Raw genomic sequence first — 57671 nt, 5'->3', positions numbered from 1 at the left:
GCGGTGCGGCGAGGTCGGCGACGTTGATGCCCACCATGGCCTCTCCCAGTCCGCGAGACACCTCGGCGATGGTCTTCGCGTCGTCGTAGTGAGCCGTCGCCTTCACGATCGCTGCGGCGCGCTGCTCCGGGTTGCCCGACTTGAAGATGCCGGAGCCGACGAAGACGCCGTCTGCTCCGAGCTGCATCATCATCGCGGCGTCTGCGGGCGTCGCCACCCCTCCGGCTGTGAAGAGCACAACGGGCAGTGCACCGGTCTCGGCGATCTCGGCGACCAGGTCATAGGGCGCCTGCAGCTCTTTCGCCGCGACGTAGAGCTCGTCTTTCGACATGGCGGTCAGGGCGGCGATCTCTGAGCGGATCTTGCGGATGTGCTTCGTCGCCTCTGAGACGTCGCCGGTGCCGGCCTCGCCCTTCGAGCGGATCATCGCCGCGCCCTCGTTGATGCGGCGGAGCGCCTCACCGAGGTTCGTCGCACCGCAGACGAAGGGCACGGTGAACTTCCACTTGTCGATGTGGTTCTTATAGTCGGCGGGGCTCAGCACCTCGGACTCGTCGATGTAGTCCACGTCGAGCGCCTCGAGCACCTGTGCCTCGACGAAGTGACCGATGCGCGCCTTGGCCATCACCGGAATCGACACCTCCGCCTTGATCGCGTCGATCAGGTCGGGGTCGCTCATACGCGCGACGCCGCCCTGTGCGCGGATGTCGGCGGGCACCCGCTCGAGCGCCATCACGGCCGTTGCGCCGGCATCCTCGGCGATGCGCGCCTGCTCGGGTGTGACGACGTCCATGATGACGCCTCCCTTGAGCATTTCTGCGAGTCCGCGTTTCACGCGGTTTGAGCCGATTTCGCCGGTGGTGGTGCTGTTCGTCATAGTGATCAATCCTACTCGTTGTGCGTGGGTGCCTGGCCGCGACCGGCGTCGTTGCAGCGGGTCTGGCAGGCGATGGACGTCTCTCAGGTCATTCTGCCGCGGGCCAAGCCTCTGCGATCGCCAGCCTGACGTCGCCCAGCAGCTGCGGCAGCGGTTTCGTCTTGGCGATGATCGGCATGAAGTTGGCGTCTTGGGCCCATCGGGGAACGATGTGCTGATGCAAATGAGCGGCGATGCCGGCACCCGCGACCATTCCCTGGTTCATGCCGATGTTGTAGCCGTCGTTGCGTGAGACCGAGCGCAGCACACGCATGGCTGTCTGGGTGAGCGAGCCGATCTCGGCGACCTCGTCGTCATTCGCCAGATCATAGGTCGCGATGTGGCGATACGGGCAGATCAGCAGGTGACCGGAGTTGTAGGGGAAGAGGTTGAGCAGCACGTATGCGTGCACTCCCCTGGCGACGATCAGTGCGTCTTCATCCGGCATCGCGGGCGCGTGGCAGAACGGGCAGTCATCTTCTCCCGGTTGCTGGCCCTTCTGGATGTAGACCATCCGATGCGGAGTCCACAGGCGCTGGAACTCGTCTGGAACACCGGCAAGCCTGGCGGCAGCGATCAGCTCGGGGTTCCCGTGTTCTCCCGACCAGCCGTCTTCATGGTCGTCGAGGGTCAGGCGGGCCATGCGGTCAGAACCTGTTCCTTCGCCTCGATCGACGCCGTGATCCGCTCGATCGCCCGGGCGACGGGCACCCCGTTCAGCTGGGTGCCGTCGCGGAACCGGAAGCTCACGGCGCCGTTGGCGCGGTCCTCTTCGCCGGCGATGAGCTGGAACGGGACCTTGGCCTTTGTATGTGTGCGGATCTTCTTCGGCATCCGATCGTCTGAATGGTCGACCTCGGCGCGGACCCCCCGTAGCGCCAACTGCGACACGATGTCGTCGAGGTAGTCGCCGTACTCCTCGGCGACGGGGATGCCGACGACCTGAACGGGCGACAGCCAGACGGGGAACGCACCGGCGTAGTGCTCGAGCAGGATCGCGAAGAATCGCTCGATCGAGCCGAACAGGGCGCGGTGGATCATGATCGGGCGTTTGCGGGCGCCATCGCTGTCGGTGAACTCGAGGTCGAAGCGCTCCGGCAGGTTGGGGTCGACCTGCACTGTCGAGAGCTGCCAGGTGCGGCCGATCGCGTCGTGGGTCTTGAGGTCGATCTTCGGACCGTAGAAGGCGGCTTCGCCCGGAATCTCGGTGAGGGTGAGGCCGCTCGCCAGGCCGACACGGCGGAGCGCGTCTGTGGACTGGTCCCAGAACTCGTCTGAGCCGATCCATTTCGACTTCTCGTCGTCGCGCATCGAGAGTTCGAGTTCGAAGTCGGTGAGGCCGAAGTCGCGCAGCATCGAGATCACGAACTCGAGCACCTTCGCCACCTCGCCTTCGAGCTGGTCTGGGGTGACGAAGAGGTGCGAGTCGTCTTGGGTGAAACCGCGCACGCGGGTGAGGCCGTGCAGGGCGCCAGAGAGCTCGTTGCGATAGACGGTGCCGTTCTCGGCGAGCCGCATCGGCAGGTCGCGATAGCTGCGCGCACGTTCCTTGTAGATGAGGATGTGCATGGGGCAGTTCATGGGCTTGAGGTAGTAGTCGGCGCCCTGCTTGACCAGGTGACCTGCCGCGTCGAACTCCTCGTCCATGCGGATCGGCGGGAACATCCCCTCTTTATACGTGACGAGGTGATTCGACGTCATAAAGAGGTCTGCCTTGCTGATATGCGGGGTGTAGACGTAGCTGTAGCCCGCCTTCACGTGGCGCGCCCTGGCGTGCTGTTCCATCTCTTGACGGATGATGCCGCCACGGGGGTGCCAGACAGACAGACCTGAGCCGATCTCGTCGGGAAAGCTGAACAGGTCGAGTTCGGCGCCGAGCTTGCGGTGGTCGCGCTTCGCCGCCTCTTCGAGCCGGGTCTGATAGGCGCGCAGCTCGTCTTTGGTGGGCCAGGCCGTGCCATAGATCCGCTGGAGCTGGGGGTTCTTCTCCGAACCGCGCCAGTACGCGCCGGCTATGCGCATCAGCGCGTATCCGTTGCCGATCATGCGGGTGCTCGGCAGGTGAGGGCCGCGGCAGAGGTCTTTCCACACGGTCTCGCCCGATTTCGGGTCCACATTGTCATAGATGGTCAGTTCACCCGCACCCACCTCGACCGCTTCATCGGTCGACCCTCCGGTGGTCGAGCCTGTCGAGACCCCCTCGGTGGTCGAGCCTGTCGAGACCGAGACCAGGTCGATCAGCTCGAGCTTGTACGGCTCGCCGGCGAGTTCTTCGCGAGCCTGTTCTTCTGTCACAACGCGTCGCATGAAGCGCTGACCCTGGCGGATGATGCGGTCCATCTCTTTCTGCAGGGTCTTGAGATCCTCGGGGGTGAACGCCTCTGCGACGTCGAAGTCGTAATAGAAGCCGTCGGTGACGGGCGGGCCGATGCCGAGCTTCGCGTCTGGGTTGACCTTCTGCACCGCCTGCGCCAGAACGTGTGCGGCCGAGTGCCTCAGGATGCTCAGACCGTCTGGCGAGTCGATGGTCACCGCTTCAACGTCGTCGGAGTCCGTGATCGTCGTCGCGAGATCCTTGAGCTCACCGTTGACGCGCATGGCGACAACGTTCCGGTCGGTGAATTTCGCGAATCCGTCAGACACGTCGTGTGCTCCTTCTCATCAAGACTTCAACTTTACGGCAGCATAGAATCGTCGGATGCACGCGAGCGAACTCAACGAGCCGACGATCGACCCGGACGAGCTTGCGGTGACCCTGCGGGTGCTTGGCAGTCTGCACGGCATGAACGAGGAACACCCTGACTTCGTGGCCGTTCGGCACGCGACCGCGCACATGTTCAAGGCGGTGAAGCAGGCCAGGCGACGAGAGAAGCGCGACGCGGTCGCCGAGGCCGATCGCGCGGTTGTGGCCGCCACCGCGACGGGTGCCCCCGACCGCATCGACGACGAGACCCGCGGCGTCTCGCTGGCCGCACGCGTCGACGCACCGTCTGCGGGAACGCTCATCAAATCTCGCGCCTGTTACATCTGCAAGGAGCACTACACACACGTCGACGCCTTCTATCACCAGCTGTGCCCCGCCTGCGCGAGACTGAGCCACGAGAAGCGCGGCGCTCGCACCGATCTCAGCGGCAGAAGAGCCCTGCTCACCGGTGGGCGGGCGAAGATCGGGATGCACATCGCCTTGCGGTTGCTGCGAGACGGCGCCCACACCACGATCACGACCCGGTTCCCCCGGGATGCCGTGAGACGGTTCGCGGCCCTGCCAGACGCCTCTGACTGGCTGCACCGCCTGCGGATCGTCGGCATCGACCTCAGAGATCCCGCCCAGGTCATCAGTCTGGCCGAGTCCGTCGCCGAACGCGGCCACCTCGACATCCTCATCAACAACGCGGCGCAGACCGTACGACGCTCCCCCGGGTCGTATGCACCGCTCGCCGCGGCGGAGTCCGGCCCTCTCCCGGAGGGCGATCTGCCCGAGGTCGTGACGTTCGGGCATACGATCGACGCGCATCCGCTCGCCCTGGCCGCGTCGGTCGCCTCGCACCCCGTGCTGAGCACGGACCTGTCGATGCCGACCGCAGTACGGAGCGGGGACGATCTCGCGAGGCTCGCGATGGCGGCGGGATCGTCGTCGGTCGAGAGGCTCAAGGCCGGGACGGCCATCGACGCCGGTGGTCTCGTCCCCGACCTGCACGAGGTGAACAGCTGGACCCAGAACGTCGACGACGTCGATCCCCTCGAGATGCTCGAGGTGCAGCTCTGCAACACGACTGCGCCTTTTCTGCTGGTGAGCCGGCTTCGGGCTTCACTTGCCGCGTCGCCGGCGCGCCGGACCTACATCGTGAACGTCTCTGCCATGGAGGGGGTCTTCGGGCGCGGGTACAAGGGGCCGGGGCATCCGCACACCAACATGGCGAAGGCGGCGCTGAACATGCTCACCAGAACGAGTGCGAAAGAGATGTTCGACGACGGCATCCTGATGACGAGCGTCGACACCGGATGGATCACAGACGAACGACCGCACCCGACCAAGGTGCGACTGGCCGAAGAGGGGTTCCATGCCCCACTCGACCTCGTCGACGGAGCGGCGAGGGTGTACGACCCGATCGTGCGCGGCGAGAACGGCGAAGACCTCTATGGATGCTTTTTGAAGGACTACGGGCGCAGCAGCTGGTGAGCCAGCGACAGCCGAGCATGCGGGTGCCCGGAATCACGGCATCCTCAGTCGAAGAGGTCGCCCATGTCGCCGAAGTCGTCGAGCATTCCGCCGATCACCAGCCCGCCGAGCACACCACCGAGCATGCCGGCGCCGCCGCGACCTGAGCCCTGCCCCAGCATTCCGCCCCCGTAGCGGGAATAGCCCGGTTGCTCGAGATCCGCTCGGGCGAACGCATCGGCTTCAGCCGCGAGCGCCGCTGCCCTTCTCGCCCGCTGCAGAGCGGTGTCGGGGTCGCGTTCGGTTGTGATGTCTGCCAGCTCTCGCTCCGCCTCGGCCAATCGCGTTCTGGCCTCGGGGCCGACGGGCGCGCGATAGTCTGCGATGAGCCTTCTGGTCATCTCGATCTGCCGCTCGGCGTCGTCGAGTGCAGTGACGAGCTGGCGCTTGGTGTGTTCGCGTCTCGCCTCGCCGTCCCGGTGCTCGCGCACGGCATTCTCGAGGGCCGTGTTCGCTTCGCGCAGAACGTTCAGCGAACCAAGTGGATCGCTCTTCGCCTCTGTGGACGGGAGCGCAGCGAGAGCGTCCTGCAACCGGGCGACAGCTCCGGCGATGCGTTCGTTGCCGGCCTGTGAGAGGCTTCGCGCCTCGGCGATGTCGCTCACAGAGTCCGCGACGACGGCGCTCAGCGTCGATTCAGCGCGAAGCGCGTCCACCTCGAAGGACTCGACGACGGAAGCCAGGTGACCTGCGCGCCGTACAGCCTCGGCGGCCGCCTGGATCGCCTTGTCCGCGTCGGCGCTTCGCGAGCTCTGGCGCCGTTGCTCGGCGACGGTCAGGCTCCGCTCGGCGAATGTCAGCAGGTGCTCCGCCTGATCGGGGTTCATGGCGATCGCCACGAGCGCATCGTCGGTGTATCGCTCCCTCAGCCGTTCGAGGGTCGCTCTCGCCGGCGCGATCGCCGCCTGGGCCTCGACCGCCTCGGCGCGAATACGGGCGATCTCTTCCGGCGCCTTGCGGGCGGCCGAACGCTTCGCGTTGAAGACCGCTGTCTGCTCACCGAGAATCTGTGCGGCCGATTCGCTCGCGGCGATGATGCGTGTGTTCCACTCCCGTCGTTCGTCGACGGTGTCCGGCTTCTCGTCAGACAGAAGCTGATTCAGGTGAAAGGCCTCGCGCAGGCGTTCGCGCGCGTGATGGACTGCTGCGGTCAGCTCGGCGGCCGCGGCCTGGCCGAACTCCGCCACAACGAAGTCGAGCTCGTCTTCTGCCACGCGGATCCGCTCGTCGGTCTGCACAAGAGCCGACCCTGCCCTGAGCTCGAGCTCAGAGAGCTCCGCATGCTGACGCTCTCGCACGGAACGCCGCGACTTCTTGACCGAGACGACGATGAACACCGTCGCCGCCGCGGCCACGACGACAACAGCAGCGACCAGCACGAGCACAACGTCCATTCTGCGAGTCTATTCGCGCTGACGCGTGTGTTCGTCTCCGGCGCGTCTGCGACGGTCAGTCGCCGAAAGAGGTCTCTTTGTACGGTGCGCCGCCCTTGTCGTACGTCGTCCAGATGCCGATCTGCCGCCCACGGTCGAATGTGCCGGAGCGCATAAGGGTTCCGTCGAGGCGGAACCACTCCCAGTAGCCGTGCTCCACGCCGTCGAGCATCTGCCCTCTGGCCCAGGGTGATCCGTCTTTGTGGAGCTTCTCATAGGGAACGGGTGTCTCGTTCGCCATGGTTCATCCTCTCGGTCACCCAGCGTAGATCACTCTGCTGACGTCAGCTCTGAGCCGTCCTGGATGCGGCGAACCGCCGCATCCAGCCATCGACATGCGCACGGAACTCGCCCTCGCGGGAGACATCTCCCCACGCATCGGCGACCATGCTCGCAACGGTCGCAGAGTCGTCGAGCATCTCGAGGAGATAGTTCCGGCCGAGGCTGACAGCTTCGCCGATCCGCGGATCGGCGATCCCTCGTTCGAATATTTCGGCCGCGTTTTCAGGTGCGATAACGAGCAGGAGCCGGTAGAGGTCGGCGAAGTCCTTGGGGCGTAGCCGTTCGGCGTTGCGACGGAGCTCCGTCGGGTCCAGGCGGTCGTGGATCTTGTAGGCCTTGGCGCAAAGCAACGCCGAAGGCCCGGCCACATATGCCTCGGTCGTTGGGCCGCTGTCGAAGGACCGCAGGGTGTGCAGGTGCCGGTCGAGCACGCTCAGCTCGGTGCCCCGGGTCGCAGACACCGCATGCTTGCCGTGAACGCCGACGCGAGCGGCCCGAATCTCACGGCTCGACGTGAGGTTGCCGCGCGCGAGCGCCATGGGGGCGATCAGGTCAACACTGTCCCGAGCGTGGATGTTCCTGTCGCGTTGCGAGATCGGTGACCATACTCCTGGTCGCTCGGGACGGGCGGCCTCGTAGCCGAGTTCTTTCATTCGGTCGCTCAGCTTCGGATTGTCGTTGAGGAGTTCTGGAGTCACTCCCAGGTCCCCGTCGCGCGTGGTATCGTCCGGGGGCAGCGCTGGCACGCCTTGAGTCACCTCAATGACGGCGTGGCCGCCCAACACGGTGAGTGCCTCGCGGTGATCGGCGAGACCGATGATGACATTGATGAGGGCACGGCGTGAGGTGACAACCTCGATCTCGAGGTCACCGTAGCCACCGCTCATGCGCTGACCGCCAACCGATGGCGCAGGGCGTCCTCGGCTTTGTCCGGTTCTCGCCCCGAACCGGCGAAGGCATCTAGCGCGCCCTGAACCCACGACACAAAGCGGATGCCGCCGTCGACCTCGGCACGCGCGAGCTCGTCGCTTACTGGAGCGATCAGCAGCACCCCTCCACCGGGAGTCGTCTCTTGAAGACGGAGTTCCTCTACAGCCCGCGACGGGTCCTCCACGTAGATCACCGGATTCCCGGCCACGGCGGTTGCTCGGTCCTCACGTGTTGCAACCAGGCCAGAGACCGCGTAGTCGATGCCAGCGGCACCCAGTCGCGAGGCCAGCACACGCCACCCATCAGGAGCGACCACCGAGCGTCGAGCAATGTTTCGACGAGAGAGCTTCGCTGCGTTGCCCGCAGAGATCGCCAACGTCACCATGTCGTCGACATCTGCCTTCTCTGACAGCCAGCCCGCGCGCGCCCATCGCGCATGCCACTGCTCCCTCCTTTCGGCTATGGCGTCGACGGTCACGAGCGACGGTGCCAACGCAACCTGAGCCGCTGCAGCCACTCCCTCGGCAGCCGACTGCCCGACATCGCGAATGATCGCATTCGCCGCCGCAGCTGCAGGAACGAGCGCTTCAGAAACCGCTGAGAACGCATCGCGGTAGGAGCCCAGGAACGATTCCAGAACAGGTCGGGCTGCGGTAATCGCCGTCGAGTCACCCGAAGAGACCACCGTGTCACCACTGATCCGGTAGCCCGTCGCTTCGAGAATTCGCGAAAGCGTCCCCCACGTTGGGTCCAGCGTCCCCCGTTCAATCCGACCAATTGTCGAAGGAGAGAGGGCGGCCAGTTCCGCGAGCTCCTTGCGCGTGATCCCACTCAGCGCCCGGACCCGCTTCACGATCGTTGCGGCGTTCACGATCCCACTTCCACTATTTGCGTATACGCAATCCTATCCGAGACGGCTTGGTAAAGCTACTGCAGCTCCACCGCGGCGCTCTCATGACGGGGTCGGCCACAGTAATCCTCGACGTGCTCAGCGGTGGGACGCAAGACCGAGTTCGTAGCCGAGGATGACGGCGTGAACGCGATCACGCAGGCCGAGTTTGGCGAAGATCGAATTGATGTGGGACTTGATCGTCGATGGTGCCAGGGTCAGTTCGGCGCTGATCTCCGCGTTCGTGAGCCCGGCCGCGATGGCGATGAAGATGTCCCGTTCCCGTGGACTGAGTACGTCGAGCACGTCGGTTCTGCCCTCTGTCACGCCGCCGTCGCCACTGTTCCTCGATGAAAGCGGCTCAAGGTGCGCGCTGAGGTAGTGCTCGATGAGCTTTGCGGTCAGCCGTGGGGCGGCGACCGCCGATCCCGAGGCCACGGTCTTCACCGCGTCGACGAGCGCGTCGGGTTTGCTGCTCTTGAGAAGGAATGCACTCGCACCGGCTTTCAGGCTGCCGAAGGCGTAGTCGTCGAGGTCGAAGGTTGTGAGCACGATGACGCGGGTCGTCGGATGCGAGCCGGTGATGATGCGGGTCGCTTCGATGCCGTCCATGCCGGGCATGCGGACATCCATGAGCACGATATCGGGTGGGTTCCTGTTGGTGACGGCTATGGCTTCGACGCCGTTGCCGGCTTCGCCGATCACCTCGATCGCGTCGTCGGAGTCGAGAATCAGGGCGTTTCCTGCTCGTTCGAGCGGTTGATCATCGACGACGACGACACGGATCACCTTTTGGGGCTGCTCGGTCATGTTCTGCTCTCCGTCATGGGAAGTGAAACGCGGGTACGCCATCCCGTTCCCGGGGCATCCTCGCTCGTCGGTATCGGGCCCGCTTCGAGCTCTCCGTGAAATGCCGCCGCACGTTCTCTCATCGCACGCAATCCCACCCCTGCCCCTGCGCTGGGTTGCGGCCCTGTTCCACGCCCATTGTCGGTGACCGTCACGACGAGTCGACCGTCGTGACGTGCGACATCGACTTCGACGTAGGTGACAGCGCGCGCGTGGCGGAGCGCGTTGGTGAGGGACTCCTGGACGACTCGATAGACGGTCGTCTGCAGCGCGGGGTCCGGGATGGAGAACGGGCGGGTCGCTGAGAGATTCACCGGGAGCCCGGCCGTACGGAAGACCTCGACCAGCTCTTCGAGGGATTGCACATTGTAGCCAGAGGATTCGAGGTTCCTGTCGAGGTCGCCATCGTTCTCGCGAAGCACCCGGAGGATCCGCTGCATCTCTTCGAGCGCGTGGGCGCCGACCGAGCCGAGCTGGGCCAGTGCGTCTCGTGCACGCTCCGGATGCTTCTCCCAGCCTGCCGTTGCGCCGCCCGCGAGGGCGATCATAACGGTGACCGAATGTGCGACGACATCATGCATCTCCGCCGTGATGCGAGCCCGCTCCGCCGCCGCGGCCCGGTCTTCGCGCAGGGTGACGAGTTCTTCTATCGCAGTGCGCCGGGATCGGCTCGCGCGCACCGCCACCCCGAGCGCCAGCGCCACCAGCGACGCCGGTTGGAGCAGCACCATCGACCACGTCTCGCGAAATCCGAGCAGGATCGCCAACCCAGAGACCGCGAAGATGACGCCCTCGCTGAGGAGATATCCCAGAATCGCGGTGGGCAGGCGCCTGTATGCCGCAAGCGCATAGAGGGCGAACATGCTCTCGAGGAATGCCGTCGACGTGCTGTTCGCGACGACGGGGTTGAGCGTCGCAATCGCCACGACGACGATGAGCACGGTGAGCGGATGGGATCGGCGCCACCAGAAGGCGACCGCCACGCCCGCCGCACACAGATAACCGAACCAGGTGTGGGCGGGAAGGGTGAGGACCAGCGCCGCGAGAGTCGGCGTGGTGCAGGCGAGGATCACGAGGATGTCGGCAATACGCGGCCGCTCAGCGAACCAACGTACGAGCCGCGGCCGCTGCAACGCAGGCTCATCGTGAACAGCCGTGGAGTTGGCCATCGCTCCCCCTTCTTCGTCCATGGTGCCGTAGTTTTCCGGGTGACAGCGCGTGGCTGGAGTACACATCGCTCGTTCGCCGTCGAAACGCACTCGAGGGCGCGGACAGGCTCGCTGTTGAGGGTAGGCGCCTGCTCAGGTGCCGACCACCAACCACGGGTGGAGATACGGGGTTCTTCAGGGCTCCGAGTTCGACCCCTGGTTGGTGTCGGCGGACCCACGGCGGTCTCTAGCGTGGGGGCATGCACGAGATCACGTCGATCACCAGGAAGAGGCCCGGCAGATGAGCGCACCAGCAGACAACCGCTCGAGGGGCGATGATGGCGTCTCTGCCTCGTGGTTGCTGCGGGCGGAGAACGCCGGAAAATCGTACGGGCAGACGCACGCACTTGTGAATGCGAATCTCACGATCGCTCCGGGTGAGTCTGTGGCGATCATGGGTCCGAGCGGTTCGGGCAAGTCCACGCTCCTGCATGTGCTCGCCGGCATCATTCCCGCCGACAGCGGAACGGTGGTCCTGCGCCGTTCGGACGGAAGCGGCCTTGACGACATCGCATCGCTCAGGGATGACGCCCGCTCCTCTTTGCGGCTGCGCCGCTTCGGGTTCGTCTTTCAGCAGGGCATGCTCCTGCCCGAGCTCACGGCCGCCGAGAACGTCTCCCTGCCGCTGCTGCTCGCAGGGTGCTCCCGCGCCGAGGCCAGCCGACGCGCACAGGCTGAACTCCAGCGACTGGGGCTCTCAGATCTCGGCGGCCGGCGAATCGGGCAGCTTTCGGGCGGACAAGCGCAGCGCGTTGCCATCGCCCGTGCGCTCGCCAACGCGCCGAGCCTGATCTTCGCCGACGAGCCAACCGGGGCATTGGATTCCCGGACCGCTGACGAGGTGCTCGATGCGCTGTTGTCGACCCGTCACGGCGCCTGTCGAGCGGTCATGATCGTCACACACGACGAGCACGTCGCCTCTCGCTGCGACCGGATCGTGCGGTTGCGCGACGGCCGGATCGAGGTGTGCAGATGAACGCCCACGCCGCACTGACGCTCATCCGGCCACGACCGGCATCCGCGACGATCACGTGGCTGCAGATCACCGCGTGCGGAGTGACGACGTTGCTGGCATTCGCCGTGACCATGCTCGCGGTGGTCTTCTGGCGCGTTCCCTCCGACGAGGTCGGATATCGGGTGCTCGCGATCGCGTTGATCGGACTGCTTCTGGTGCCGTTGATCACACTGGGGACGGCGACCGCACGACTCGCGGCCCGCAGCCGCGACGACTGGCTCGCGACCCTTCGTCTGCTCGGGGCGAGTGCGGTGAGAGTGCGGCGGCTCGCGGTCACCGAAGTCACGCTCATCGCCGCTCTCGGCGTGCTCATCGGCACCGCGCTCTCGGCGGCGCTTCCGTTCGCGCTCAGTCTGCTGCCGGTGCATGGAGCACCGTTGTCGCCGGCCGAGCTATGGCTGCCCTGGTGGACCGCGGCGGCAATTCCTCCGGCTCTGGTTGTCATCGCGGCTGTCAGCGCCCTGCTCGGACTGCGTCAGGTCGTCCTTTCCCCCCTCGGGGTGCGCACCCGGCAGAACGCACTCCGAATGAGCTGGATGCGTCCGGTGCTGGCACTTCTTGTGGTCGGGGCGGCCGTGCTCATGGTGCAGCTGGTATCACCGGGGTGGGGTGTCGTCGTGATCGTCGCCGCCCTCACCGCCGTTGTCTTCGCGGTTATGGCTGTGCTCGGCATCATCGGCCCGTTCGTGGTCTCGCTGATCGCGCGAGGCGTCGCCTCACGCACGTCGGACCCCTCCAGGCTCATCGCCGCCCGGGGCATCCAAGACGACCCCCGTGCAGCGTGGCGCAGCGTCTCGACTCTGGCACTGGCGAGCTTCATCGTGATCCCCGCGGGGTCGCTGCTCGGGTACCTCGATGCGATCAGCCACAGCGCCAGCAGAGAGGTGATGACCGAAGAACAACTGTTGCTGTTCGCGGATGCCCGCACCATGCTGCTCGCGCTCGTCGCGGTCTCGTTCGTCGTGGTGGCATGCCAGGTCGCGATCACCCAGACCGCGGCCATTATGGAACGCCGGGAGCTGTATCTGGCACTCGACCGTATCGGCATGCCCCGCGCTGGCCTGAACCGGACACGTCGCCTGCGCGTCGCGATGCCTGCGTACACCGCCGTGATCGGTGCCACCGTGACAGCGCTGGCGATCGCGTTCTTCCTCGTTGTGGCGGCGGTGGTGACCGCACCGCTGTTCACGGTCGCCATCGTCGTCGTCCTTGTGCTGGGCCTGCTCCTGATCCAGGCCGGCGTCGCCGTGACGGCTCCGGTGCTGCATCGAGTGCTCGACACTCCGGCGCGGGGCGAGTGAGGAAGACGCTCGCTCTGAGCAACCTTCCAACTCCGATACGACGAGGTGGCCTTACCGGGTACGTTTCAGTCGCGTCCGTCGAGGATCCCCTTGCCGCGACGGAGGGCTGTGATGGTGAGCACGAGTCCGAGGGCAGTGTGGACGCCGCCGATGGCGAGCCAGGATGTGACGGTGTCGACCTGAGGCAGGGCCTGTGTGGCGAGGTAGTTGCCGACGTGGAAGCCACCATGTACCCCGGCTGCGGCCCACAGCGACCCGGTCCACAGCAGCAGGCCCACCGCGAGCAAGGCGAAGCCGAGCGGCAGCGCGAGATAGAGCACGTGCTCCCAGGCCGACTGCTGTCCGCCGTTGGAGACGAGGTGGATCACGGTGAAGGCGAGTGTTGTGACGACGACGGCGAGCACGGGTCTGTGCCGCATCCGCCACAGCAACCAGCCGCGGAAGAGCAGTTCTTCAGGAATGGCCTGCTGCAAGAAGGCCAAGCCGATGTAGTACACGATCAGCAGGGCGACCGTGACCGGGGTAGCAGTCTGCTCTCCGAGTAGTGCGCCATCGAGCACGGGGCCGGTGGACGGCAGCAGACCCACCACCGCGACGAGTGTGCCCGCAGCGACGACGACTCCGAGCAGCAGCCAGAGAATCGAGCGTGGTCCCCACCGCCAGCCCGCTGCGCGGATCGGACGTCGTTCGACCCACCGCATCCACGCCCACACCCCGACCGTAACGATACCCAGCACGAGCGCTTGTAACACGAGGGCAAGCGCGAAGCCCCACGGAGACGAGCCGGCGAACAGATCAGCTGCACCGGGGATCAAGACGAGCAAAGCGGGTGCGAAGCCGACCGCGAGGTTCGCGACCATCAGAAGACCGACCGCGACGGCGATCCGCACGGCGATGCCGAGAGGGCCGAGGCCGAGTCGTGGGGCGGGGTCAGCGGATCTCGGAACGGAGATGGCAGAAGATGCAGCGGAGTCCATGCCGAGAATGTTATGGACAGCGCCCACGGGTGGGCACTGCGCCGCAGTCACGTCTCTCCCTGACCTCGGACACGACCGAGGCGGGGCAACTCGTGACCCTGGTCATGTGTCGGCATTCGGCACGCTTGCCTACGCTGAGAGATATGCCTCGCATCCCGACCCACCGCGCCAGACTGCTCGACCTCGCCGCGGGGATCGGTATGGGAGGGCCAGCGGTCATGGTGCTGTACTCCTTCGACAGCAGGCCTGCCTGGATGACGGTTGCGGTCACGCTGCTCCTCGCCACCGCCGTCGGGGCCTGGATGCTGTGGCGCCGCTCCGGACAACGCTCACGAGCCGTGGCCGTGTTCTTCGCGCTGGTCGCGACCGCGACGATGGCGCTCGGCAACGGCTCCCTCTACTACGGCATCATCTGGACCGCCTGCCTGGTGCTCGGCGTCACCTTCTCCGCCGGAATCGTGCTCTGGCTGTATGCGGCGGCGCTCGTTGTGATCGTTGTCGCCCTGCATCTGACCTCGGGCAGCGCAGTCGAGCTCACGGCATCCGAGGCGATCGCCGCAGCCTTTCTCGCGGGGATCGCCGCCGCTGTGGCGGGAATACTGCGCGACAGCCTTCGTGTCGGCGACGCCCTGCACGACGCGCTCGTGCAGCTGGACACGACCAATGCAGAGCTGCGCAAACGGATCGACTCGGACCGCGACCTCGTGCTCGCTCGCGAACGGGAGCGCACCGCACGGGAACTGCACGACAGTCTCGGTCATCGGCTCACTGCCATCGGCCTCTCTCTCGACTACGCCACCCGTGTGCACGACCGGGATGCGGCGCGGGCGGAGTTGAGCCGCGCCAGGAGCGTCGTGGGAGAGTCTCTCGACGCCATGCGGCGTCTCGTGCGCGCGATGCATCCGGTGGAACTCGGCACATTGCGCAACGCTGAGGCGTTTCACGCGGTCGCCGAGGCCTTCAGCGGCACCGGCATCGACGTTCGGGTGTCGGTCGAGGGTGATGACGCGGCCTTGACGCATGAGCACGCGCTTCTGCTGCTGCGCTTCGTGCAAGAGGGGCTGACCAACGTGGTGCGGCACTCCCCTGCCACCGCGGCGGACCTGAGCGTGATCGTCGGGCCCGACGGCGTGGATGCGGTGATCGAGGACAACGGACGGCAAGGGCGCTTGCCCATCCCGATCGCGGAGGGCTTCGGCCTGCGTTCCCTACGATCCCGTGCCGAAGCGCTCGGCGGGCGGCTCGACGCCGGGTCGGCGCCCGGCGGCTTCCGGCTCGCGATCACACTGCCCGACGCAGCGGAAACCACGACCGTTGCGACTCCCCCGACCTTCCGGAGCGTCGTGTGAACCGCACCAGGGTGCTCATCGTGGACGATCAAGAACTGCTGCGTCGCGGCCTGCGGATGATCCTGGAAACGGATCAGGGAATCGAGGTGGTCGGTGAGGCCGAGCACGGGATGCGTGCGCTCGCCTTGATCCCCGACGTCACCCCGGATGTTGTTCTCGCGGATGCGCGGATGCCGACCCTCGACGGGCTCGGGCTGGTGCGCCGCTGTGCCGTGCTCCACCCCGGTCTGCCCGTTCTCGTGCTGACCACCTTCGACGACGCGCGACTCGTGCGCGAACTTCTCGACGCAGGTGCGGCGGGCTTTCTGCTCAAAGACGTCTCGACCGACGCTCTCGCAGACGCGATCCGCCAGGTGGTCGCCGGGGGGCTCGTGATCGACCCGCGCGTCGCTCGTGCGGCGCTCTCACCCGCCGCGTCGACGCTGCGGCGACCCGCGCTCACCGACGCGGAGCATGCCGTCGCGAATCTCGTTGCGCAAGGCCTGCCCAACGCCGAGATCGCCGCACGTTTGCACCTCGCCCACGGCACCGTGAAGAACACCGTCTCCGTTCTGCTGCGCAAGCTCGATCAGCCCGACCGCACCGCCCTCGCACTCCACCTCGCCCGGGACCTGCCTGGCTGAGAGCCTGGTGCACAGGCCGCGCATCACCGGTGCACATCTTCATCCGAGTCTCGAACACCGTTGCGCCCGCGGCTCGTGCTCAGAGGGACCGAAGCCAGGTTCTGATGCGGCCGCGGGCGTTGGTGTATGGCGATGACGTGTTGAGCGAGATCATGCGTCCCATGGTCCATGTGCCGTACCAGGGTTCGCCGTAGAGGTCGTCGTCGGAGTAGCCCTGAATCAGGGTGATGATCTGGTTCTTCGCGTCGACGAGCTGAGCGCGCAGGCTATCCCAGCTGTCGTTATGGTGTTCGGCGTAGTAGCGCTGAGCGAGCAGCCCGAGTTCATTCCATCTGATGCCGGGCGCGGGCAACTCGTCAGGCAGACCCGCGGCACGACGATGATGCCAGGTGAGCACTTGCCGGTTCCAGCCGATCAGGTAGGCCACCAGGTCTGCGGGGCTCATCGTCGTGCCCTTGACGTGACCTTCGAGCGCCGGCTTTCGCGCGGCCTCGGCGGGGACCCTGTCGAGATCGCGGTCCAGCTGTTCGAAGGTCTTCTCGATCGCGGCGAGAAGGTCGTCTTTGGACGCTGGAACAGCCATGCGGGCCTCGGCTCTGCGCGGCTGAGCTGATGTGCCCGCGCCTCGTGTCTCACCTCGATTCTATGAGCCCGGCTCTGTCACGCTCGCTGACTTGTGCCGGTGCGAGGCGGCCCATCGACAGAAGAGGGCGCTCCCGCTGTCGACTCGCCGATCTGAGGCTCTCGTGCCCAGACTCGCAGCGCCGTTCAGGGGACTTAGCCCAATAGGGTGAGAGCATGAACCGTTCTCGCCGCTACGGTCTTGCCGCCGGTCTCATCGTGCTTCTGGGCGGAAGCACGATTCTGGCGACGATCGTATGGAGATGGGGTCACCTGGCCTACGGGCTCGGTGTCGCCGTTGTGGTCGCCGGTGTCGTCTGGGCTGTCACACTGGCCGTGCGCGGCACCGCGCGGAGGATAGGACTGAGCGCAGCGGCGGCCGTCGTCGTTGTCGCCGGCGCTGTCGTCGCCGTCACCGGCTTCCCGCAGTCGTCGCCACGGTGGGACGTCCCCGATGATGCGGTCGGCCCTGATGGCTGGTCGGCCCGGACAGGCGATCTGATCATCGTCGAGGGAACCGCGCGAGACGTCGAAACCGGGAAAGTTGTCTGGGCGCATGAAGGACCCGACGCGAGACCACTGCTCGTCGACGACAGCCTGGTCGTCATCGGCACGAGCGATGGCTCGATCGGTGTCGATCCGGCGACCGGTCGTGAGGTCTGGCGATCAGCGGTCACCGGTAGGGGCATCGCACACAACGGCGACGTCTTGGTCGTCGCGGACACTGCCTCCGGTAGCGGAGCCGCTGTGGCCCTCGATCTCGCAACGGGAGCGGCGCTCTGGCAGCAGGACGGTCGTCCGGTGATGGAGTGCGACCTTGGACCTGCCGATCGCTTCTCACCGGCACGTGAGCAGTCGTACGTTCTTCTCGTCAGGGATGAGGAACGCGAAGGGAGCGCTGAGCTCCTGGACCTGGCCGACGGGCGCACGACGATCGCCGATGTGGACTGCTCCCTCACTGCTCGGATAGTGGGTGACGTGCTGCTCGAGGCGAACGGAGACAGTCTCATCGGACGCGTGGCGACCGACGGCAAGCGCCTGTGGTCGACGCCGGTGGAACAGCCCTGGCAGGTCGACGGTGGCGGTTCGATGGTGTTCACGCCTACCGATCGTGCAGAGGTCCCTCCTGTCGACGTCACAGCGATCGACGTCACAACGGGGCAGAGTACCCGAGTCGCCCCTCCGCCGGGGACGAAGGGGCTGCGGCTGCCCACGGGGGTGCAGCGGGCACCCGAGGTGTGGGCCCTGCTCGATCGTGACACCGGAGCCGCATTGTGGAATCCCAGAACCGGTGAGATCGTCGAGATCCCGGATGCCGTCAGGATCGGTATCGACGGCGTCGATGTGTCTTCCGGCTGGCTGGCGCTCTCGGGCACGACTCGCGACCTCACCGGGGTGGAGTCCGACCAGTGCTGGGCGCTGTCCCAGGATGGGCGGCTCGCCGGACCGATCGCAGGGAGAAGTTGTGACGTCGCCGAGGGACTGCTCACGGTCCAACAAGACGTGTACCCAGTTTCTTAGGCGCAGCGGGGACTCTCGCAGGCAGAGGCCGTTCGCGTCTGCTCAGGAGTGGCCCGATCGTTCCTGAGCACGTGCGTGCGAGGATCGGAGGATGACGAGCGCGCGCCCCGGCACACCTTCGCGACGATCGGGCCACCGAGGCTCACGGCGATGAGCAAGAAGCGGAAGGACCCCGGCCCCGATCCCCGGGTGTTCGTACAGGTCGCCTCGGATCCGAGTATCGGTGTGGAGACGACCACGGGCGACGCCTGGATCGGCATCGACCAGCAAGTGGGGCACGGCTCCGCGGACGCGCTCTACCGTCTGACTCCGGAGCAGTACGCGCACGCACTCGTCTCTGGTTGGGACCTGCGACCGTTCATCGGTGAGTGCTGGAGCGGCAAGCATCCAGAGCTCCGACTGCACGAGCCGGGCGGAGGCCGGTGGCGGCCGGAGCAGTGGCATCCGGCCAGGAAACGTCCGCTGACACCCCGGTTCGCCGGGGAGATCTGGTGGCACGTAGACGCGCTCGGAGAACCCGCGGAGAGCCGTGCGGTTGCGCTCTCCCACGCGCTCTCCGGTGGACGAGCGGCGACCGAGACCGACGACGACGACGCACCCGCGGAGATCACCTTCCCGTTGACCGGGAACGAGCCGTATCCCCGACCGTCCGGTCTCGTCGCGGGCCTGTCGGCCGGTAGTTCCCATGCAGACGCAGTGGCCGTGCTCGGCGCACCAACGTCGGCAGACCCCGACACCTTCACGGTGGAGAGCGCGTTGCTACGGCTTGAATTCGCCGATAACGGCCTGGTCGCGATGGTGCTGCGGCGGGCACCCGCCGCCTCCATACCCGGCGGCGTCCTCGGGGCATTCCTCGCCGCGGTCGGCGGGCCCGAGCACGGCCCCGCGTACCGCGTGGCCGCCGCTCATGCTGGCAGACGCAGACACCGGTGGGCGGCGTCCTCGGGCGTCCGCCGCCGTCTGCTGACGTTCGACGGCGGCGTCGACATGCAGGTGGAGGACGGATACGTGATCGGCGTGCTGATCGGAGCGCCAGACACCGGCATCTCCGCGCGGCTCCTCACGGCACTGCTCCCCGACGTCACGGCGCCCGCGAGCCGTGCCGACATGCACAGCGCACTCGGCTCTCCCACCACCTCGGCAAGCAGGACCGACCTCTACCGGTACGACCGTCGGGAGCTCACCGTGCTGTACTCGTCCGCGACCGCCGACGCCACCCTGACCGCTCTGACCGCGACGCCCTCAGGCGTCAGCGTCTCGTCCGGTTTTCATCGTTGGCGCTCCGGCGAGTTCACAACGTTCCTCGACACACTCGGGCTCGCCGCGTCCGCACCGCTCGTCGCCTACGCGCAGGGTCTCCGGGGTGTGCGTGTGCGCCTGTCCCACGGCACTGTGCGTTCCGTGGAGATCGACGCACCGTTCGAGGGCTTGTTCGATGGCATGCCCGCATGGCCCGCCGTCGTGGACACCCCGACCGCCACGGAGGTGCCCATCAGCCGGCCGTATGAGATCGACGACGGGCACGCCGCATGGTCCTTCGCACAGGGCGAGCTGCGCGCGACGATTTCTCGCGGCACGATCACGAGGATGACCTTCGAGGCGTGAGCCGGTGATGCCGGTGCGGCCTCGCCCTGTCCTCGAGCAGATCAGGCGGCGCGGGCGTCAGAAAACGTTCCAGAACCAGGTTGTTCCGGCCTACTGGGTGTAGGCGGCGTCGTGGAACAAAGGTACTGCCTGGGATGTATCCACCCCGTTCAGGGTCGCTTTGTGGGCTGCAAGATCGGTCTGGTATCCCCAGATGACTTCTGGCCCGCTCTGCCAGAACATGTGCTGAGCCTCGTCGAGAACAGCCCTACGTTGGTCAGCGTCAACCAGAATCTGCCCCTGCCCCAGCAGTTCGTTGTATTCCGGGTCTTTCCAGCCGCTGAAGTTGTACGGGGATTCTGCATTCGTGTAGGTCGGCAGGATGGTCGCCACGGGTCGGTTGGTGAAGTATGTCGCGAACATCTGAGACTGTGTGATGGCTTCGAAATCTGTGTACAGCGTCGCTGGGTCTGTTTCAGTGATGTTGACGGTGATTCCGACGTCGGCGAGTTGCTGTTTGAGGAGCTCGGTGGCGTCGGTGAGGCCGGGCGCGACTTCTGCGACCAGGATCCCGAGTTCATCGATGCCCTTGCCAGTGAAGACTTTTCGCGCGGCGACGGGGTCATACCTCTGCTGGTCAAGGTTCTCGTTGAAACCCGGGAGTGCTTTGCCGAGTGCGTCGTTGCCGACGTCACCTTTGCCTCGGAAGACGATATCGACGAGTTGTTCGCGGTCGACGGCGAGTTTCATCGCTGCGCGGACCTCGGGGTCGTCAAAAGGCGCCATCGTTGTGTTCAGGGTGAAGGTGAACGCGCGGGAGCTCTGCGCTCCGTCGTCAGCCACGGCGAGGTCGGTGCGATCAGAGAGGGTCTCTGCGCCGGTCGCGGTAATGCCCATGGCGTAGTCGACCTGCCCGTCCGTCAGCGCAGCTAGCCGGGCGGAGTTCTCGGCGACGGGAACGATGTCGATCTCTTGGAGCGCCGGCGCGCCGTCCCAGTAGTCGTCGTTTCGGATGAGGACCGCCCCCGTGTCGGCGGAAAAGCTCTGCAGCGAGAAGGGCCCGCTGCCGATTCCGTCATCCATGGTCTTTCCTGCCGGGAAGATGGGGCTCATGTGCGCAAGCACGGCCTCCATGAAGTCCGCGCGCGGTCGGGTGAGCTGGAGGGTGACGGCCCGGTCACCATCGCTTGTGGAGCGTGCGAAGTCGACGTCACCATAGCTGGGGGTGTAGTTCACCGTGCCGGCGACATACTCCAGGCTCGCCAGCACGTCATCGGCTGTCAGAGCGGAGCCGTCGTGAAACGTGACCTTGTCTCTGATCGTTATCGTCCAGACGGTGGCGTCGCTGTTGGGTTCCACTGATTCGGCCAGTTGCAGAGCGAACTCGCCGTTGCGCAGCATAACAAGCGAGTCGAACACGTTGTAGCCGATCGCGAACGGCACCATGGTGACTGCACCGGTGATGTCCAATGTGTCGGCAGGAGAGCCGAGCACCGCTACTCGCACCGTTTGGTCAGTGCTGTGAGCGCCCGGTGCGGCGGCCTCGTCGGATGTGCCAGCGGCGCAGCCGCTCAGGGCCACTGCTGCGGCAAGCCCTGTGGTGACCAGGAGACGGGTCCGTACCCGCCGTGGTTCTGTTCTCATTTGCTGATCTGCCTTCTCGTTGTTCTCTGGTGGTGGAGGGTCTTCGGTGGTCGTTGGGGGCTGTACTCGCTGTCAGGTCGGGCGCGCAGACGAGGATGCAGGAGGACGAAGAGGAACACGGCGAACATGATCCCGCCCCCGATCGCGATGGGTAGCAACGGATCGATGGAGTACAGGACAGTGCTCAGGGTGGGGGCGATGACGAAGGTCAGCCCGTTGGTCGCGCCGATGAGGCCGGCGAGTCCGCCCTGTTCGTCGCTGCGCATCAGGAGGGATGCCCCTGCGGTGTAGCCAGGCATCGCGGTCCCCAGCCCCAGCCCGATGAGGAGGATCGCCAGCACGAACACGGCCATATTCGCGCCGATGAGGAGAACCGCGAATCCTGCCGCAGCGATCAGCGTCCCGACGCGCAAGAGAGTGCGCGGTGCCCATCCGGATTTCGGCACGATCACCGACTGCGCGAGGACCATCCCGAGGCCTGCGGCCAGCAGCGCACCCCCGGTCACGAGCCCTGTCGTCTGAGCGTCGAGCGCGAACCGGTCTTGAGCGATGAACCCGGTGATCACCTGGATGAACCCCAACGCGGTGAACATCCCGAATCCGGCGACCAGAAAGGGCCACACGCGTGTGTCTGTCGGACTGATCCGTGGCGGGTCGGGAATCAATTCGATTCGAGCTTCACGTCGCAGCCCCAGAGCGACGATCAGCACACCCCCGAAGAGCAGAATAGGGACGGCGATGAGGGAGGCTTCGATACTGATGGTTGCGAGCAGTCCTCCGAGGACGGCTCCAACGACCATCGCGACACCCTGGACGGCTCCCACCCCGGCCATTCCCTTCACCCGCGCTTCTTCGGTCTCGGTGACGTTCGCGATGTAGGCCTGGGCGGTGGGAGCAACAGCGGCGAGGGCGCCGCCGAAGACAATGCCGCGGGTGAGGACGAACAGCAGGAACAGCGCGGTTCCGGTCAGCAGCTGCTGCATGCCCAGGATGGCAAGCACTGTGAACGTGAGCATCGCGGCTGTTGCCGATGCCAATGCCGCGATCAGCACAGGCCTGCGTCCCCAGGATTGAGATCGGCGTCCCCACATCTGGCTGGTGAGCACGATCATGATCGCTGCTGTGCTGATCATCACACCGATCTGCCATTCCCTGAGTCCCACTTCTCGCGCAAGCGGAGCGATGATGGGGTTGAGAGTCATCTGCGCGAGGTATGCGAGAAAGACCGCGACGAGCAGGAGCCGCACCTGCGGCGGTTGCGTCTGTGTGGGAGGGACGGTGTCAGGCACGGGCGTGCTCCGTTTCATGGGGTGTTCCTCGGTTGTGTGCTGTGGTGGCGGGCCGGATCGTGTAGTGACCCGCGGGTGAGAGTTCCAGGACTCGATCGCACGTGTAGGCGGCTACGTTCGGGGAGTGGGTGATGACGATCAGCGCGAGTCCGGTGCGGGCTCGAAGTTCGTTGAGCGTGTCGAGGATTCCCCTCTGCGCTGTCGGGTCGAGTGCCGCCGTGGATTCATCGCAGATCAGCAATCGGGGCCTATGTGCGAGCGCGCGAGCGATCGCGACGCGCTGAGCTTGCCCTCCAGACAGGCTCGGGGAGCGCCGCTGCAGAAGATCGGAGGGCAGATGGACCTGCTGCAGGATGCTCTCGATGCGGCGGTCGACAGCGTGTCTGGTCAGCGTGGGTTCGGCGCGGCGTACTGCGCGTTGAAGCTGAGTGCGCACCGTCAGAGCGGGGTTGAGGCTTGCTGCCGGGTCCTGCGGGATGAGCTGGATGGCGCGCCGCAGCCCCCGGGGTCGCAGTTCGAAGCGAGACGCCAACGGTTCTTCGCAAAAGAGGACGTTGCCCGCGGCCTGCGAGTGTGATCCGATGATGGTGCCGGCGAGTGTGCTCTTCCCGATCCCGGATGGCCCGAGTATGGCGACGCCTTCACCGGGCCCGATGGTCACGTTCAAGGGTTCGGTCAGTGGTGCGCCCGCGGGGGTGACGATTTCGAGATCGCGTAGCTCCAGGATCGGAGCGTCAGCCTGGCGAGTCGGCGCAGGACCGTGTGCATTTGTTCGCAGTTCGGCCGCCAAGAGGGTGCGTGTGACCCCGCTGCGAGGTGCGGTGCGGAGGTCAGCGGCGGCTTTCGTTTCTACAAGGCGGCCCTGGTGGAGAACGGAGATGGTGTCGGCGACTCGTTCGGCGATAGCGAGGTCGTGGGTGATGAACAGCGTCGTCACGTTGCTGTGGGTTCGCAGCATCGAGAATGCATCGAGGACGTCGTTGATCGCCTGCTGGTCGAGTCCGGCGGTGGGTTCATCGAGGATCAGCACTTCAGGTTGCCGGGCGATCGCCCGGGCGAAGGCGATACGGCGTCGCTGCCCTCCAGAAAGGTCCGCCGGCCGACGATCCAGAAGGGTGTGGGGCTTTTCCAGGCGCAAGGGGGCAAGCAGATCAGCGAGGCGCTCGTCAGGCATACGTCGGGCGTCACCTGCTTCGCTGAGAAGCTGTCGTACTGTCAGCCACGGGGTCAGTGACAGACCCGGATCCTGACCGAGCCACGCCACCGTCTTCCTCCGATATGCGCGCAAGGCCATGGTGTGCGCACGGAGCGGGTCGAAGCCTGCGACCGCTACCGAGCCTGAATGGTGGTGCAGGCCCGGGCGGATCTGGCCGAGGATGGTGAGAGCAAGGGTGGTCTTGCCGGATCCCGACTCACCAACGAATGCGCGAACCTCGCCTGTGCCGACGTGGGTGCCCAGGCGATCGAGCACGGGCAGACCAGCCTCGTTTCGAACGTCGATCTGGTCGAAGACGATCATCGATTTGTCCTTCGTACGATGCGGTCGGCGAGAAGGTTGGCTGGGACGGTCACCAGTGCGATTGCGATAGTGGGGGCGAGGCTCGCCCATGGGTTGAGTGCAAGCCCGTCAAGGCCGGATTGGATCATGCCGGCCCAGTCGCTGTCGGAGCCGAGCGGATTGAACCCGAGGAACCCGGCCGCCGCGACCAGGTAGAGTGCCGCGACGAAACGGGCGCCGGCATCGGCTGCGATCGGGCCGGTGATGTTCGGGAGGATCTCGAGTGCCGCGATCCTGGGCCAGGAATCTCCAGCTGTGCGGGCGGCGAGCACGAACGGGGATCCCAGCAGCGGGGTGACCAGGGATCTGGTGTAGCGGGCGATGAACGGGGCGCTGACCGTGGTGGTGATAACGATCATGGTGCCCACCCCGCCGCCGAGACCGAAGATGAGAATCAGCATGGTGAGGAGCGATGGGGTCACCAACAGCACATCGAGGGCGCGGCCGAGTATCCGCCCGATCCCTCGGAAGATGCTCAACACCATCCCGGTGACCACCCCGACAAGAACGGCGGTCACGGTCGAGATTGCGGCGACAGCGAGAAGACCGGCCCCGCCATGCAGAAGTCGTGCAACCACATCCCGGCCCAGCCCGTCACTGCCGAGCACCAATCCCTCGCCGCGCGGTGCATACCCGGCGGCGACCGTGCGGGCAGCATCGATCGGCACGAACGGACCGATGATCGTGACGGCGATCACCAGCAGGAGGAGAACCGTCAGGATCGTCTCTGCCCGCCTGCGAGTGGATTGCCGTGTGAAGAGTGAGGGGTTCTGCGTTGTCGCCTGCAGTGCGCCGGTCATGACTGGCCACTCCGTCCGCGGATGTCGGCGAGGAAATACGCCAGCAGGGTGAGGGCGACGATGACGAGGACACAAGCCATCAAGACGTCTGGTTCGCGTTTCGACACTCCCGCGACGAGTGCGCCTCCCAGTCCTGGGAAAGAGAACACCCGCTCGATGACAACAGTCCCTCCGATCAGATACGGCACGACCGCCGCGGCGGACTGCAGGATCGCCGGTGCTGCGCCGGGAAGCAGATGGCGAGTGAGGACTCGTGTCTCGGGCAGCCCTGACAGGCGGGCGGCCTCAACGTGGGGACGCGCTGCTTGCTGTGCGGTGATCGCCCGCACCTGGCGCACCAAGACGGCCGACCCGATCAGCACAATCGAAAGGCAGGGCAGCACAAGAATCTCTGGCCGCTCCCACACACCGCCGGCAACAGGGAGCAGAGATACCGCGGGGAGCACGCCGAGACCAGTGGAGAACACGAGGACCAGAAGAGTGCCGATCACGAACTCGGGGGCGCAGATGACGGCGAGTGCAAGTGCACTCACCATGCGGTCGGCTCCTGTGCCCGCGTGCACACCGACGAGGATTCCCCCGCCGATCCCGACCACGATGATGCCGATCCCGGCGATCAACAACAACATCGCGCTCCGAGATAGCGGACCTGCCAGGAGCTCTGCGACGGGCTGTCCGGTGCTGAGCACGCTGCCGAAGTCACCGCGGAACAGCCCGCCGAGCCATTCGGCGAAGCGGAGGACGACAGGCCTGTTCAGACCATATTGTTCCCGCAGCGTGGCCAAGGCTTCCGGTGTGGCTCTCGGCCCGAGTTGTCCGCTTGCTGCGTCGCCGGGGAGAAGATCGACGACGACGACGATGAGGAAGCAGACGGCGAGCACGGTGGCGCCCCATGTGACGATGTGACTCGTCAGGTGCCGGAGTGCTTGCCGTTTATCCCGCAATGCACGTGTCGTCACTGTCTGAGTGCCGGGGAACAGTAGTGCTGGATCAACAAGGTTTGCTTTCACTGTTCAGGCTACGAGCCATACTGATAATCGTTCTCAGTAGAATACACCGAACAGCGTTCTAGTCAATTCTCTCGGCACACGGTGTCGAGTGATCGTCCGGTCACACGACGTGGCGCTCCCCCAGTCGTCCCGCCGGGCTTGTTGACAAACCGAGATACTGTGGAACACGTGGCGAAGGCGGTTGGAGAGACGAAGGGCACGGATCGACGCGCCGGCCTCACACCCGCGCGGATCATCGATGCCGCCCAAGAACTCTCTCGTGGGACCGGCCTGAACTCGTGGACTCAGCGCGATCTTGCGGCGACGTTGAACGTCGCGCCTTCTGTCCTCTATCACCACATCGGCAGTCGTGGTGAGATCGTGCGCGGGGTCGTCGAGCGCATTCTCACAGAGATTCCGTCACCCGATCCGTCCCTTGAATGGCAGGAGTGGTTCCGGAGACTGCTGTACCCGCTACGGCCGATCGTGCGGGAGTATCCGGGGACCGCCAAGTGGCTCTTGATGCATGGCCCGTCATTTCCGCGCGTCGCAGCCACTTTCGACGCAGGCATCGCGTCGCTCTCTCGTGCCGGATTCGGCCAGCCTGCCCTGGCCTACGCGCTGCTGATCAACTCGGCGATGCTCACGGTCACCATCAGCGATGATCGTCTAGAGCTTGCGGACGATGGCCCGCGCGATCATGGCTCGATGCTCGAGGAATTCACGGTCCTCGCGGAGGAGAGCACGGGTGTCTCCCAGGTCATCTCCGAGATGATCGCCCCGCTCGCTGACACCGACGAAACGTCGGGAGAATCGGTCAACGACGCGTACTACGGACTACTGGTCGAGTCGCTGCTGGTCGGACTCGGCGCTCAGCTCAGGCCGTCCTAAGCCCGATGACGACATGTGGCTCTTCGCCTCGGTGAGCTGAGCGCGCTGCTTATCCGGCTCACGTGACGGATATGCCGCTTGGGTCAGCCATCGTCGGCTTCTCATCCCCTGACCGGTACAACACCTGGTGGACGAAGGCGCGCCTGCTCGGTCTGATGGCATCACCCACGAGCAGCAGGCATCAGAAACCCAAACCGCGGCACATGCCCCGGTGCCGGCTGACGCATACCGCCTCAGTCCCGACGTGTTCTCAGCCGACTTCGACGAACGGTACGCATTCGGTATCTCAGCGCTTCTCGCCCATCTCCGCGGGTGTTCTTCCCATTGGAGAGGAGTAGGCAACGGCACAGGCCGTGAGCTCGACATCAAGCGAGCGGCACGCGTGCGGTCAGGACACACATCGACCTCACGTTCACCCTCCGCCGCCGACGGACACACTGATTCTCTCAACGTGTACGGCGAGTTCTCGCGCGTCTCGAATCCCCCGTGTGCCGCCCCGCCGCTTTCAGCCCTCGGGGTTGATCCGCCCGGCGGCGAGCCCGCGTCGCGCGTTGCTCCGCCGTCGGGCCACGACCACCATGGCTGTGCCCAGCAGCAGCACCAGAGCTGCGACGGCGAGCGGCGCACCAGGTTCAGCGCCGGTGTTCGACAGCCTCGCCCCCGCCACACCAGTTGCGATGGTGTTCTCAGGCTCACCCGGATTCCCCGAGTCGGTGCCGGCGCCGGCGCGTGTGACAGCGAGGGTCACCGGGTCGGTCGTGGCCTGGCCCGCAGCGTTGGCGAACACGGCGCGGTACTCGGTGCCTGTTGCCGATTCGGGCACAGCGGTGGCGGTGTAGCTGGTTTCCGTTGCACCGGGGATGTCGTTCCAGTCCCCGCCATCGGGGAGCAGCGACTGCCACTGGATGCTCGGGGTCGGTGTGCCATCGGCGGCTGCGGAGAATGTCGCGTCGGCACCTGCGGTGACCCTGACCGACTGCGGCTGAGCCGTGACGGTGGGAGCGACAGTCACCGGTTCTTGCGGAGTGGTTGCATCGGTGAAGCCGACGGTGAATGGCGCCGGCGCCTTGTGCGGGTCTGCCGCTCCGCCGGAGGAGTACCAGTAGGAGGACAGTCCGGTCAAGAAGTGCACGTCGACCCAGGACTGCGGCCAGGATCCCCAGCCGGCGCCGGTGCGGTCTTGTGCCGTCTGGTCGTCGGGCACGGACAGCTCGACACCCTGATAGTCGGGCGTCACGGTGAAGCCGTGTTCGATGTCGACGGTCACGCCCGAGAACGTGGCGATGACCACGTCGGCGACGGGGGCGAGCGGGGTCTTCTGCCCGGGGTTGTCTTGGCTGGACGCGTATCCGCCGAGGTCCGCGGTCAGGGTGCCTCCCCCGCGCTCGTCCAGGGTGAGAACCGGGTCGGTGAGAGTGAAGGGCACCATTCCGCCATAGAAGTTCACGCTGAACGACCCGGACCAGGCGATGCTGCCGGATCCGTCTGCTGCGAGCGTCGCGGTGCCGGCGCCGAGCCGGACGAGTTGCACGGCATCCGCATCCTCTTTCGTCTGCACGGCACGGGTCTCCCAGCTGGCCGGGGTCTCCGTTCCGTCGGCTGTGCGATGGATGACGGAGACGTCACCGTCGGTCGCGCGGTAGCCGCTCTCGGTGCCGTCCGACGTGCCGGCAGAGAAGAAGTTGCTTCCGCCCGCAGGGGGAACACCCTGGATCTCTTCGCTGCCGAACCATTCCAGTGTCACCCCGTCGAGGGTGACACCGTCCTCTGGGATCGTCGGCGGTGCCGTGACGGTGAGAACGGCGTCGTCGCTGTAGACGGTTCCGACGGAGTTGACCAGTTTGACCCGGAACCGGGTGCCGTCCTGCTCCCTGCTGACGCCGGTCACGGTGAGGTATCCGCCGTCCACTGTGAACTGGTCCCCGGCGACGGATGTCCAGCCGTCGCCGGCGTTCGTCTCCCAGGTGATGGTGGGTTCAGGGTTTCCCGACGGCATGATCTGGAACTCCGCGGTTCCGTTCTCCGTAACGGTGATCGATCCGGGCGCGACGACGATGCCGGGGGCGGAGAGCACCGTGAGAGTCGCCGGGTCGCTCGCGAGCGCGCCCGCCGAGTTGGTGAACACGGCTCGGTACTGCACACCGTTGACGTCGTCGGTGACGGGAACGGACAGGGTCTGCTCGGTGGCAGAGGAAATGTCGTGGAACTTCTGCGAGCCGGGCTCCTTCTGCTGCCATTGCACGGTCGGATCCGGGCTGCCGGTCGCGGCGGCGGTGAACATCGCTGTGTCGCCTTCTGCCGCGTTCCTGACGATTGAGCTGGGGTGAGTCTCGATCGCCGGCGAGTGTCCCGTGATGGCGTAGCGTCCGAACCCGAACCAGAGCGGTTGTCCGGTGCTGTAGGGGGTGCCGTCTCCGCTGAGAGCGTACACAGCGCGATCCGGCCCGATCAGCACGCCGGCCGCACGCGGGTGGACGGTGGCGAAGTAGTCGTCGGAGATGACCCCGGTCTCGCGAATCGCGGCGAGGTGCTGGCTCGAGGATGCAACGGCCCACGCCGTGGCCTCCTGGTCGTCGAGCGCGAACTCCGTCAGCAGCGTGTCAGGCACCTCGACCGGATCGGCGACCCTCGCTGTGCCGTCGGTGCCGAGGCGCACGAATTGCACCATCGCGGTTCGGGATGCCGTCGCGGTGCGGGCGAGAACCGCGAGGCCGTTCGCGCCGGTGAGTACTTTGGTGAACCCGGTAGAGGTGCGGCTCCCGACATCGGTTCCAGGGATCTCGGTGACGGTAGCTGTGCCGTCGGCGATGCTGATGCGTTGCACGTCGAACTGGTCGACGGGTGCCGGGTCGGTGCCGAACGGGGAGATTCCCGCTCGCCGGGTCAGGATGATCGAACCGTCGGAGGCGACGGAGGCGCTGTTGGCGCCGTCGACCGGGTACCAGCGCAGATTCCAACCCTTCGGTCCGCTCGGCAGCGGGTATCGCTGCTCGGTGTACGAGCCGTCGCCCTGCTGAGCGTACTGGTTCAGGTGCCAGACCATGTTGTCGGGATCGTCGGCCGCGACCCCGTCGGGGATGTCGAGGCTCAACGTGTATGCGGTGTGACGCTCCTGGTCCCAGATCAGGGTTCCCGCGTCTCCCCGCGGGGCGAATTGGGCATCCGTTCCGCGGGAGTAGCTCTGCGTGGCAGGGTCCCATTGGACCCAGAGGTCGAGTGGCGTGCCCTTCGCGCCGGATCGGAAATAGGCCCGGTGCGTGTCGGCGTCGACGAAGAACGCCGTCTTCGCGAGGGATGAGCCCTCTTCTCGCGGGAGCACGAGCGGTTCGCCGACGTCCTTCAGCTCTGTGAGCGAGTATGCCTGGAAGACGTAGGACTGCCCGCTGGCGTCGAGCACGGACTTGCGGCGGTGCACGATCCCCGCCTCTGCATCGGTCCACCAGGTCGTCCACGAAGTGTCGAGCGTGGCCATCCCGGAATCGTCGAGCGCTACCGTGGGGGTGTTCGGGGCGGTCCACCGTTCGTCGTAGACCGGGCTGCCCCCTTGCCCGTGGTAGTCGATGCTGACCGGGTCGACGGACTGGCCCGTCTTGTATGAGCCGCCGAACACGCCGGTGGCCGCAGGCCGGGAGATGAACGCCGGAATCGCCGACCAGTTCACCGAGCCGTTCTGCACCACCGGATCGATGTCGTCGATGTTCAGGGTAGCCATCACGATCCGGCCGTAGTCGCGCAGCTGCCAGGTGGAGACATCTCGCGAGACGACGTCGGCGCTGAGGGTCGCCTCGTCGGCGTTGATCGTGATCGAGGGGCGCGTCATCGTCACATCGAGAATGTAGATCTCGGTTGGTCCTTGGTAGCCGTCGGGGATGCTCACTCCGCCTTCGTCTGGGAACCAGTGCCCCTGCCATTGCACCGTGCCGTCGAATTCGAGCGCCGTCGCGCCGGTTTCTGGGTCGTAGCCTCCGCTCACCAACGGGAACACGTACTCGCCTGCATCGGTCTGGGTGACCTCGGGCGACAGGATCGTCTTGCCGACGTAGGTGCGCCACGAGGCTTTCATGCCCCAGGTCAGTGCGCCGGTGGTGACAGGGGTCTCTTCCGCGTGCGCCGCCTGAGGCTTGAGCGTGCTCAGACCGGTCAGGGCGAGAAGCAGGGCGATCAGCACGGCGACGGTGCGGTGGGCGAAGCGGCGAACGGATGTCATCAGCAGGGCTTTCGGGTCATCTACGGGAACGGGAGGTTGGGGGCGACAGAGGGCGGAGCCGGGATGCCGCGACGCTGCGCGGCATCCCGCCTCCGGTCGTTCAGAAGGAGATGTTGATCAGCTTGTCGTCGAGGTGGGTTCCCGTGGAGCTGTACGTGGACACGTACACCGCGCACTGGGACCCGCCGAGCGCGGGAAGGCAGTCGGTTGTTCCGCCGGGACCGCTCTCTCCCGGGATGAAGCTGCTGTTGTCGAAGCTCGACGCCACATCCAGGTCGAAGACGAACGTTCCCGTACCGGGAACCGGAACCAGTCCGATCGCCGTGTCGGCGTTGCACGCCGTTCCCGGGTCGTAGTCGACGTTGCACTCTGCGAGAGCGAAGAACGCCTCCCCTGTCACGAAGGTCACCGAGGCATTCACCGTGTCGGTGCTCGAGAGCCCGCTGTCGGGAGTGACGCTGTTCAGCGAGACCGCGCTCGCGGGCTGCGCCCCGAGAACGGCCAGTGAGACCGCCGCGAGAAGCGCGAACAGCATGGCCGGCATCCGGCCACGTGAGCGTGCTGCGCGGGTGTGCTCCCCTGTCATCTGATTTGTCATGTGAATCGTTTCCTCCGTAGAGTGTCGGGCAGCCTCACGGCCTCGCCCATTTCTCGTCCGCACAGCGCTCGCTGTACGACTTGAGGCCGCGCGGCGGCCGGGACGAGTCCTTTCGACAGCATTCGTCCCGGCTCTCCTTCTGCGTAGTCGCGCGTTCGGGTCGCCCGGCTCCAAGACTCTGGTGACGCATGATTGCGTCGATCGTCGACACCCTCTGGTTGCCGAAGCGGCCAGGCATCGACGGCCACCGAGTGACTTAGGGTTGCCTAACTTGCTCAGACGCTATCGCAAGCGAGTTAGGTTAGGCAACCCTTTTCTCTCTCTTTTCCGGACAGCAGCGAAGGGCAGCTCTCCAGACACCGGGCCGATCACCGCCGAGACGATCGATTCCACACTGTGCCGGCCATGCGTCTCACGCATGACCTGGCTGCCGAGGAGCCAGCCCACTCAGCTGTGAGCCGGCCCGCGCCCTCAGCGGAGGGTCGGGATGGCGTACGCGTTCGTCCCTGGGTCCACGATCGCACCGAGACGGTCGCCGACGGTCACAGACGAGTCGTAGGCGCACGTGAACCTCGTGTGGAACGGTGAGACGCCTGGCCCGCTGATCTGCACCGTGAGCCGCATGCCCGACTCTTCTCCGTAGGAGGCCGGTGTGAGGTCCAGCACCTCCGCGGATGCCGGGACTCCGACTTTGCGGAGCCGGAGTGACTGCTTGTGCTCGTGCGACATCCACACCCACAACCAGATCCCGAAGGGAAGGAGCACGACCGACACAACGAGATCGATTCCGAGCGAGATCCAGCGTTCAGCGCCCTCGACGAAGACGAGCGTGGTGACGATCATCGCCGGGCCGGCCAGGATCACCAGGGCAGCGAGAAAGCGGAGCGCCACGCGCCAGGGCCAGGCTGCGGGTTTCGCCGGAACAGGTCCTGACTCGTCGACGAAGGTCATACCGCGATGATATCGATCGAATCGGGCGGGCTGACGTTCGACGGCGTCACCCGGCTCGGCACCGGCACCGACCTGTCCCGGATCACACCCATCACGGTTCGGTGGATACCAGAGGGTTTCCTCGAGATCGCCGGCCTCCGCGACGACTTCGGTCAGGACACCGTCGCGGTCTCGGTCTCTGCCGATGTCTTTATGGACAGTTGCGATGCCGAGCGTCTGCTCATCTTCGCTGTTGTTCTTCCACTCCTCTGCGATCCATTGTGCTATTGGTTACTGAAGGCGGCGTCGAACGAGACCTCCGGCAGCTTCCACAGGAGTGAGCGGATGTAGCCGACCGCCTCGGCAGCGCCGCGCAGCCGGTCCATCCCGGCATCCTCCCACTCGACCGAGATGGGCCCGTCGTAGCCGATGGCGGCGAGCGCACGGAAGGCATCCTCCCACGGGATGTCACCGTGGCCGGTGGAGACGAAGTCCCAGCCGCGTCGCGGGTCGCCCCACGGCAGGTGCGACCCGAGGATGCCCTGACGACCCGATGCGGTGCGGATCCGGGTGTCTTTGCAATCGACGTGGTAGATCCGGTCGGCGAAGTCGGTGATGAACCCAACGGTGTCGATGCCTTGCCAGGCCATGTGGGAGGGGTCCCAGTTGAAGCCGAAGGCCTCGCGCCGGTCGATTGCCTCGAGTGTGCGGACGCTGGTCCAGTGGTCGTAAGCGATCTCTGACGGGTGGACCTCGTGGGCGAAGCGGACACCCTCGGAGTCGAACACATCGAGGATGGGGTTCCACCGGTTCGCGAAGTCCTCATACCCGGCGTCGATCACCTCGGCCGAGACGGGCGGGAACATCGCGACGTATGGCCAGATCTTCGATCCCGTGAATCCGACGACCGTGTCGACGCCGAGCTTGCGGGCCACGCGCGCAGACCGCTTCATGTCCTCCGCCGCGCGTTGCCGCACTCCCTCGCCGTCGCCGTCGCCCCAGACGTAGTCGCGCAGGATGGCCTGGTGGCGGAAGTCGATGGGGTCGTCGCACACAGCCTGGCCGGCGAGGTGGTTGGAGATCGCCCACACTTTGAGGCCGTACTTGTCGAGGATGTCGAGCCGGGACTGCACGTAGGCGTCGTCCTCGTCGGCGCGTTGCAGGTCGAGGTGGTCACCGGAGGCGGCGATCTCGAGTCCGTCATAGCCCCACTCGGCCGCTCGGCGGGCAAGCTCATCGAAGGACATGTCGGCCCACTGGCCGGTGAACAGTGTCACCGGGTGACGTGTTGTGCTCATTGTCGTTTCTCCTTTTCACCGGTGTGTGGTGCTGTGTGTCAGGCCGGGATGTCGGTCCAGGTGCCCTTGGCAGCTGATTCCAGGACGGCCGACACGATCTGCACGGAGCGGAGTCCGTCGGCCACGGTTGGGAGGCCGTCGGGTTCCTGTCCGCGGACGGCGGCGTAGGTGTCGGCGACGAACGCGTCGAAGGCATCTGTCCACCCCTGCGGATGCCCGGGTGGCGTCCGGTTCAGTCGTTCCTGGTCCGGGGCGACCGTTCCCTCCCCACGGTGGAGGGTGAGCGCGCCGTTCTCGGTGCCAAGCCAGATCGATTCGGGCTGCTCCTGGTCGAACACCGCGGAACCCCTGGTGCCGTCCACTTCCAGCCAGAGCCGGTTCTTCCGGCCAGCCGCGACCTGCGAGATCACCGTGTTCGCGGTGATGCCACGGTCGGTGCGGAACGTGGCCACGGCGATGTCCTCGGTCGTGACCGGCACCCGTTCCGAGGAAGCCCCCACCGTCGAGAACGAGGCTGTGCTGCCCGCGGGGCGGGTGGGATGTGTGATGGTGGTGGCGGCTGTCACTGTGGCGAAGGTCTCGCCGGAGACGAATTCGGCGAGGTCGCACCAGTGCGATCCGATGTCGGCGAACGCGCGGGACGGACCGCCTTCGGCCGGGTCGACTCGCCACGTCGATGCATCCGGCGACAGCAGCCAGTCCTGCAGGTAGGAGCCGTGCACGAGAGCGATCTCTCCGAGATCGCCCGCGATCCGGCGGGCGCGGATCTCGCGGACCAGCGGGTGGTATCGGTACACATACGGAACCGTCGCGATGACGCCCGCCGCGGATGCTGCGTCGACGATCCGTCGCGCATCGTCCACGGTGGTGGCGATGGGTTTCTCGATGACCACGTTGACGCCCGCTGCGATGATCGCCTCTGCATAGGGGACGTGGGTGCTGTTCGGCGTGCAGACGTGCACCACGTCCGGCCGGTCGGCCAGAAGCGCGCCCAGGTCGGGATATCCCGCCGCCACGCCCCATGCGTCAGCAGTGGCGGTCGATTTCTCGGGCCGTGACGCGAGCACGCCGATCACGTGGCCACCGGCGTTGCGAGCGGCGCGCAGGTGGGCGGCCGCGATCATTCCGGTTCCGATGATCCCTACCCGTGGAGCGCGGGCTGGTGATGTGTGGCGCATGGGGCAGGTTCTCCGTTCGTCGAGGGGGCAGCGGCGTCAGCGGGTGCCGCGGATGGGAAGGATGAGCACGGCGCCGATCACGGCGAATATGGCGGCCGCGGTGAACACGGCCACGTAGTTGTCTGCCGTGCCACCTGAACCGATCATAAGGAAGATCGGTGCGATCGCCGGCGCGATGGACTGCGGCAGCGAGTTGGCGATCTGGAACACCCCCATATCCTTCGCGGTATCGGCCTTGTTCGGCAACACCGCAGCGACCAGCGCCAGGTCGACGGCGAGGTACAGCCCGGCTCCGGCGGACTCGATCGCCGCACCGATGAAGAACTGCGGAAGGTCGGACGCCGTGCCCAGAACGAGCAGGCCCACACCGGCGACGATCGCGGCGGCGAGAACGAACGGTTTGCGGCGCCCGGTGCGGTCGGACAGCCAGCCGCCCGCGATCGAGACCAGCACGGTCATCGCGGCCATGATGAGGCCGGAGATCGTCATCAACCCGGCGACATCGTCTGTCGCCACACCGAGGTGGTCGGTGAGGAAGTACACCTGATACGTCGTCAGGAAGGAGATTCCGATGAAGAGCAGGAACCGGGAGGCGAACGCCCACGCGAAGTCGGGATGCTTGCGGGGACTGATCCAGAACGTGCGCCCGAACTCCTTCCACGAGTAGGGCCGCAGGGCCGCAGGATCGGCGGGACTGTCCGTGAACGATGCGAACAGCAGCCCGATGGAAGCCGCGCTCACTGCCCACGGTACGAGGAACATCAGCAGGTCGCTGCCCGTGGTGTATACCGTGACGAAGGTTCCCGCGAGGGTGGCGACCCGCGAGGACAGCCCGAGGAGGCCTGAGACGCGTCCGCGCTGATGATCGGGTACCTGATCGGGCAGCAGCGCGTTGAGCGCGGCCTGGTTCGCGTTGAACGCGATCTGGCAGATGAACCAGCCCACGCCCAGCACAAACAGGTTGGGTGAGAGCGCCACGACCGTCAAGCCGATGCCGCCACCGATCACACCGATGAGCATCCAGGTCTTGCGGCGCCCCAGCCGGGCCGTGGTGCGATCTGAGAGCGCGCCCCAGATCGGGGTGGCGATCACCGAAGACAGAGCGCCGATGGCGAGGACGATGCCCAGTTGCGCGGCTTTCTCCTCGGGGGTGGCGATGGTTGCGACCTTCAACGCGATGGTCACGACCACCGGCGTGAGTAGTGCCATCCAGTTCGCGAACTGCGCGAACCAATACGTGAAGATGAACCAGTTGCTCACCCGTTCGACCGGCTCGTCTTCTGCTGCGCGTGCGTCGATGGGTGGGGTTGTTGAGGTTGACATAATTGTCCGCTTCGTTGAGGAATCGATACAGGATGGGCGCAGAGTCGGCTTACGTCGCCTGATCGCACCCGGGTGAGGAGCTGGTTCAGCTCAGTACGCCGCGGACGCGTGTGACGTCTGCGGCGAACTCACGGAGCACCGTCGTTGTTCCGGGGGTGCTGTTGGTGAGGGCCTGGTGGGCGTAACGCCAGGCGGCGCGGTGGGCGTGTTCGTAGATCGTCGGCAGCTGGTGCGCACCGGTGGTGTCGGTATAGACGACCGATGCAGGCTGCGCTGTGTCAGCGGCGGGGAGCGTGAGTTCCACCGCTCGCTCGGCCGCTGCACCCCTTACCGACACCTGCGGTGAGGTGGCATCGCTGAGCGCGGTGATGCCGTTGAGCAGCACACCTCCGTCGGCTGGTCTCCCGTGTGCCTCGCCGGCCCAGATCACACCGCGCTCGTGCGCCGTCGTGGCTGTACGGATGACGACTTCTGGGAGGCCGAGAGCACGTAGCACCCGCAGATGGGTCAGCAGCTGGTCCGCGGCGCTCCCCCCGGCGACCACGCTGTCGATGAACACCGCACCCAGTCCGTTCATGGCATCCGGGCGTGCATCGAGGAGCGGCCGGATGGCGGGATTGCCGGCGAAGGTCTCGCTCAGCACTGTGACCGCTTTCTGCTTCTCCGCCTGTGCGGCGAGTGCTTCGATTGCGGCGGGGTCGTCCGCGGTGGGGTCGATCACGATGATGCCGTGTGCGCCGCCGGTGAGAGCGTCGCTGGCCAATTGGGGCCATCCGGGTGCGCCGGTGACGGCGATCAGGTCCGCCGGCTGATCAGACGCGTGAGCGAACGACACGGGGAGTGTCGCGACGACGTTCGCGGTGAGGGCCTCGGCGCCGGGCCGCGCGGAAACGGTCACCTGGGCGGCCTGGGTTTCGAGAGTGGTCATGCTGCGGTCTCCTCGGCGAGTAGTGCGGTCGCGGCTTTCTCGGCGATGTCGACCGCGAAGGTGAGGTCATCGATCAGCGTCGCTAGGGGCGGGACGGCGGTGAGATCGCCGGTCGCCACGCGGTGCATCGCCTGCCACTCGCCCTCGTAGCCGTTGAACCCGAACGGCCCGAACCGGCGTGCGCTCCCATCCGCAGCCCTCAGGGTCGATATTGCTGAGCCGGCGTGCACATATGACGGCGTGAAATCGATGTGGAGCGACTGGTCGTCGGCGATCACCTCGAGCTCCCAGCGCGGTTTCCACTGCTGGTGCATCGACGCGGCCAACAGCACGTTGCGGTCGCCTGCGGTGAAGGTGATGCCGTAGCCGAACGGGGCGAGCCGTTCGGCCGAGTGCACCTCGACGTCGGCGAACGCGGGCAAGAACACCCGGATCAGCGGAAGGTCATGAATCGCCAATCCGAGCACCCCGCCACGGACAGCGCCCGCGCGCACCTCAGGGGTGATCGGGCCGTGCGGTGGCCGCATCGGCACCCGTCCCTGCACCTCGGTGGCGAGGTCCTCATAGCGCGGGTTCGGCGGCAGCACGATGCTGGAGCGGATCGTATGCGCCTTCTCCGGCAGATCGCCCCACGCGGCCGCGGCCTGCGTCCAGCCCGGGTCGAAAGTATGCATGGCACCGACGATGACCGGCACACCGGTCTGCTCACTGACCGCCGCGATCTCCTCCGCCTCGGCCCGGGTGGTCGCGAACGGCTTCTCGCACAGCACAGCGCGTTTGCCTGCCCGCATCGCCGCGATCACCTGCACGGCGTGGAACTGCGACGGGCTGCAGATCGCAACCACCTCCACCGCCTCATCGGCCAGCAGCTCTTCCACCGTGGTGGAGTGCGCAGCCCCGACCCGCGACGCTGCAGCGGCCGCGACATCCGGGTCGACGTCCATGATGTGCCGGACGGTGAATCGGTCGGTCAGCCGAGCCAGGGTCGGCAGGTGGATCGCTTGGACCACGGGGCCTGCGCCGAGCAGGCCGACACCGATCGTCTGCGCGCTCATGCGTTTACCCCTTCGGAGGCGAAGAACGGCATCGCGAGCAGGTTCTCCCGCGACGTGCGTGCGCTCTGCACAGGTGTGGGCAGGTTGGGCACGTCGACCTCGACCACGCTCCACCCGTCGAACCCTGCCGGCAGCGCCGCGAGGACGGCTGCGAAGTCGATCCGGCCCCGGCCGGGCTCTGTCCACACGTGATGCATGTTGGTTGCCTCCCAGTAGTCGGCTTCCGCGGCCCGCGCGGCGCCGACGGCCGCGCCGTCCACGTCTTTCAGATGCAGCGCGACGACACGGTCGGCATAGTCGGCGATGAGGGTCTCCGGTGCTGCGCCGGCCCACGACAGATGCCCCGTGTCCGGTCCGAACGCCAACGCTGCGCCGGCGGTCGCGTCGAGCACCTGGCGCGTCTCGTCCTCGGTCTCGACCCAGGAGCCGACGTGCGGGTGCAGGGCATATCGGACCCCTTCGCCCAGCGCAGCCTCTGAGACCTTCGCGAGACCGTCCGAGACGATCCGGAGCCGGTCAGCGGAGGCATCGGTGCCCTGCGCCGGCCTGGCGATTCGGGCGGGCGTGAGATCAGAGGCGACGAACGCCACGGTCAGTCCCAGCTCGGCCTGAGCCGCGGCATGCCGACGTGCAGCCTCGACGAGCGCCGGGTGCTCTGTGGGATCGTCGAACGCGGCCCCGAAATACCCGGGGGCGGGACGGAACCCGTACTCGTCGAGCAGGTCACGGTACTGAGCGACCGTCCAGGCGCTCGGGATGTCAGCTTGAAGAGCGTCAAACCCCGCCTCCCCCAGCTCGGCCAGCGCTGGCCGCAACGTCCGCTCGCTCAGATCGAACCCGTCCGAGCCGATCACCCACGGCAGTGGGTTCACGGCCAGCTTTTCCCTCTTCGCCATCACGGCATCTCCTTTTCCGATACGCACCATCACCGCCCCAAACGTGATGGCACTGCCTCTCCACCACGCCGGGGAATGATCGAAGTCATGAAACTTTACCATCGATAAGGATTCGCGCAAGAGGCGCGTGCTCCTTGCCGGTACGCTGGGGGGCATGGCGGGACGAGGACAGTACGCGAAGGGCAGGGCTCGGCGAGACGAGATCCTCGAGACCGCCCTGCGTGTCCTCGCCGAAAAGGGCTATCGCAACACGTCACTGCGCAAGATCGGACGCGAACTCGGCATCCAGCCCGCGCATATCCTGCATTACTTCGCCTCCCGGGAAGAGCTGCTCGAAGAAGTCCTCCGGCTGTGGAGTCCCGACATAGACGATCACGAGCAAGTCCCCGCGCACATGCTCGACAACTGGGTCGAGGTCGTGCGGCACAACGCGACGATCCCGGGAATCATCCACCTCTACACCGCATTCGCCGCCGAAGCCGCGGACCCCACCCACCCCTCCCACGATTTCTTCCAACAACGCTTCAGCCGACTACGCACCCGAGTCACCGACGCGATCCGGCACGGCCAGCAGACCGGGCGCTTCGATCCCTCCCTGAACCCCGACACCACGGCCACGAAACTGATCGCCGTCTCTGACGGCCTGCAACTGCAATGGCTCATCGACCCGAGCATCGACATGGCCCAAGAACTAGCCGAGACCATCACGCTGCTGGAGCAATGACCCCTGGAGCAAGATGCGCGGAACCGACATGTGCGGAACGCAGTCGTAGGTCGCGCGGCAGAAGTCCTACCATCGAGGTCTAGGCGGTCGCGGCGGCGTTCCTCGCGGATTCAATCTTGCCTCGGTCCTGACTATGAGCGGACGCATGATCGTCGCGAATGACGCGTCGGCTCATCCGAATCGGTCCACCGTGATCGTCAAATCATTGATCAAGGAATGACGATGGGCAGATCTGTGACAGACAGAGTTCGCGATATCGTCGATGCCGCAGGCTTTGCGGTAGGACCAGCCGAGATTGTCAAGGCGCCGTCCCCGCGGACGTTAATCCGTCAAAACCGCGACGCGAGCGTGGAACTCATCAAGCGAGTGCGGCGTGATGCTGCCCAGCTGCCAGGCCTCTTGAGCGACCGCGAAGATGTTCGAACGCCATTGTCGATCACGATCCGAGGTCGGCGCGTCATAAACCACGTCGATCAAGGCGTCCGCGGGCAGGGTCATCGTTCGAGACTTTCCGAGTTGCAGTGCCGCCCCATCGGACCGGAACCTGCTCACGAGGTAGCTCCACGACTGGATCTCGCGCTCAAGCACGTCCAGCGTGGCGGCATTGAAAGCCCAAACATTGGTGAGGGCATTCGCAGGGCCATCGGAACGCATCAGGTCGAAGCTGCCACGCTGCTTTCCGATCTGCACCCGAGGCTGGACGAACAGGTCATGCCCCGAGGCTGAGGCCGGTCTCATAGAGAAGCGTGTCGCGCACGTCCACACGCAGAGACTGTCGAGTGAGGTTCCGCTGCCGCCGTGTTGATATGCCTCTTGACCGGTCACTTCCTTTCCGATGCGACCGCACGATCGTTCTGCCAGCTGCGCCATCGCGGCGACCGAAGCTCGGCGCGTCGAGCAAGCCGCCGCCCGCCGAGACGCCGCCGGAAACGATCAGTTTCGAGTGACGGCGGGAATCTACAAGCTTCGACCAAGCCACAGCGCGGTGAGATTGAACATCGAAACCCTCATCCTTCTGCCAACGTCACCTGACGGCCGGCCTGCACGAAGATGCCACGCCCGTTCGCGAAATCGGCGCGCTAGATCGTTTGGGAGAGCGCCTTCCTTTCACGCTCGGCAAGACCATCAGCGTAGTGCCGAACATCCTCAACGGCGATGAGCGTCCGTCCCGGAACCGCCCCATCGGCAGTGATCTCCGTATTCTCATTCGCGTCTTCCCGCGGAATCGCATTGTCAGTAACGGTTGCGAGATCCACACCGGCGCGGATTGCCCTGGGCACTCCGGCCAGCGTATCTGCGCGTTCATGCCGGAATCCTCAGCGTCCAAGTTCGCGAGGCCGCTGATCTCGTTGAGGCCGTCGACGAGTGCCATCCAACGGCCGTCCGCGTGTGCAGCGCTCAGGGCGTCCACCAGCTCCGGGTCATCCTCGATCAATGCACAGAGCGTGCTCCAGGCGTCACCCACGGACATCGCCGTCACATCCATCCCGTCAGGGCGTGTCGTCGCCGTAGGGGGCTTCCGGCACCTCGGTCACAACAGGCTGTGGCAGGATCGGCGTGCCGTCCTCGTCATAGAAGAGCGGGCCGTCGGCGGGAAAATAGAACTGGGGGACGGAGTCCACCCCCTCGGTGGCCGGCACTCGGAGCGCGGCGCCCCTGTCCACGTCTCCACCGAAGATCATCTCGGAGAGGTCTGCAGCCACTCCCCGCTCGCACTCAGGGCGGGCGGTCACTCGCACCCACCCGGTCACAGGGCGAATCGTCACCACAGCTCGACCCACATTCCCGCCTGTGGCAACGATGTTCTGCTCTTGCGCTTCGCCCTCGCCGAACGTCGCGACCTCAGGCTCGAGACCCAGCTCCTTGAAGGCCGCGACGGCCGCTGCGGTGAGTGCATCCGCGTCGACCTGCTCGATCGTCACCGTCCGTGCATAGTCAAAGAAATACCCGAACTCGTCGGCACCGATCTGGCACGATGACGGATCGGCTCCGTATGCGCCCTGATCGACAGCCCAGTCCCCCTCGTGTACCGCCATCAGCACCATGTGCATATCGGCCGCGTACCCGTAGTAGCGTCCTGCCGCCGCCTGGTAAAGAGCGTCTCCAGTGAGTGCACTCGGGCTGCATCCGGTCATCATGAACACCAGTCCAACGGTCATCGCCGCCATCAATCGAGCACGTCGCTTGCGCATCGTCACGTCACAATCTGTATGGGATCACCGGCAGCCAGTCTGACACGGTCTTCGATTTTGCCCCCGCTCATTTACGCAACGCATTCTGAATGCCCGAGGGCCGCCGCCGAGCCTCCGGGCAGTACGGCGATGAGCCGGGTGGTTTCCGCGCTGACACCGGTGGCGCGGGCGGCATCGTCGCCGAGTTCCGTAGTAACGGCCTCGTGTGCAACACCATGCCCCGTGAACGCCCGCATCCGCGGCGGGCGTTCACGGGGTGCCATGGCCGGTCACGCGCTGTCGAGCGTGAGTGTTGTTCGCAGGGTCGTCAGTCCGGGGGCGAGATCAATCGATCCTCGATCCGTTGGAGCCGGTGCTCCGACGGATAGCCGAGCACCGCGAACATGATCAGCCGCTCCCGCAAGGCCCCCGAGGCGGAGTCCTCACCACCGGGACGCTCTCGCGAGCGACCGACTGGACGAACTTGGTGCAACGACTCGGCCACCCAGGTCTGCGACGACACGATCTCAGACACGCCGGAGCCACATGGTTCGCGAACGCGGGCGTGCCATTGCACATCGTCAGCGACATCCTCGGTCACGCATCGATCGAGAACATGCACCCCGACGTGACGGAGCTTACGCGAGCTGCCGAGCAGGTGAATCGACGGCTCCTGCAGACCTGAGGTTCCCGCTAACCCCTTTGACCGGGGTTTGAGACTGGGAACGAATCGGGAACAGACGCGCTCACACAGCGAACGCAAACCGGGACCATAGATTGTTCAGATCTTCGCCGGCTACCTGCGAGAATCGGACATCCATAAATTCTGTTCTACCACGAGTTTTCTGTCGGGCTGACAGGATTTGAACCTGCGACCCCTTGGAGGATCCGGCCGATTTCCGGTCTCCGCCGATCGTCTCGGGAACTCACGGATTCCCTTGTGTTTACAGGGAACCGGACGGTTCGCTTAGTCCGAGTGTAGCCGGTTGGCGGTGGGTCGTGGCGGGTGATTTAGGTGGGCTTTCGATGGCCCGAGCGCGATACTCGAACAACAACTGATGGGCTCGGAGCAGGCGACGTGACAGCGCCGGTAGGGTGAGAATCCGCATGATTCCGCGGTTCTCATGACCACAACACGACCGGCAAGCACCGGCTCATGCCGCCCTGCCTTTGGGGGGTCTTAGTCACCGTCCGGTCACCCGTTGTAAGTCTGGAGGGACGAACTCAGCGAGTGGTTCGGGCCGGTGATGAGGCGACCGCGAGCCGATCCGTTCGGAATCAGGGGTTAGCCGGTAGGTTGACCAGAGATACTCCCGGAAGGAAACGAATGGTCGCGTACGGATACCTGGCATACCTGATCCGGGTTTCGCCTCCTTATCGGCCCCGGGAGCTGCAACGACTCAGTGCGATCGGCGAGCACAAGGTCGATCTCCTGGCGTCGTTGGAGGCAGAACTCGACAAGGTAGGGCCAAGATTCCACCAGAATCCGGGTCTGGCTGAAGGCTTCCGCAAGCACTCCCACGATGTCCGAGGTCGGTCGATCTTCATCCGGCTTCGGAGGGGGCCGGTCGGAAACCCCGGCGAGACATTCGACACCGAATCCGAGGAGTCCGTCGAGACCGGGCAGACCACAGCGCTGCTGAGTGAACTCCGAGCGGTCATCTACGTCCCGCGCGACAGCTACTTCGGGTTCCTCTTCGTCGAGCGGGTCGGCGGGAGGCATCTGAAGGACCTCATCCACAGCCGAGTCATCCGCCCGATCTCACTCAGCACTCAGATGGGCATTCGCGTCGAAGCGTTCGCGCTCACGGACGACTGGCGGAAGGAACTCGCAGGCAAGCAAGTGCTCCGAGTGACGGAGGTGCTCGAACAGGTCGACAGCGGCCACGACCCCTCCACCGTCGACGACGTCACTGTTCGGGTGTCTGCCGAGGGCGCGGGGCTATCCAGCCGCGGAGACGACCTCAAAGCTCGTGTCTTCGACATCCTCGACCGACGCCATCTCGAGTACCGGAAGCTCGCTGAGATCGCTCCGCTCGAGCAACGCCGCATGATCTGGGCGGAGAGGAAGAAGCGCGATGGCTCCATCGTGCCCCAACGCAAGAAGGCGCCGCGCAGCGCGTTCAGCGTGTCGGATGAAACTGAATGGGAGGCGCTCGTCGCTGCGATCGAAGCCGCGCGGTCGGGATCGTTGAACGACGACCTGCTGGGTGAGCTCCAGGAGTTGCTGCCGGTCAACCGCGACGAGTACGAAAGTCGGAGGGTGGAGGTATCGTTCGGCACAGAACGACCTGAGAAGACGTTCGTCGTCGCAGGCGATCGCGTCCCTCAGCTCGTGTACGAGTTCGGAGGCTGGCTGACCGACACTGAGTTGCGACAAGCTTGGGATGCGACGGCCGAGCAGTTTCTCCGAGGCCTCGGTGTCGACCTCCCCAGCGGTTGGCCACTCGAGAAGACGTAGAGGAAGCGATAGCGAGATGGTGGTGAACACGATGAGTCCGGGCCAGTTCAGGACAATCTTCCGGGACTATCGTGACTCCTGGACTTCCCTAGTAGGGCAGCCCGCCAAGCGGGCGCGACGCAGGGCCGTAATATACTACTACGGCCTCCCCTCCACTGTGGCCGCCGCGCTTCTGTTCTGGCACATCGAGTTGACGTCCGTCACCCCGTACCTAACCGCCATGTCCGTCTTCACCGCACTGCTGTTCGGGTTGTTGTTCCTCGTTTTCAACCTGGCTGTGACCCTGCGCAAGGACGGCGGCGCGATCGGGAACGCCCATGGCCTGGGGACCGTGATCTCAGACCTGCGCGCGACGATCAGCTATACGATCGTCGTGGCGGTCGCGCTCGTCGTCCTGCTTGCGGTCGCCACAGGGTTCATGGCTCCGGACGTGTCCGTCACGCCGACGATATCGACTCCTACACCTACGACGGCACCAGCTCCGGCTGCGACCGCCGGCGACTCCGTGCTTCATTGGGGTTGGACGCCAGCGCTGGCATGGCTGGCATTGCATCTTGTCCTGAACGTCCTGAAGATCCTCGAGCGATTCCGGACGGCCTTCAACCTCATCTCCCGGTGACGATCCAGATCCACGAGCAATCGAGCAGCCCGGAGGAGCCATGATCGAGGCTTCCGGCGTCAGAAGCGGGCATCTCGTTGCCCGGAGGCACCTCGGTGTATAGACCGCCGAGTTCGGGGCAGTGACACGAGGCACCGCGCCTGTAGCCTCGAAGCGAGGGCAATGTGCCCGTGTGGTCTCGGCGACCGGGCAATTCTGGCGCGGGGGCGGAGCACCAAACCCATGCCTGCGCGGGCGAGAGAGCCGATCGCTACGACTCACCGCAGGGTGCCGCAGGAGTCAGGCCGCGGATGGTGAGCCAGTCGCGGACGATAACGCCGGCGCCGAGGAACCTGATCCCGGAGACAACTTGCGCCGCAACCCGGGTTGGGTGGGCGGAGCAACGCGCTCTTCGGACTAGGGTTCGCTTGGCCACGGCTCGCCGGGTGGCCAAGGATCGGGCAGACCGAACAGAGCTGTAGGCGACGTCGGCGTGGGCGTGATCACCACCCTGTCGTCAACTAGTTCTTCTGCTTCTCCCGGGAACTCCGGGAATGGTGAGATGCTCATTCGGGTACGGATGCTTCCAGATGGTCACCTCGGCCTTATGAACGTGGTAAGGCTTAAGCTGGTTGACGAGGAGCACTGCCGAGACGTTGCGGGCCGTCCAACTGCGGGGGTGCCGAAGTAGCCGTCGGCCATGCGAACGATACGAGTCTCATCACTGTTCTCAGACCACTGGACTGATTCGTGGCCATAAAACGCGTTTCATACTGTGCCAGTGATCGCGGTCGTGCATATACAGGCCGATTGCGATCATGAACGGCTTGCCCAGGTCGCCGTACTCGCTGTCCTTCGATGCCAGGGCTTTGCGTATGGTACTGGCGTCGTCGACGCCTTTGGCGGGTTCGTGTGCGTAGATCCCGATGGCTCGCCGATCGCTGCCGCCCTTGCCCCGGGCTTCTTTCTTCTTCGGCACGGCAGAGAACACTGCCGCCCAGTCGCCGTGCTTCCACTCGTAGCGCGGCGCTAGGGAGAGATCGTGAATCGAATCTGGGCCAAGCCCCGCCAACCACTTCCGTAGGTCCTTCCGCAAGGCTGATGCTGCAGGATCGGTGAGCCCTTCATGGAGGGAACGGAGCATGAGAACGAAGTTTGGGCTCTCCAATCGGTTCACGACGTCGAAGAAGCGGTTGAGTCGGGAGCGCGCTGCGTCCTTCTCACGACTCCTACCTGGGGCGACAGCTTCGACGAAGAAGCCGATTCCGTCTTTCTCGGCATAGAAGTCTGGGAGCCGGGTGGTGTGCGGGAGATATGGATGGACCGTGACCGTGTGGCCTGTTCGCAGCAGAATCTCATGGAGGTAGAGCTCCAGGAAGGCGCTGTTGAATTGTCGGTTGTCGCCCGAGCGGAGGCGTGCCCGAATGTCCATGTAGTCGTCCTCGTTCTCAAGGCGACTAGACCATTCTTCGATGAGACGACGCGGGTGCTCCCAGTATGTTCCAGCTACCCGGTTCAGGAACGCGAATGACGACTCCTCATGGATCGCGGGCGCGCCGTTGGTTCGGACGCTCAGGTCGAAGACCGGCGGTCGGTGAGAAGTCATATGCCAGCTTCTCACCCTGACCACGTTGCGCGTTCAATTAGCACACGATCGATCTAGCCGTCGAGCTCGGCCGCCAGTTGTTCCAGCATCTCGCAGGCAGACAGCATCGCCACGAGAGCCTCTTCGCTGCTTCGGACGCCTAGCATCTCTCTGATTTGGCGGGCTCTCTCCGTCTCCTCTGCTGTCTGGAGGACCGGCTGAGGCGAATGAGTGGTGCTGGTTGCGGCTTCGGCGAAGGCTCCGCGCGGTCGCCCAAGCTGTTCCCACAACGCCAGTACAGCAGTGCGCGCCTGCGCTTCTCCAGCGCCCATCTCGAAGTTCGTGATCGCGATCGCGGAGATCCCCTCGACAGCGATGCGATACTGCTCGGGATCGAGAGGCTCGTCGTTGTCATGAATCGAGAGTATCCGCGGCAAGACAGACGTGGTCGCGAGCCCAGGCCCCGCCTGCGCCGTCTTCTCGAGCCGCTCCATGGTGTCGTTCTCGCCTGACGCGCGGCGCTATGCACGTACTCCTCCGATTAGTCTGTAGACATGGCACGCGTCCGGAGTTTCACACAGGCGAGTTCGAGCGGCTCGCCTCACCCGACGGAGACCGATGCTCAGTGGAGCGTCGTCCGGGCCGGGGAGGCTTCGCTGCTCCAGGTGTCCACCTTTGGGTCGGATGTTCGGGTATCGCAACCTAAGGTGAGCCAGACTCTCCAGTTTGACAGATCGTCAGCTGCACTGTTGAAGCAGGCCATCGAAGCCGCATTCCCGGGGCTCTAGCCTCCTCACGGTAGCGGCGCTAGAAGATCGGAAGTTGCGGACGGGTTATTGGCCTGCCGTGCGGTCAAGCAATCTCGGAACGCAGCGGCGCACCTATCCGATGGGGCGTTTCCATGACGCAAGCCGAGCGATTCCGAGATGTTGTTCACGGTTGGGACAATTGCGTCTGCGACGCGGCCCGGGTAGAAGTTCGAGGTAGGGAGCGCGCGTCGCACAAGAGCGGCCGCGGAAGGTGGGAGCGTACAGGGCTCGACGGGAAGGAGTGTCAGAGTCCGAGTATCACCTGGGCCACTTGGTTAGCACCTTCGACTGGGTTCCCGGCGCTGATCGGCCCATTCGTGGAGAGGTTCACCCGAAATCTCACCGAGTCGTCAGCGACGTGTCGAAACGCGGCAACGTCGTGACGACGCAAGACACCGATAGTTGTGTCATCCATGTCGTAGGCGCGGAAGAAAGTCGTAAGAAATGGAATTGAGTAGGTCGGATCGGCTGCCTGTGTGGTGTGGTTATAACCGATCCACGAGCTCGCGCCATACTCGGCAACGTGTGCGACGAAACGCTCGATGACCAGAGGCGATGCTCCGGTATCGGCCATGCGCATGGTGATGCGCTCGACGAGACTGGGGACTGTGAAGCGGTTGCTGGCGTCGCTCTCGGCTCGTTGGAGACCGATGCTTAGCAGGAACAGCCGGTGCTCGTCGCCCTCCTCGTCGCGTTCAAGCTGATGCACGCCCTCGACGAGGTGGGATGAAGCGTTGCCCGTCGTGGTCTTGACCTCAATCCCCGTGCCGTCAAGGACGAGGTCACGTGAGGATCTCTGCCAACCGCGCCAGCCGGCGATGATCTCTGCGACGCGAGCGTCATCGGCTCGGCGGCATAGCGCCTCCAAGAGGAGCAACTCGCCCGCGAGGCCGAGGAGCGCCTGGTTTGAAAGCGTGAGGTTCTTGATAGCGAGTTCGATGATCGGTTCGGTGAGGGCGAATGCGCGCGGGAGATCGCTGTCTGCTCCATTCCGCAGGAGCTCAACGCAAATGAACGCCGCTACCTGGTCGAAGTGCGCGAGTGCGGGGAAGACGAGGCGCGTGGCTTCGAATGTCGTCCCGTCGTCCTTATAGATCGGTCGATGTTCGGACGCGTCCTTGACGGTCCGGGAGACCGGTACGAGCTCGACGCCGCGGAGAAGGAGTTCCACCTTGCCCTCGGCGTCACGAGCCACGCCAATGATCTCAGCCGAGGTGATCCATTCGACGTTCCGCGACCCGGCTTCCGGCGAGACCGGGATGCGTTCGATCCGCTGCCGAGCGTCTTCGTAGTTCGTCATCTGGCTTTTCTCACGCTGCGATCAGCGAGCCGGCTCGCGTCGCGGCGAACTGCTCCGGGCCGCCAGAGGGGATGCACACTCCGACAGCGACTGCAGGATGCGGTTGCCCGGGCCGTTTGTTGACGTAGAAGAGGATCTGCCCGTGCGACCCTTGCGGGCGCCAGGACGTCGTCCCAGCCGTTGTGGGCAGGGCTTCGCCGCGATGGTAGTAGTCGAAGAACTCGTCGCCGCGGTAATCGAGAGGGCCCGCATTCGGGTCATTCGTGCCCCAGGTCGTGTCAAGGTTCCCCTGAGCGTTCAGGCCTTTCTGGGTGGCACGGATGCTGAAACCGAGGCCGGAGAGCGGTCCATCAGTGATCCTGTCGCCATCGCCGTATCGGATACCGACGGAAAACCGGGGCTGATGCAGCGCTTTGGCGCGCAGGTCGGCCATTGCCCATCGGCCGGACGGAACTCCTGTGACGAAAAGGCCTCTGACGGCACGGGTGAGGCACGCTTCCCACAAGCGAAGGTATGCGGCGATGGCGTACGGGCATTCAAAGCGGGCGTCCGAGGGCGTCCCGTCGATGGGGCTTGGGGCGTCGTAGAACTGTGTCCCAGCGGGCAGCGGCAGGGTTGCGTCCACGCGGGCCTGGACTTGCTGCCACAACTCCGCCAGGCGGCTTCCGCCGCCAGGGGCATAGGAGTCAAACGAGAGGCTGTCGAGCAGGTCAGCAGCCTCTGACAGCGACAGTGTGCGGTCGAGCGCACGTCCGCGCATGGTGCGCCCTACCAACAAGTCGGAGGAGGGGCCGGAGAACACCTCAGCGACAAGCTGCGCGTTCGGGTCGGGCTGCTGTCCGTCGTTAATGAGCGTGATGAACGGTTTTGCGCTCGGACACAGCGGCACGCGGCCGATACTGGCGATCTTTCCGGTGGCCAGAAAACCCATGCCGTGCAGGACGACCGGAGAAGGCGCGGCGCCAGCCATCTTCGCCGCGATGCCTTCACGGAGCGCCTCGTCGACATCGTGGTAGGCGCCGAAGAGGTCGATCTGCTGCCGGGTGGCGAACATGCGGCAGAGCTCGATGTATTCTCCGCGGTAGCCGAACCAGCGCTGCATCTGCATCTGGGTGTCGGCCACTGGGCTAGCCGAGTTGCGCCGGAAAAGTGCCGTCGTCATTCCCTCCAGTGTCAGCCCGCGCGCCATTACGTTGCCGGAGACGAAGATCGTCGAGAGGTCAGGGGCCGCGCGCCAACGCTGAGCGGTCTCGTCGACGACTGGCTTGTACTCGGGCCGGTCGTCCGCGCTGGGGTCGCTGTTCACGACGGACACGCGCGTGCCTGGGATCACCTCGGTCTCCAGGATGTGGAGCACGGTCGGCCAGTCGGGGATGAGTCGCGGGTTCATCACGTTGAACTCGGTAGCGATCGCATTTGACGATGACCGGTAGCGATCGATCCATGCCTCCCAGAGGGGTTCCTCACCACGCATCTTCGCGATGAGACTGTCCGGGAGGAGTGCATTGCCAGACTCGATCAGATTGCGCGCCGTGATGCGGTCTGGCACGCCGGCCCAGACGAGCACGTCCTCCGCGGCTGCAAAGTGAGAGCCGATGTCTGCGGAAGGGTGGAGCAGCATCGAGTGGGTGGGCGGCGAAGCCGCTTTCGCATCGTCTCTCCGGGGGAAGTCGGCGCCCCTGATCGAGTGTGGCCCCATCACGGTGGGGTCAGTTACCGAGGCCCAATGCAACCTAATCGCACCGGCAACAAGGAAGGCGCGGATGGAATCTGCGAGATCGTCGTCGGCTTGTCCCGATAGCTCGCGGCAGAGGCCGGCCCCGGCGCCGCGGTCGTAGTAGATCTCGCCGCCGGTGTAGTAGTTGTCGATGCCGTTCGGTTCTGGGTATGTCGACGAGCGCGGGGCATCCAGGTCACCAAGGTCTGCGGGCTGGCCGACATCGAGCGGCGTCCGAAGCGAGATCACGAAGTCTCGGGGGGCGAGCGGATTGTGGTCTTCTTGCAGCAGGCTCGCCTGTGGGGTTGCCGTGTACCCGACGTAGGTGGCGAAGAGGTTGTCCGGCGCTCCGCTCGATCTCGGCTCCCATAGATCGGCGATCGCGCGGGGAATCTGTTTGAGAGCTGGTGAAAGGGGGCCTTGGGATTGCTCTATGACGGCGTCGAGCACAGAGCCGTCATCCGCTTCATCGTCGAGGACGAGCATGTGCACGGCGCGGTCGAGTCGCGCGACCTCGCCGAACACGCTCTGACGCAACTCGCGTCCGAGCGCGTAGAGATGATCGGTCTGCTTCATCGCGACGACGATCAGCGGCTGTCTCTGCGACAGCTTGCGTCTCACCTGCGCGGAAGGGAGTCGATAGGTGCTGTCCAGTGTCGCGGGCGCCCCAGAGAGCACGACTCCCGGAGTTGGACAGAGCAGCCGCCGCCGCGCTTTCGCGACCCCGTCCTCCCCCGCATCGAGCTGTTCGACCATGCGTTCGTAGGTCTGACGCCAGAGCGACAGGCGTGTCCCCGCAAGGATCACCACGATGTCGATACCTTGGTCGAACGCCAGCGCGGTCACGCCGAACATCGAGGCTGTCTTGCCTGACTGCACTGAGCCCATGACCAGCCCAGTACGGGTCCGGCTCTCGGGCCACGTTGCGGCATTTGGCGGCCCCGCACCGAGCATCCCTCGCTCGACGATGTAGGCGCAATCGGTCTGGAGCACTCCTCGCGCGGTCGAGGTCATCTGCCCAAGCTCGGCAGCGTACCGGCTCCACCATGTCTCTTCCGCGCCAGACGGCGCATCGAAGTGCACCCGTTCCACGTTGATCGGTCACGCACCCTTCGGTGGGATACGCGATGCGAGCAATGACTCAACGCCTGATGAACCGAACCGTGCACGGATGGCTTCGGAGGCTGACTCGATGTCTATCCCGAGCTTCTCGACAACGCCTGCGCTGATGCGAGCGATGAAGTCCCACTGCGTGCGGGTCTGAGTCTTCTCGGGACGCGTCCACTCGTTCAGCGTCGCTTGGCGGATCGTCGCGGCGTTGGCCTCGAGACGCTCCTCGATATCTTCCGGCGCTCCGGCGGTGGCGATCGCGACGCCGACGAGCGACCCGACCAGCTGCAAGTCCTGCCATCGGCTGCTTTTCCCATCACCGCGAAACTTGTCCGGCCAGAGCTCGTCGTAAGCCGCGTGCAGGCTGGCGGCTGTCGTCACAAGTCCGAAAAGGTCGGAGAGACGAGAGGAGGCGCGCAACGCATGTGAGCCGTCGTCCTGCACGCGCTTGAGGAGGTCGTCAGTGTGGCGCGAGGTAGAGGGAAGAAGCTTGCCTCCCGAGTCGTTGACGAGCGTCGCGATGATCCATCCGAGCACCTTCGTTCGACGGTAGCGAGCCTCACCGAACCCGTAGTCTGCCAGCGTCTTGCCGAGCTCACTGATGCCCGGAACTTCGAGCAGCGACGGGGCGATGTCTGCGATGCTGGCACTACCGCTGGCGTCACCAGCCGCAACGAGGATCGCGCGCGTGAGCTCGACATCGTGGAACACTGCGTTACGGATTTCCTCGGCGTTCAGGTGCATGCCTTGTTTGTTGTAGAGGTTGAAGACCTCGTGAATCTGCCGCTGACTCGCCTTCGTGTATTCGATGACGGGCACCTTGTAGTCGGGGGCGCCTTCGAAGAGTTCCTCGACCGTCACCTCCTGGTCGGCGACGTGGATCGTGTGTCCCTTGACCTGGGTGTAGTACTTGCCACGTAGAGGCTCCAAGTCTTTGCCGACGAGGACCCCGTTCTTGTCGTTGCGCAGCCGGAACGGGAAGTAGTAGTCGTCTTCGAGCTTTGCCGTGAGCGGTTCACCCATATACCTCTTCCATGCCAAACGGAATTTGGGGTAGTCGTTCTCGAACTTGTCGCGAAGACCGGCCTCAGGCTTCGCTTTGTCAGCCTCAGCGACCCTCGCGAGCGCTTCAGGATGCTTGCCCACAAAGCGCAGAATCGCAGTCAGGCGCTGCTTGCCGTCCACTACATCATCGGGGGCAGCGCCGCCCTTCCGAAGCAGGATGATCGAGGGCAGGGGAATCCCGCGCAGGATCGACTCGATCAGCTTCTGCCGATCCCCCGTGCGCCACACGTCTCCTCGCTGGTACGAAGGCGTGAGGTTCAGCTTCTTCTTCGTCAGTTGGAAGATGTGCCACACGTCAGCCTTGGCCGTGACGGGCTCCGGGGAGATGGCTTCGTCGTCACCCCATTCGGCTTCCCAGCGGTCCGCCCAGGAAACGGTAGCGGACGATGGGGTACCACCGTCGAAATTGAGTTCTGCGATGAACTCGTCCTTGAGTCGGGTCGCTGCCTCGGCTCGCTCAGCGAGGCGCTCCAGCGCCTCGCTGGTCAGCCGCGTGGCCCCGCCGGTCTCCTCGAGCCCTTGAGATGCCGGGACAAAGCTGAGGTTCGCTGCGAGGCTGAGGACGAACGCGGCGAGGTCTGCGTCGGACAGATCGTCATCGAAGTGCAACCACCCTTGCACGTCGGCCAGCCGGGATATCCAGGCGTCGGACTCGAAGTCCACGTCGGCAGGTGAGAAGCCGGCGCAAGCCGACACTCCCTCGGGGGTGTCGGGCGCGTCAGACAGTTCCGCAATTGCTTCCGCGATGCGATCCTGCGCCTGAGTGCGCGGGCTCTCCTCGGGAGTGTCCTCACTGGGCTCTGCGACGTTCAGACTCATTCGTGGCGCTTCCTTCTCGATGCTGCCTGGACCTGCCATTAGGCAGCCTCAGGAGCGACCGTGGTTCTGGGCCTTGCGATGTCAGATGGCGTTTCGCGCGGGGCCAGAGCCTTGAGGAGCGGCTCTGCGATCTTGCGGACGACCTTCGCGTTGACGGCGTTGCCGAGTGCTTTGTACGCAGCGACGTCGCTTGCAGGAAGGGTGATGCCGCCAAGGCTCTGCAATCTCGCGCATTCTGCCGGGGTCATGTAGCGCCGAGCGCCGGTGCCGGAGATCTTCGATCCCAGGATCGGCACTTGCGTCTGTGTCATCGCGATCAGAGCCGGCGCGGTCGTGGGCCGCTTCACACGGACGCCTGAGGCTCGTACTTGTATGACGTACTCGTCGATGTCCCGCACGCCGCCCTGCGCGTTCCATTCGAACTTCTGGAAGCTGGACAGGAACTCCCACGGCCGCCACTCATCAAGCCACGGGTCGATCCATCTGCGGTTTTCCGAGTAGAAAGCACGGTTCTGCCGAATGAAGGCCCGCTTCCAGCCAGGGAACTCGACGTCCCCGTCACGCCGGGAGTGGCTTGGGATTAGCAGCTTCTGCCCGGCGATGCTCAGTCCGTCGAGCGGGAATCCGAACGATCCCGTGAACTCATCGAGCTTTCCTGGTCGCCGCTGGGACCACGCCCGCGGCGGTGTCATGCCCTCGTACGGGTAACTCGCGCGGAACTCCATCGACCAGATCGGGAAGGATGGGAGCTTGATGTCCTTCGGAGCACGACGCAGGAAGTCCCGCCACATGTCAATCGCGTCCTGCGTCCTCTCCGGCACCTCGCGAACAGGCGGCGCCTCGGGGTCAAGAGCGGTGGCAATAGTGGTCTCTTCCTTGCTCTCGTCTGGCCACTCGAACCCGGTTAGCCCGCCCTCAGAGATCAGCGCTCCGACAAAGTAAGCCCGCTCACGCACCTGCGGGATGCCGAACTGGTGCGGCGACAACCGCCGGATGTCCACCTCGTATCCAAGATCGACGAGCATCTTGATGATGGTCGCCTTCGTCTCACCACCATCGTGGCTGAGGATATTCGGGACGTTCTCCAGAATGAAGCGACCGGGCCTCTTTACGCGCAGGATATCGTGCACCTTGAAGAACAAATGACCTTGCAGAGTGTGCTCGAACCCCTGCTGCTTACCTGACTTGGAGAACGGCTGGCACGGAAAACCTGCGGTGAGGACCTCATGGTCGGGAACGTGCTCGGCGATCACCCCATCCGTGTCCAACTCGTTCACGTCGGACCACGGCGCAATGCCGAAGTTGGTCTCGTAGAGAGCGTTTAGCCCCGGCTCCCACTCCGCAGCGAACACGCCCTCGCCACCAAGCCCCCGGAGGGCCACGTGAAAACCACCAAGTCCAGCGAACAGGTCGACGAATCGGAAGGTGAGAGGCTGGCCTGCCATCGTGGGCGTTCTCCTTCAGATTCCAAGGTCTAGTTCAGTTCTGCGTCCAGCCGAGTGGCTCCAAGCCACGTAGCAGGAAGGCGTGCTTCACCGCTGACACCACGGTGGGCTCTCTACAACAATAGGAGGAACGGCCGACATAACGAGCGCCCCGCGCCGGCGTGCCTGGTCCCGCAAGGTCACCCCCTCAGGCAAGCGCCGGTCCAGCCGATCACCGACGACTGGGCTGCAACCTCCCGCCGATCAGGCGCTGACCAATGCGCGACGCTTCCGCACTCGCTCCACGATGCTGGCCGCGACTGTCGCTGGAGGCTCATGCTCCCAGAAGCGCAGCACGAGCCAGCCGCTTGCTTCGAGCAGCGCCGTCGTCTCCAGATCACGCGCTCGGTTCCGGCCGATCTTCGTGGTCCAGTAGTCGACGTTCGTGGCGGGCATCGTGAAATGCTCGGGGCATCCGTGCCAGTAGCAGCCGTCGACGAACACCGCGACCCGAGCGCGGGTGAACAGCAGATCCGCCGTCCTCCGAAGCTCCGGCTCCGGCCGCGTGTTCACTCGATAGCGCAGCCCAGACGCGTGAACGAGCCGCCGCACAGCGAGTTCGGCATTGGTGTCGCGCCCACGATTGCCCTGCATCTTTTTGCGGACCGCGTCGCTGGAAGCCCACGGCGTGTACATGCTCCGAGGCTACGGCCGCGAGCCGCTGACGCCCAACGGCTAAGGTGCAGCGAACGAACTCGCAGGGGCCGCGTTGACACCCGCTGCCCATCAAGTCAACCATTGCGCCCACAGCTCGCACGTCAGATCGCTCAGCCCTCTACCTAACTGTTTCTTCGGTCACTCATGCATCAGGATCGATCTCGTACCGCACAGGCACTCGACCACTGTTGGCTGAGTGAATGAAGTCTCCGATCTCCTTCAAGTTGCCGCTTCGATCCTTGACCTGTCTCCGCCGCAGTCGGCCGTTTCGTACATCCGTGTCTCGACAGTTCGCCAAGCTGCCCGTGGAGACATGCGGGACGGCTTCTCCATACCTGCTCAGCGCGAGGCAAACCGAAGACAGGCACATGCGCTGAATGCTCTCGTCACAGCAGAGTTCGTCGATCGTGGACATTCAGGACGGAGCATCGATCGCCCCGAACTGCAACGGATGCTCGCCTACGTCCGAGAGCACTCCGTTGACTACGTCATCGTGCACAAGCTCGATCGGCTGGCGCGGTCCCGAGCCGACGACATCGTGATCACCCAGGCGGTTCATGCCGCAGGTGCCCGTCTCGTCTCGAGCACAGAGGGCATCGATACAACGCCGAACGGTGTGCTCTTACACGGGATCATGGCGTCGATCGCAGAGTTCTACTCGCGCAACCTCGCGCAAGAAGTCATGAAGGGCATGCGGCAGAAGGCCATCCAAGGCGGACACCGGGCCGGGCGCCGATCGGCTATCTCAACGTCCGCCGCCAGACCGAGGACGGACGCGAGTATCGAGCGATCCAACTCGACCACGAACGGGCGCCACACATCACCTGGGCGTTCGACACCTATGCCACTGGGGAGTGGAGCGTCGCTCAGCTGGTCGCAGCACTTCGGGACGGAGGACTTCGGACTCGGGCGACCGCTTCCTGCTCCCCCGCGGCGCTGACAGTCGCGAGCCTTCATCGTGTGCTGACGAATCCCTACTACAAGGGCACCGTCACGCTGAACGGCGCGCAGCATACAGGAAGCCACGAGCCGCTGGTCCCGGCGAAGACCTGGGATACCGTCCAACGTCTCCTCGCCTCTCGGCGTCAAGGTGAACGCAGCCGCATCCACACGCACTACCTCAAGAGCACGGTCCGCTGCTTCAACTGTCAACGCCGGCTGCTGGTCCACAAAGCTCGGTCGAAGAGCGGGCGCGTCTACGACTACTTCGTCTGCTCCGGCCGCCAGAACGGCACACCGCGATGCACACAGAGCGCACTGCGCATCAGCGATGTGGAGCGTCGCGTCGAGGACGCCTACGAACGGATCCAAATCTCCACGCACCGACGCAAGGAGATCGAGCTGCATTGGCAGGATCGGCTCGCGGATGAAGCATCCGGCTCCGAGCAGAAGCGATCAGACCTCGCCCTACAGGCCCAGGAGATCCGGCTGCGCCAAGAGAAGCTCCTCGAGGCTTACTACTCCGACGCCCTGCCTCGCGACCTGTTCGTCAAGGAGCAGCGCAAGTTGGCCGATTCGCTCTCCCGCACCGAAACTGAGCAGGAGCGCCTGAGCGACGACGTCGCGTTCCAGATGAAGCACTTGGCGGAATCGCTCGATCTCCTCGAAGACGCCTGCAACCGCTACCTCGCAGCGACTCCCGCAGATCGCAAGCAGCTGAACAAATGCGTTGTTGGACCGTGTACTCATCGGGCCCAACCCGGAGGACATCTGCGTCGAGCTTCGGCCGGAGATCGCCAAGCTAGGGCTGCGCGGCGCCGCCGAAGAGGATTTCGTGTAGGGCTACTTCGGTGGACCTAAGGGTGTCTGGTGTCACGACATAGGCGACAGATGATCGGCGACACGTGAGTCGGGTCATAGGCGACAGACT

The 57671-nt window shown here is 65.2% G+C and carries 50 protein-coding genes and 2 pseudogenes (1 of these 52 running past the window's edge); 17 read left to right on the top strand and 35 right to left on the bottom strand.

What is annotated here, in order from left to right; genetic code table 11:
• From pdxS to thrS, 3 genes are all read right to left on the bottom strand, one after another.
• On the bottom strand, positions 1-877 hold the 5' portion of the coding sequence (gene pdxS / locus ACYVF5_RS10095) for a pyridoxal 5'-phosphate synthase lyase subunit PdxS (protein ID WP_460945921.1). The gene continues 26 nt to the left of window position 1, outside the view; only the first 877 of its 903 coding nucleotides appear in the window; its start codon is at positions 875-877; its stop codon lies beyond the left edge, outside the window.
• A gap of 88 nt (positions 878-965) precedes the next feature.
• Positions 966-1559: an HIT family protein gene (locus tag ACYVF5_RS10090; protein WP_460945919.1), complete on the bottom strand. Its 594-nt coding sequence runs from the start codon at positions 1557-1559 to the stop codon at positions 966-968.
• Positions 1547-3559: a threonine--tRNA ligase gene (gene thrS, locus ACYVF5_RS10085; RefSeq protein WP_460945917.1), complete on the bottom strand. Its 2013-nt coding sequence runs from the start codon at positions 3557-3559 to the stop codon at positions 1547-1549. Before thrS ends, ACYVF5_RS10090 begins: the two co-directional genes overlap by 13 nt.
• Before the next feature lie 55 nt (positions 3560-3614).
• Between thrS and ACYVF5_RS10080 the strand changes: the two genes are divergently transcribed.
• Positions 3615-5096 (top strand): SDR family NAD(P)-dependent oxidoreductase, encoded by a 1482-nt coding sequence (locus tag ACYVF5_RS10080; RefSeq protein WP_460945915.1) that lies wholly within the window; start codon positions 3615-3617, stop codon positions 5094-5096.
• A 44-nt stretch (positions 5097-5140) separates the two neighbouring features.
• Here ACYVF5_RS10080 and ACYVF5_RS10075 read toward each other — a convergent pair whose 3' ends face one another.
• Positions 5141-6433, bottom strand: coding sequence for a hypothetical protein (locus ACYVF5_RS10075; protein WP_460945913.1), 1293 nt, complete (start codon positions 6431-6433; stop codon positions 5141-5143).
• Between the two features lie 16 nt (positions 6434-6449).
• Here ACYVF5_RS10075 and ACYVF5_RS10070 point away from each other — a divergent pair, with 16 nt between their 5' ends.
• Positions 6450-6551, top strand: a complete 102-nt coding sequence (locus tag ACYVF5_RS10070; RefSeq protein ID WP_460945911.1) for a hypothetical protein — start codon at positions 6450-6452, stop codon at positions 6549-6551.
• A gap of 33 nt (positions 6552-6584) precedes the next feature.
• Here the strand turns inward: ACYVF5_RS10070 and ACYVF5_RS10065 are convergent, their stop codons facing one another.
• The 6 genes and pseudogenes from ACYVF5_RS10065 to ACYVF5_RS10040 all read right to left on the bottom strand — a co-directional run bounded on the left by ACYVF5_RS10065 (position 6585) and on the right by ACYVF5_RS10040 (position 10708).
• On the bottom strand, positions 6585-6809 hold the full coding sequence (locus ACYVF5_RS10065; protein WP_460945909.1) for a toxin-antitoxin system YwqK family antitoxin: 225 nt from the start codon (positions 6807-6809) through the stop codon (positions 6585-6587).
• 43 nt (positions 6810-6852) lie between these two features.
• Complete coding sequence (locus ACYVF5_RS10060) at positions 6853-7632, bottom strand: hypothetical protein (RefSeq protein WP_460945907.1); 780 nt, start codon at positions 7630-7632, stop codon at positions 6853-6855.
• Positions 7633-7733: 101 nt separating this feature from the next.
• Positions 7734-8465: a hypothetical protein gene (locus tag ACYVF5_RS10055; RefSeq protein ID WP_460946651.1), complete on the bottom strand. Its 732-nt coding sequence runs from the start codon at positions 8463-8465 to the stop codon at positions 7734-7736.
• A 24-nt stretch (positions 8466-8489) separates the two neighbouring features.
• Positions 8490-8633: pseudogene (locus ACYVF5_RS10050) on the bottom strand (helix-turn-helix domain-containing protein); the annotation flags it as partial.
• Positions 8634-8768: 135 nt separating this feature from the next.
• Positions 8769-9479 carry a response regulator transcription factor gene (locus ACYVF5_RS10045; protein ID WP_460945905.1) on the bottom strand — a complete coding sequence of 237 codons (711 nt, stop codon included), beginning with the start codon at positions 9477-9479 and terminating at the stop codon, positions 8769-8771.
• Positions 9476-10708, bottom strand: coding sequence for a sensor histidine kinase (locus tag ACYVF5_RS10040; RefSeq protein ID WP_460945903.1), 1233 nt, complete (start codon positions 10706-10708; stop codon positions 9476-9478). The genes ACYVF5_RS10045 and ACYVF5_RS10040 overlap by 4 nt, the downstream gene beginning before the upstream one ends.
• Positions 10709-10967: 259 nt before the next feature.
• Between ACYVF5_RS10040 and ACYVF5_RS10035 the strand changes: the two genes are divergently transcribed.
• Positions 10968-11702 (top strand): ABC transporter ATP-binding protein, encoded by a 735-nt coding sequence (locus tag ACYVF5_RS10035; protein ID WP_460945901.1) that lies wholly within the window; start codon positions 10968-10970, stop codon positions 11700-11702.
• On the top strand, positions 11699-13042 hold the full coding sequence (locus tag ACYVF5_RS10030; RefSeq protein WP_460945899.1) for an FtsX-like permease family protein: 1344 nt from the start codon (positions 11699-11701) through the stop codon (positions 13040-13042). Before ACYVF5_RS10035 ends, ACYVF5_RS10030 begins: the two co-directional genes overlap by 4 nt.
• Positions 13043-13107: 65 nt before the next feature.
• Here the strand turns inward: ACYVF5_RS10030 and ACYVF5_RS10025 are convergent, their stop codons facing one another.
• Entirely contained in the window at positions 13108-14019 is a 912-nt protein-coding gene (locus ACYVF5_RS10025; RefSeq protein ID WP_460945897.1) for a lysostaphin resistance A-like protein, read from the bottom strand.
• Positions 14020-14162: 143 nt separating this feature from the next.
• On the opposite strand from ACYVF5_RS10025, the gene ACYVF5_RS10020 reads away from it, so the two are divergent.
• Positions 14163-15368: a sensor histidine kinase gene (locus tag ACYVF5_RS10020; RefSeq protein WP_460945895.1), complete on the top strand. Its 1206-nt coding sequence runs from the start codon at positions 14163-14165 to the stop codon at positions 15366-15368.
• Positions 15365-15991, top strand: coding sequence for a response regulator transcription factor (locus ACYVF5_RS10015; RefSeq protein WP_460945893.1), 627 nt, complete (start codon positions 15365-15367; stop codon positions 15989-15991). The genes ACYVF5_RS10020 and ACYVF5_RS10015 overlap by 4 nt, the downstream gene beginning before the upstream one ends.
• Before the next feature lie 79 nt (positions 15992-16070).
• Here ACYVF5_RS10015 and ACYVF5_RS10010 read toward each other — a convergent pair whose 3' ends face one another.
• A complete protein-coding gene (locus tag ACYVF5_RS10010; RefSeq protein WP_460945891.1) occupies positions 16071-16574 on the bottom strand; it encodes a ClbS/DfsB family four-helix bundle protein in 504 nt (167 codons plus the stop codon).
• A gap of 215 nt (positions 16575-16789) precedes the next feature.
• Here ACYVF5_RS10010 and ACYVF5_RS10005 point away from each other — a divergent pair, with 215 nt between their 5' ends.
• Positions 16790-18133 carry an outer membrane protein assembly factor BamB family protein gene (locus ACYVF5_RS10005; RefSeq protein ID WP_460945889.1) on the top strand — a complete coding sequence of 448 codons (1344 nt, stop codon included), beginning with the start codon at positions 16790-16792 and terminating at the stop codon, positions 18131-18133.
• A 150-nt stretch (positions 18134-18283) separates the two neighbouring features.
• Positions 18284-19738, top strand: coding sequence for a hypothetical protein (locus tag ACYVF5_RS10000; RefSeq protein WP_460945887.1), 1455 nt, complete (start codon positions 18284-18286; stop codon positions 19736-19738).
• Between the two features lie 90 nt (positions 19739-19828).
• Here the strand turns inward: ACYVF5_RS10000 and ACYVF5_RS09995 are convergent, their stop codons facing one another.
• From ACYVF5_RS09995 to ACYVF5_RS09975, 5 genes are all read right to left on the bottom strand, one after another.
• Positions 19829-21211 carry an ABC transporter substrate-binding protein gene (locus ACYVF5_RS09995; RefSeq protein ID WP_460945885.1) on the bottom strand — a complete coding sequence of 461 codons (1383 nt, stop codon included), beginning with the start codon at positions 21209-21211 and terminating at the stop codon, positions 19829-19831.
• Positions 21212-21357: 146 nt separating this feature from the next.
• Positions 21358-22668 carry an MFS transporter gene (locus ACYVF5_RS09990; protein ID WP_460945883.1) on the bottom strand — a complete coding sequence of 437 codons (1311 nt, stop codon included), beginning with the start codon at positions 22666-22668 and terminating at the stop codon, positions 21358-21360.
• Positions 22643-24169: an ABC transporter ATP-binding protein gene (locus ACYVF5_RS09985; RefSeq protein ID WP_460945881.1), complete on the bottom strand. Its 1527-nt coding sequence runs from the start codon at positions 24167-24169 to the stop codon at positions 22643-22645. Before ACYVF5_RS09985 ends, ACYVF5_RS09990 begins: the two co-directional genes overlap by 26 nt.
• Entirely contained in the window at positions 24166-25008 is an 843-nt protein-coding gene (locus ACYVF5_RS09980) for an ABC transporter permease (protein WP_460945879.1), read from the bottom strand. Before ACYVF5_RS09980 ends, ACYVF5_RS09985 begins: the two co-directional genes overlap by 4 nt.
• The gene (locus ACYVF5_RS09975) at positions 25005-25967 is read right to left on the bottom strand and encodes an ABC transporter permease (RefSeq protein WP_460945877.1); all 963 of its coding nucleotides are present in this window, start codon (positions 25965-25967) and stop codon (positions 25005-25007) included. The genes ACYVF5_RS09980 and ACYVF5_RS09975 overlap by 4 nt, the downstream gene beginning before the upstream one ends.
• Before the next feature lie 219 nt (positions 25968-26186).
• Here ACYVF5_RS09975 and ACYVF5_RS09970 point away from each other — a divergent pair, with 219 nt between their 5' ends.
• Positions 26187-26888 carry a TetR/AcrR family transcriptional regulator gene (locus ACYVF5_RS09970; RefSeq protein WP_460945875.1) on the top strand — a complete coding sequence of 234 codons (702 nt, stop codon included), beginning with the start codon at positions 26187-26189 and terminating at the stop codon, positions 26886-26888.
• 505 nt (positions 26889-27393) lie between these two features.
• Here ACYVF5_RS09970 and ACYVF5_RS09965 read toward each other — a convergent pair.
• The 3 genes from ACYVF5_RS09965 to ACYVF5_RS09955 all read right to left on the bottom strand — a co-directional run bounded on the left by ACYVF5_RS09965 (position 27394) and on the right by ACYVF5_RS09955 (position 32644).
• Entirely contained in the window at positions 27394-31095 is a 3702-nt protein-coding gene (locus ACYVF5_RS09965; protein WP_460945873.1) for an HtaA domain-containing protein, read from the bottom strand.
• A gap of 100 nt (positions 31096-31195) precedes the next feature.
• The gene (locus ACYVF5_RS09960; RefSeq protein WP_460945871.1) at positions 31196-31693 is read right to left on the bottom strand and encodes a neocarzinostatin apoprotein domain-containing protein; all 498 of its coding nucleotides are present in this window, start codon (positions 31691-31693) and stop codon (positions 31196-31198) included.
• Positions 31694-32164: 471 nt separating this feature from the next.
• The gene (locus tag ACYVF5_RS09955) at positions 32165-32644 is read right to left on the bottom strand and encodes a hypothetical protein (RefSeq protein ID WP_460945869.1); all 480 of its coding nucleotides are present in this window, start codon (positions 32642-32644) and stop codon (positions 32165-32167) included.
• A gap of 6 nt (positions 32645-32650) precedes the next feature.
• On the opposite strand from ACYVF5_RS09955, the gene ACYVF5_RS09950 reads away from it, so the two are divergent.
• Positions 32651-32974, top strand: a complete 324-nt coding sequence (locus ACYVF5_RS09950) for a hypothetical protein (RefSeq protein WP_460945867.1) — start codon at positions 32651-32653, stop codon at positions 32972-32974.
• Here the strand turns inward: ACYVF5_RS09950 and ACYVF5_RS09945 are convergent.
• From ACYVF5_RS09945 to ACYVF5_RS09920, 6 genes are all read right to left on the bottom strand, one after another.
• On the bottom strand, positions 32908-33921 hold the full coding sequence (locus ACYVF5_RS09945; protein WP_460945865.1) for a sugar phosphate isomerase/epimerase family protein: 1014 nt from the start codon (positions 33919-33921) through the stop codon (positions 32908-32910). The genes ACYVF5_RS09950 and ACYVF5_RS09945 overlap by 67 nt on opposite strands.
• A 38-nt stretch (positions 33922-33959) precedes the next feature.
• Positions 33960-35099, bottom strand: a complete 1140-nt coding sequence (locus ACYVF5_RS09940; RefSeq protein ID WP_460945863.1) for a Gfo/Idh/MocA family protein — start codon at positions 35097-35099, stop codon at positions 33960-33962.
• A gap of 36 nt (positions 35100-35135) precedes the next feature.
• Entirely contained in the window at positions 35136-36422 is a 1287-nt protein-coding gene (locus tag ACYVF5_RS09935) for an MFS transporter (protein ID WP_460945861.1), read from the bottom strand.
• 85 nt (positions 36423-36507) lie between these two features.
• Positions 36508-37350, bottom strand: coding sequence for a hypothetical protein (locus ACYVF5_RS09930; protein ID WP_460945859.1), 843 nt, complete (start codon positions 37348-37350; stop codon positions 36508-36510).
• Positions 37347-38405, bottom strand: coding sequence for a Gfo/Idh/MocA family protein (locus tag ACYVF5_RS09925; protein ID WP_460945857.1), 1059 nt, complete (start codon positions 38403-38405; stop codon positions 37347-37349). The genes ACYVF5_RS09930 and ACYVF5_RS09925 overlap by 4 nt, the downstream gene beginning before the upstream one ends.
• A complete protein-coding gene (locus ACYVF5_RS09920; RefSeq protein WP_460945855.1) occupies positions 38402-39301 on the bottom strand; it encodes a sugar phosphate isomerase/epimerase family protein in 900 nt (299 codons plus the stop codon). The genes ACYVF5_RS09925 and ACYVF5_RS09920 overlap by 4 nt, the downstream gene beginning before the upstream one ends.
• 154 nt (positions 39302-39455) lie before the next feature.
• Between ACYVF5_RS09920 and ACYVF5_RS09915 the strand changes: the two genes are divergently transcribed.
• Positions 39456-40025: a TetR/AcrR family transcriptional regulator gene (locus ACYVF5_RS09915; protein WP_460945853.1), complete on the top strand. Its 570-nt coding sequence runs from the start codon at positions 39456-39458 to the stop codon at positions 40023-40025.
• A 321-nt stretch (positions 40026-40346) separates the two neighbouring features.
• Here ACYVF5_RS09915 and ACYVF5_RS09910 read toward each other — a convergent pair whose 3' ends face one another.
• Both ACYVF5_RS09910 and ACYVF5_RS09905 read right to left on the bottom strand, forming a co-directional pair.
• The gene (locus tag ACYVF5_RS09910) at positions 40347-40715 is read right to left on the bottom strand and encodes a hypothetical protein (RefSeq protein ID WP_460945851.1); all 369 of its coding nucleotides are present in this window, start codon (positions 40713-40715) and stop codon (positions 40347-40349) included.
• An 800-nt stretch (positions 40716-41515) separates the two neighbouring features.
• On the bottom strand, positions 41516-42223 hold the full coding sequence (locus ACYVF5_RS09905; protein ID WP_460945849.1) for a hypothetical protein: 708 nt from the start codon (positions 42221-42223) through the stop codon (positions 41516-41518).
• A gap of 283 nt (positions 42224-42506) precedes the next feature.
• Between ACYVF5_RS09905 and ACYVF5_RS09900 the strand changes: the two genes are divergently transcribed.
• The 3 genes from ACYVF5_RS09900 (at position 42507) to ACYVF5_RS09890 (ending at position 45276) form a co-directional block, all read left to right on the top strand.
• Positions 42507-42881 (top strand): tyrosine-type recombinase/integrase, encoded by a 375-nt coding sequence (locus ACYVF5_RS09900; protein ID WP_460945847.1) that lies wholly within the window; start codon positions 42507-42509, stop codon positions 42879-42881.
• A 642-nt stretch (positions 42882-43523) separates the two neighbouring features.
• On the top strand, positions 43524-44657 hold the full coding sequence (locus ACYVF5_RS09895) for a hypothetical protein (protein WP_460945845.1): 1134 nt from the start codon (positions 43524-43526) through the stop codon (positions 44655-44657).
• A 16-nt stretch (positions 44658-44673) separates the two neighbouring features.
• On the top strand, positions 44674-45276 hold the full coding sequence (locus tag ACYVF5_RS09890; RefSeq protein WP_460945843.1) for a hypothetical protein: 603 nt from the start codon (positions 44674-44676) through the stop codon (positions 45274-45276).
• Positions 45277-45985: 709 nt separating this feature from the next.
• Here the strand turns inward: ACYVF5_RS09890 and ACYVF5_RS09885 are convergent.
• The 7 genes from ACYVF5_RS09885 to ACYVF5_RS09855 form a co-directional block, all read right to left on the bottom strand.
• The gene (locus tag ACYVF5_RS09885; RefSeq protein ID WP_460945841.1) at positions 45986-46861 is read right to left on the bottom strand and encodes a hypothetical protein; all 876 of its coding nucleotides are present in this window, start codon (positions 46859-46861) and stop codon (positions 45986-45988) included.
• Positions 46862-46914: 53 nt separating this feature from the next.
• Positions 46915-47334: a hypothetical protein gene (locus ACYVF5_RS09880; protein ID WP_460945840.1), complete on the bottom strand. Its 420-nt coding sequence runs from the start codon at positions 47332-47334 to the stop codon at positions 46915-46917.
• A gap of 559 nt (positions 47335-47893) precedes the next feature.
• Positions 47894-48949 (bottom strand): PD-(D/E)XK motif protein, encoded by a 1056-nt coding sequence (locus tag ACYVF5_RS09875; RefSeq protein WP_460945838.1) that lies wholly within the window; start codon positions 48947-48949, stop codon positions 47894-47896.
• A gap of 10 nt (positions 48950-48959) precedes the next feature.
• On the bottom strand, positions 48960-51680 hold the full coding sequence (locus tag ACYVF5_RS09870) for a Z1 domain-containing protein (protein ID WP_460945836.1): 2721 nt from the start codon (positions 51678-51680) through the stop codon (positions 48960-48962).
• An 87-nt stretch (positions 51681-51767) separates the two neighbouring features.
• Complete coding sequence (locus tag ACYVF5_RS09865) at positions 51768-53660, bottom strand: GmrSD restriction endonuclease domain-containing protein (RefSeq protein ID WP_460945834.1); 1893 nt, start codon at positions 53658-53660, stop codon at positions 51768-51770.
• Between the two features lie 38 nt (positions 53661-53698).
• The gene (gene dcm / locus ACYVF5_RS09860; RefSeq protein WP_460945832.1) at positions 53699-55105 is read right to left on the bottom strand and encodes a DNA (cytosine-5-)-methyltransferase; all 1407 of its coding nucleotides are present in this window, start codon (positions 55103-55105) and stop codon (positions 53699-53701) included.
• 243 nt (positions 55106-55348) lie between these two features.
• Positions 55349-55780 carry a very short patch repair endonuclease gene (locus ACYVF5_RS09855; protein ID WP_460945830.1) on the bottom strand — a complete coding sequence of 144 codons (432 nt, stop codon included), beginning with the start codon at positions 55778-55780 and terminating at the stop codon, positions 55349-55351.
• Positions 55781-55997: 217 nt separating this feature from the next.
• Between ACYVF5_RS09855 and ACYVF5_RS09850 the strand changes: the two genes are divergently transcribed.
• The 3 genes and pseudogenes from ACYVF5_RS09850 to ACYVF5_RS09840 all read left to right on the top strand — a co-directional run bounded on the left by ACYVF5_RS09850 (position 55998) and on the right by ACYVF5_RS09840 (position 57601).
• Positions 55998-56741, top strand: a complete 744-nt coding sequence (locus tag ACYVF5_RS09850) for a recombinase family protein (protein ID WP_460945828.1) — start codon at positions 55998-56000, stop codon at positions 56739-56741.
• Positions 56666-56824: pseudogene (locus ACYVF5_RS09845) on the top strand (hypothetical protein); the annotation flags it as partial. The gene ACYVF5_RS09850 and the pseudogene ACYVF5_RS09845, both read left to right, overlap by 76 nt.
• On the top strand, positions 56798-57601 hold the full coding sequence (locus tag ACYVF5_RS09840; protein WP_460946610.1) for a recombinase zinc ribbon domain-containing protein: 804 nt from the start codon (positions 56798-56800) through the stop codon (positions 57599-57601). The pseudogene ACYVF5_RS09845 and the gene ACYVF5_RS09840, both read left to right, overlap by 27 nt.
• The last annotated feature ends 70 nt before the right edge of the window (positions 57602-57671 follow it).

The organism is Okibacterium endophyticum (genome assembly GCF_054780075.1).
Note: the sequence above shows the minus strand (reverse complement) of the source record. Positions and strands in the feature narration are given on the sequence as shown.

Bases quoted from the DNA above. Each gene is read 5' to 3' on its own strand.
- ACYVF5_RS09990 (WP_460945883.1), bottom strand. From the start codon at position 22,668: ATGAAACGGAGCACGCCCGTGCCTGACACCGTCCCTCCCACACAGACG.
- ACYVF5_RS09890 (WP_460945843.1), top strand. From the start codon at position 44,674: ATGGTGGTGAACACGATGAGTCCGGGCCAGTTCAGGACAATCTTCCGG.
- ACYVF5_RS10005 (WP_460945889.1), top strand. From the start codon at position 16,790: ATGAACCGTTCTCGCCGCTACGGTCTTGCCGCCGGTCTCATCGTGCTT.
- ACYVF5_RS10045 (WP_460945905.1), bottom strand. From the start codon at position 9,479: ATGACCGAGCAGCCCCAAAAGGTGATCCGTGTCGTCGTCGTCGATGAT.
- ACYVF5_RS10090 (WP_460945919.1), bottom strand. From the start codon at position 1,559: ATGGCCCGCCTGACCCTCGACGACCATGAAGACGGCTGGTCGGGAGAA.
- ACYVF5_RS09980 (WP_460945879.1), bottom strand. From the start codon at position 25,008: ATGACCGGCGCACTGCAGGCGACAACGCAGAACCCCTCACTCTTCACA.
- ACYVF5_RS09930 (WP_460945859.1), bottom strand. From the start codon at position 37,350: ATGACCACTCTCGAAACCCAGGCCGCCCAGGTGACCGTTTCCGCGCGG.
- ACYVF5_RS09895 (WP_460945845.1), top strand. From the start codon at position 43,524: ATGGTCGCGTACGGATACCTGGCATACCTGATCCGGGTTTCGCCTCCT.
- ACYVF5_RS10025 (WP_460945897.1), bottom strand. From the start codon at position 14,019: ATGGACTCCGCTGCATCTTCTGCCATCTCCGTTCCGAGATCCGCTGAC.
- ACYVF5_RS10040 (WP_460945903.1), bottom strand. From the start codon at position 10,708: ATGGACGAAGAAGGGGGAGCGATGGCCAACTCCACGGCTGTTCACGAT.
- ACYVF5_RS10065 (WP_460945909.1), bottom strand. From the start codon at position 6,809: ATGGCGAACGAGACACCCGTTCCCTATGAGAAGCTCCACAAAGACGGA.
- ACYVF5_RS09960 (WP_460945871.1), bottom strand. From the start codon at position 31,693: ATGACAAATCAGATGACAGGGGAGCACACCCGCGCAGCACGCTCACGT.
- ACYVF5_RS09880 (WP_460945840.1), bottom strand. From the start codon at position 47,334: ATGGAGCGGCTCGAGAAGACGGCGCAGGCGGGGCCTGGGCTCGCGACC.
- ACYVF5_RS09925 (WP_460945857.1), bottom strand. From the start codon at position 38,405: ATGAGCGCGCAGACGATCGGTGTCGGCCTGCTCGGCGCAGGCCCCGTG.
- ACYVF5_RS09855 (WP_460945830.1), bottom strand. From the start codon at position 55,780: ATGTACACGCCGTGGGCTTCCAGCGACGCGGTCCGCAAAAAGATGCAG.
- ACYVF5_RS09865 (WP_460945834.1), bottom strand. From the start codon at position 53,660: ATGAGTCTGAACGTCGCAGAGCCCAGTGAGGACACTCCCGAGGAGAGC.
- ACYVF5_RS09875 (WP_460945838.1), bottom strand. From the start codon at position 48,949: ATGACGAACTACGAAGACGCTCGGCAGCGGATCGAACGCATCCCGGTC.
- ACYVF5_RS10010 (WP_460945891.1), bottom strand. From the start codon at position 16,574: ATGGCTGTTCCAGCGTCCAAAGACGACCTTCTCGCCGCGATCGAGAAG.
- ACYVF5_RS09955 (WP_460945869.1), bottom strand. From the start codon at position 32,644: ATGACCTTCGTCGACGAGTCAGGACCTGTTCCGGCGAAACCCGCAGCC.
- ACYVF5_RS10000 (WP_460945887.1), top strand. From the start codon at position 18,284: ATGAGCAAGAAGCGGAAGGACCCCGGCCCCGATCCCCGGGTGTTCGTA.
- ACYVF5_RS09915 (WP_460945853.1), top strand. From the start codon at position 39,456: ATGGCGGGACGAGGACAGTACGCGAAGGGCAGGGCTCGGCGAGACGAG.
- ACYVF5_RS09920 (WP_460945855.1), bottom strand. From the start codon at position 39,301: ATGGCGAAGAGGGAAAAGCTGGCCGTGAACCCACTGCCGTGGGTGATC.
- ACYVF5_RS09885 (WP_460945841.1), bottom strand. From the start codon at position 46,861: ATGACTTCTCACCGACCGCCGGTCTTCGACCTGAGCGTCCGAACCAAC.
- ACYVF5_RS09985 (WP_460945881.1), bottom strand. From the start codon at position 24,169: ATGATCGTCTTCGACCAGATCGACGTTCGAAACGAGGCTGGTCTGCCC.
- dcm (WP_460945832.1), bottom strand. From the start codon at position 55,105: ATGGCAGGCCAGCCTCTCACCTTCCGATTCGTCGACCTGTTCGCTGGA.
- ACYVF5_RS09965 (WP_460945873.1), bottom strand. From the start codon at position 31,095: ATGACATCCGTTCGCCGCTTCGCCCACCGCACCGTCGCCGTGCTGATC.
- ACYVF5_RS09935 (WP_460945861.1), bottom strand. From the start codon at position 36,422: ATGTCAACCTCAACAACCCCACCCATCGACGCACGCGCAGCAGAAGAC.
- ACYVF5_RS09870 (WP_460945836.1), bottom strand. From the start codon at position 51,680: ATGACCTCGACCGCGCGAGGAGTGCTCCAGACCGATTGCGCCTACATC.
- ACYVF5_RS10020 (WP_460945895.1), top strand. From the start codon at position 14,163: ATGCCTCGCATCCCGACCCACCGCGCCAGACTGCTCGACCTCGCCGCG.
- ACYVF5_RS09940 (WP_460945863.1), bottom strand. From the start codon at position 35,099: ATGCGCCACACATCACCAGCCCGCGCTCCACGGGTAGGGATCATCGGA.
- ACYVF5_RS10080 (WP_460945915.1), top strand. From the start codon at position 3,615: ATGCACGCGAGCGAACTCAACGAGCCGACGATCGACCCGGACGAGCTT.
- ACYVF5_RS10035 (WP_460945901.1), top strand. From the start codon at position 10,968: ATGAGCGCACCAGCAGACAACCGCTCGAGGGGCGATGATGGCGTCTCT.
- ACYVF5_RS09945 (WP_460945865.1), bottom strand. From the start codon at position 33,921: ATGAGCACAACACGTCACCCGGTGACACTGTTCACCGGCCAGTGGGCC.
- ACYVF5_RS10030 (WP_460945899.1), top strand. From the start codon at position 11,699: ATGAACGCCCACGCCGCACTGACGCTCATCCGGCCACGACCGGCATCC.
- ACYVF5_RS09950 (WP_460945867.1), top strand. From the start codon at position 32,651: ATGATATCGATCGAATCGGGCGGGCTGACGTTCGACGGCGTCACCCGG.